The sequence below is a fragment of the Microcoleus sp. A003_D6 genome, from assembly GCF_036702825.1.
GTDB lineage: Bacteria > Cyanobacteriota > Cyanobacteriia > Cyanobacteriales > Microcoleaceae > Microcoleus.
This window is the reverse complement of the sequence record NZ_JAUBWA010000011.1, coordinates 1-55,209: the sequence shown is the minus strand read 5'-3', so window position 1 is coordinate 55,209 and position 55,209 is coordinate 1. Positions and strand designations below refer to the sequence as shown.

The 55,209-nt window shown below is 45.1% G+C and carries 64 protein-coding genes (1 of these 64 only partly in view); 30 read left to right on the top strand and 34 right to left on the bottom strand.

All coding sequences use genetic code 11. The features are described from left to right. Positions 1 to 839, top strand: partial view of a DUF262 domain-containing protein gene (locus tag QUB70_RS05505; protein WP_332978850.1) — the 3' portion only. 1,141 nt of this gene lie to the left of the window's left edge; only the last 839 of its 1,980 coding nucleotides appear in the window; the start codon falls outside the window, past its left edge; it ends in the stop codon at positions 837 to 839. Positions 840 to 1,089: 250 nt separating this feature from the next. Here the strand turns inward: QUB70_RS05505 and QUB70_RS05500 are convergent, their stop codons facing one another. From QUB70_RS05500 to QUB70_RS05490, 3 genes are all read right to left on the bottom strand, one after another. Further along, positions 1,090 to 1,353, bottom strand: a complete 264-nt coding sequence (locus QUB70_RS05500) for a DUF4926 domain-containing protein (protein ID WP_106146425.1) — start codon at positions 1,351 to 1,353, stop codon at positions 1,090 to 1,092. Continuing rightward, positions 1,337 to 1,681, bottom strand: coding sequence for a DUF6883 domain-containing protein (locus QUB70_RS05495; protein ID WP_332978849.1), 345 nt, complete (start codon positions 1,679 to 1,681; stop codon positions 1,337 to 1,339). Before QUB70_RS05495 ends, QUB70_RS05500 begins: the two co-directional genes overlap by 17 nt. Positions 1,682 to 1,790: 109 nt before the next feature. Continuing rightward, positions 1,791 to 1,979: a type II toxin-antitoxin system VapB family antitoxin gene (locus QUB70_RS05490; protein WP_332978847.1), complete on the bottom strand. Its 189-nt coding sequence runs from the start codon at positions 1,977 to 1,979 to the stop codon at positions 1,791 to 1,793. 204 nt (positions 1,980 to 2,183) lie between these two features. Here QUB70_RS05490 and QUB70_RS05485 point away from each other — a divergent pair, with 204 nt between their 5' ends. From QUB70_RS05485 to QUB70_RS05475, 3 genes are read left to right on the top strand one after another with little or no spacing between them, the layout of a single operon-like run. Beyond that, positions 2,184 to 2,477 (top strand): BrnT family toxin, encoded by a 294-nt coding sequence (locus QUB70_RS05485; protein WP_332978846.1) that lies wholly within the window; start codon positions 2,184 to 2,186, stop codon positions 2,475 to 2,477. Further along, positions 2,464 to 2,760: a hypothetical protein gene (locus QUB70_RS05480; RefSeq protein ID WP_332978844.1), complete on the top strand. Its 297-nt coding sequence runs from the start codon at positions 2,464 to 2,466 to the stop codon at positions 2,758 to 2,760. The genes QUB70_RS05485 and QUB70_RS05480 overlap by 14 nt, the downstream gene beginning before the upstream one ends. 3 nt (positions 2,761 to 2,763) lie before the next feature. Next, positions 2,764 to 2,955: a hypothetical protein gene (locus QUB70_RS05475; RefSeq protein ID WP_332978842.1), complete on the top strand. Its 192-nt coding sequence runs from the start codon at positions 2,764 to 2,766 to the stop codon at positions 2,953 to 2,955. Here QUB70_RS05475 and QUB70_RS05470 read toward each other — a convergent pair. From QUB70_RS05470 to QUB70_RS05460, 3 genes are all read right to left on the bottom strand, one after another. Beyond that, a complete protein-coding gene (locus tag QUB70_RS05470; protein ID WP_332978841.1) occupies positions 2,952 to 3,323 on the bottom strand; it encodes a XisI protein in 372 nt (123 codons plus the stop codon). The two genes, QUB70_RS05475 and QUB70_RS05470, sit on opposite strands and share 4 nt — an antisense overlap. After that, positions 3,311 to 3,730, bottom strand: coding sequence for an element excision factor XisH family protein (locus QUB70_RS05465; protein WP_332978840.1), 420 nt, complete (start codon positions 3,728 to 3,730; stop codon positions 3,311 to 3,313). The genes QUB70_RS05470 and QUB70_RS05465 overlap by 13 nt, the downstream gene beginning before the upstream one ends. Positions 3,731 to 3,836: 106 nt before the next feature. Beyond that, positions 3,837 to 4,130 (bottom strand): DUF433 domain-containing protein, encoded by a 294-nt coding sequence (locus QUB70_RS05460; RefSeq protein WP_332978838.1) that lies wholly within the window; start codon positions 4,128 to 4,130, stop codon positions 3,837 to 3,839. Positions 4,131 to 4,288: 158 nt separating this feature from the next. Between QUB70_RS05460 and QUB70_RS05455 the strand changes: the two genes are divergently transcribed. Then, positions 4,289 to 4,675 (top strand): hypothetical protein, encoded by a 387-nt coding sequence (locus QUB70_RS05455; RefSeq protein ID WP_332978836.1) that lies wholly within the window; start codon positions 4,289 to 4,291, stop codon positions 4,673 to 4,675. 132 nt (positions 4,676 to 4,807) lie between these two features. Here QUB70_RS05455 and QUB70_RS05450 read toward each other — a convergent pair whose 3' ends face one another. From QUB70_RS05450 to QUB70_RS05440, 3 genes are all read right to left on the bottom strand, one after another. Further along, complete coding sequence (locus QUB70_RS05450) at positions 4,808 to 5,035, bottom strand: hypothetical protein (RefSeq protein ID WP_332978834.1); 228 nt, start codon at positions 5,033 to 5,035, stop codon at positions 4,808 to 4,810. Then, entirely contained in the window at positions 5,025 to 5,279 is a 255-nt protein-coding gene (locus tag QUB70_RS05445) for a hypothetical protein (protein WP_332978832.1), read from the bottom strand. The genes QUB70_RS05450 and QUB70_RS05445 overlap by 11 nt, the downstream gene beginning before the upstream one ends. Before the next feature lie 88 nt (positions 5,280 to 5,367). Beyond that, positions 5,368 to 5,646 carry a hypothetical protein gene (locus tag QUB70_RS05440; RefSeq protein WP_332978831.1) on the bottom strand — a complete coding sequence of 93 codons (279 nt, stop codon included), beginning with the start codon at positions 5,644 to 5,646 and terminating at the stop codon, positions 5,368 to 5,370. A 126-nt stretch (positions 5,647 to 5,772) separates the two neighbouring features. On the opposite strand from QUB70_RS05440, the gene QUB70_RS05435 reads away from it, so the two are divergent. From QUB70_RS05435 to QUB70_RS05420, 4 genes are all read left to right on the top strand, one after another. Then, positions 5,773 to 7,041: an SPFH domain-containing protein gene (locus QUB70_RS05435; protein WP_332978829.1), complete on the top strand. Its 1,269-nt coding sequence runs from the start codon at positions 5,773 to 5,775 to the stop codon at positions 7,039 to 7,041. A 391-nt stretch (positions 7,042 to 7,432) separates the two neighbouring features. Continuing rightward, positions 7,433 to 7,750: a YkvA family protein gene (locus QUB70_RS05430; protein WP_332978828.1), complete on the top strand. Its 318-nt coding sequence runs from the start codon at positions 7,433 to 7,435 to the stop codon at positions 7,748 to 7,750. A 146-nt stretch (positions 7,751 to 7,896) separates the two neighbouring features. Then, entirely contained in the window at positions 7,897 to 8,937 is a 1,041-nt protein-coding gene (gene lpxD / locus QUB70_RS05425) for a UDP-3-O-(3-hydroxymyristoyl)glucosamine N-acyltransferase (RefSeq protein ID WP_332978826.1), read from the top strand. Between the two features lie 192 nt (positions 8,938 to 9,129). Further along, positions 9,130 to 10,014 (top strand): CPBP family glutamic-type intramembrane protease, encoded by an 885-nt coding sequence (locus tag QUB70_RS05420; RefSeq protein ID WP_332978824.1) that lies wholly within the window; start codon positions 9,130 to 9,132, stop codon positions 10,012 to 10,014. A gap of 167 nt (positions 10,015 to 10,181) precedes the next feature. Here the strand turns inward: QUB70_RS05420 and cbiE are convergent, their stop codons facing one another. The 7 genes from cbiE to QUB70_RS05385 form a co-directional block, all read right to left on the bottom strand. Then, a complete protein-coding gene (gene cbiE / locus QUB70_RS05415) occupies positions 10,182 to 11,486 on the bottom strand; it encodes a precorrin-6y C5,15-methyltransferase (decarboxylating) subunit CbiE (RefSeq protein ID WP_332978823.1) in 1,305 nt (434 codons plus the stop codon). Positions 11,487 to 11,860: 374 nt separating this feature from the next. After that, entirely contained in the window at positions 11,861 to 12,688 is an 828-nt protein-coding gene (locus QUB70_RS05410) for a M15 family metallopeptidase (RefSeq protein ID WP_332978822.1), read from the bottom strand. Positions 12,689 to 12,913: 225 nt separating this feature from the next. After that, positions 12,914 to 13,066, bottom strand: a complete 153-nt coding sequence (locus tag QUB70_RS05405) for a helix-turn-helix domain-containing protein (RefSeq protein ID WP_332978907.1) — start codon at positions 13,064 to 13,066, stop codon at positions 12,914 to 12,916. Further along, entirely contained in the window at positions 13,066 to 13,428 is a 363-nt protein-coding gene (locus tag QUB70_RS05400) for a helix-turn-helix domain-containing transcriptional regulator (RefSeq protein ID WP_332978820.1), read from the bottom strand. Before QUB70_RS05400 ends, QUB70_RS05405 begins: the two co-directional genes overlap by 1 nt. Beyond that, a complete protein-coding gene (locus QUB70_RS05395) occupies positions 13,412 to 13,759 on the bottom strand; it encodes a type II toxin-antitoxin system RelE/ParE family toxin (RefSeq protein WP_332978819.1) in 348 nt (115 codons plus the stop codon). Before QUB70_RS05395 ends, QUB70_RS05400 begins: the two co-directional genes overlap by 17 nt. Before the next feature lie 50 nt (positions 13,760 to 13,809). After that, on the bottom strand, positions 13,810 to 14,196 hold the full coding sequence (locus tag QUB70_RS05390) for a helix-turn-helix domain-containing transcriptional regulator (protein ID WP_332978818.1): 387 nt from the start codon (positions 14,194 to 14,196) through the stop codon (positions 13,810 to 13,812). Then, entirely contained in the window at positions 14,171 to 14,512 is a 342-nt protein-coding gene (locus tag QUB70_RS05385) for a type II toxin-antitoxin system RelE/ParE family toxin (RefSeq protein WP_332978817.1), read from the bottom strand. The genes QUB70_RS05390 and QUB70_RS05385 overlap by 26 nt, the downstream gene beginning before the upstream one ends. 121 nt (positions 14,513 to 14,633) lie before the next feature. Between QUB70_RS05385 and typA the strand changes: the two genes are divergently transcribed. The 3 genes from typA to QUB70_RS05370 all read left to right on the top strand — a co-directional run bounded on the left by typA (position 14,634) and on the right by QUB70_RS05370 (position 17,298). Next, positions 14,634 to 16,424 (top strand): translational GTPase TypA, encoded by a 1,791-nt coding sequence (gene typA, locus QUB70_RS05380; RefSeq protein WP_332978816.1) that lies wholly within the window; start codon positions 14,634 to 14,636, stop codon positions 16,422 to 16,424. Between the two features lie 107 nt (positions 16,425 to 16,531). Beyond that, entirely contained in the window at positions 16,532 to 16,753 is a 222-nt protein-coding gene (locus QUB70_RS05375; protein ID WP_190737162.1) for a hypothetical protein, read from the top strand. Next, the gene (locus QUB70_RS05370; RefSeq protein WP_332978815.1) at positions 16,753 to 17,298 is read left to right on the top strand and encodes a hypothetical protein; all 546 of its coding nucleotides are present in this window, start codon (positions 16,753 to 16,755) and stop codon (positions 17,296 to 17,298) included. Before QUB70_RS05375 ends, QUB70_RS05370 begins: the two co-directional genes overlap by 1 nt. 4 nt (positions 17,299 to 17,302) lie before the next feature. On the opposite strand, the gene QUB70_RS05365 is transcribed toward QUB70_RS05370, so the two are convergent. The 5 genes from QUB70_RS05365 to QUB70_RS05345 form a co-directional block, all read right to left on the bottom strand. Next, complete coding sequence (locus QUB70_RS05365) at positions 17,303 to 17,569, bottom strand: type II toxin-antitoxin system RelE family toxin (RefSeq protein ID WP_332978814.1); 267 nt, start codon at positions 17,567 to 17,569, stop codon at positions 17,303 to 17,305. After that, positions 17,566 to 17,775 (bottom strand): hypothetical protein, encoded by a 210-nt coding sequence (locus QUB70_RS05360; RefSeq protein WP_332978812.1) that lies wholly within the window; start codon positions 17,773 to 17,775, stop codon positions 17,566 to 17,568. The genes QUB70_RS05365 and QUB70_RS05360 overlap by 4 nt, the downstream gene beginning before the upstream one ends. 226 nt (positions 17,776 to 18,001) lie before the next feature. Then, a complete protein-coding gene (locus QUB70_RS05355) occupies positions 18,002 to 21,010 on the bottom strand; it encodes an NACHT C-terminal alpha/beta 1 domain-containing protein (RefSeq protein WP_332978811.1) in 3,009 nt (1,002 codons plus the stop codon). 275 nt (positions 21,011 to 21,285) lie between these two features. Then, on the bottom strand, positions 21,286 to 21,420 hold the full coding sequence (locus tag QUB70_RS05350) for a hypothetical protein (RefSeq protein ID WP_332978810.1): 135 nt from the start codon (positions 21,418 to 21,420) through the stop codon (positions 21,286 to 21,288). Positions 21,421 to 21,425: 5 nt separating this feature from the next. Further along, on the bottom strand, positions 21,426 to 21,698 hold the full coding sequence (locus QUB70_RS05345; RefSeq protein ID WP_332978808.1) for a hypothetical protein: 273 nt from the start codon (positions 21,696 to 21,698) through the stop codon (positions 21,426 to 21,428). Positions 21,699 to 21,933: 235 nt separating this feature from the next. Here QUB70_RS05345 and QUB70_RS05340 point away from each other — a divergent pair, with 235 nt between their 5' ends. The 3 genes from QUB70_RS05340 to QUB70_RS05330 all read left to right on the top strand — a co-directional run bounded on the left by QUB70_RS05340 (position 21,934) and on the right by QUB70_RS05330 (position 24,667). Further along, positions 21,934 to 22,806, top strand: a complete 873-nt coding sequence (locus tag QUB70_RS05340) for a ParA family protein (protein ID WP_332978807.1) — start codon at positions 21,934 to 21,936, stop codon at positions 22,804 to 22,806. After that, a complete protein-coding gene (locus tag QUB70_RS05335; protein WP_332978806.1) occupies positions 22,803 to 23,249 on the top strand; it encodes a hypothetical protein in 447 nt (148 codons plus the stop codon). The genes QUB70_RS05340 and QUB70_RS05335 overlap by 4 nt, the downstream gene beginning before the upstream one ends. A 68-nt stretch (positions 23,250 to 23,317) precedes the next feature. Then, positions 23,318 to 24,667, top strand: coding sequence for a DPP IV N-terminal domain-containing protein (locus QUB70_RS05330; protein ID WP_332978805.1), 1,350 nt, complete (start codon positions 23,318 to 23,320; stop codon positions 24,665 to 24,667). Positions 24,668 to 24,779: 112 nt separating this feature from the next. Here QUB70_RS05330 and hpsL read toward each other — a convergent pair whose 3' ends face one another. Beyond that, positions 24,780 to 26,444, bottom strand: coding sequence for a hormogonium polysaccharide biosynthesis protein HpsL (gene hpsL, locus QUB70_RS05325; RefSeq protein ID WP_332978804.1), 1,665 nt, complete (start codon positions 26,442 to 26,444; stop codon positions 24,780 to 24,782). Between hpsL and QUB70_RS05320 the strand changes: the two genes are divergently transcribed. Further along, positions 26,420 to 26,656, top strand: a complete 237-nt coding sequence (locus QUB70_RS05320; protein ID WP_332978803.1) for a hypothetical protein — start codon at positions 26,420 to 26,422, stop codon at positions 26,654 to 26,656. The two genes, hpsL and QUB70_RS05320, sit on opposite strands and share 25 nt — an antisense overlap. Before the next feature lie 300 nt (positions 26,657 to 26,956). Beyond that, on the top strand, positions 26,957 to 27,658 hold the full coding sequence (locus QUB70_RS05315; RefSeq protein ID WP_332978802.1) for an alpha/beta hydrolase: 702 nt from the start codon (positions 26,957 to 26,959) through the stop codon (positions 27,656 to 27,658). Between the two features lie 143 nt (positions 27,659 to 27,801). Here the strand turns inward: QUB70_RS05315 and QUB70_RS05310 are convergent, their stop codons facing one another. The 3 genes from QUB70_RS05310 to QUB70_RS05300 all read right to left on the bottom strand — a co-directional run bounded on the left by QUB70_RS05310 (position 27,802) and on the right by QUB70_RS05300 (position 31,849). Next, on the bottom strand, positions 27,802 to 28,698 hold the full coding sequence (locus QUB70_RS05310) for a succinate--CoA ligase subunit alpha (protein WP_332978800.1): 897 nt from the start codon (positions 28,696 to 28,698) through the stop codon (positions 27,802 to 27,804). A gap of 91 nt (positions 28,699 to 28,789) precedes the next feature. Then, a complete protein-coding gene (locus QUB70_RS05305; protein ID WP_332978798.1) occupies positions 28,790 to 30,016 on the bottom strand; it encodes a succinate--CoA ligase subunit beta in 1,227 nt (408 codons plus the stop codon). Between the two features lie 318 nt (positions 30,017 to 30,334). After that, entirely contained in the window at positions 30,335 to 31,849 is a 1,515-nt protein-coding gene (locus tag QUB70_RS05300) for a glycosyltransferase (RefSeq protein WP_332978797.1), read from the bottom strand. Between the two features lie 237 nt (positions 31,850 to 32,086). On the opposite strand from QUB70_RS05300, the gene ebsA reads away from it, so the two are divergent. The 8 genes from ebsA (at position 32,087) to QUB70_RS05260 (ending at position 41,166) form a co-directional block, all read left to right on the top strand. Beyond that, on the top strand, positions 32,087 to 32,461 hold the full coding sequence (gene ebsA, locus QUB70_RS05295; protein WP_332978796.1) for a type IV pilus biogenesis protein EbsA: 375 nt from the start codon (positions 32,087 to 32,089) through the stop codon (positions 32,459 to 32,461). Between the two features lie 1,302 nt (positions 32,462 to 33,763). After that, on the top strand, positions 33,764 to 34,861 hold the full coding sequence (locus tag QUB70_RS05290; RefSeq protein ID WP_332978795.1) for a phosphotransacetylase family protein: 1,098 nt from the start codon (positions 33,764 to 33,766) through the stop codon (positions 34,859 to 34,861). Positions 34,862 to 35,176: 315 nt separating this feature from the next. Beyond that, on the top strand, positions 35,177 to 35,680 hold the full coding sequence (locus tag QUB70_RS05285; RefSeq protein WP_039887610.1) for a hypothetical protein: 504 nt from the start codon (positions 35,177 to 35,179) through the stop codon (positions 35,678 to 35,680). A gap of 15 nt (positions 35,681 to 35,695) precedes the next feature. Continuing rightward, on the top strand, positions 35,696 to 36,112 hold the full coding sequence (locus QUB70_RS05280) for an MAPEG family protein (protein WP_332978905.1): 417 nt from the start codon (positions 35,696 to 35,698) through the stop codon (positions 36,110 to 36,112). Between the two features lie 183 nt (positions 36,113 to 36,295). After that, positions 36,296 to 36,787, top strand: a complete 492-nt coding sequence (locus QUB70_RS05275) for a YajQ family cyclic di-GMP-binding protein (protein WP_332978794.1) — start codon at positions 36,296 to 36,298, stop codon at positions 36,785 to 36,787. 4 nt (positions 36,788 to 36,791) lie between these two features. Continuing rightward, the gene (locus tag QUB70_RS05270; protein WP_332978792.1) at positions 36,792 to 36,926 is read left to right on the top strand and encodes a hypothetical protein; all 135 of its coding nucleotides are present in this window, start codon (positions 36,792 to 36,794) and stop codon (positions 36,924 to 36,926) included. A gap of 423 nt (positions 36,927 to 37,349) precedes the next feature. After that, on the top strand, positions 37,350 to 39,806 hold the full coding sequence (locus QUB70_RS05265) for an MASE1 domain-containing protein (RefSeq protein WP_332978790.1): 2,457 nt from the start codon (positions 37,350 to 37,352) through the stop codon (positions 39,804 to 39,806). Next, positions 39,796 to 41,166: a diguanylate cyclase domain-containing protein gene (locus QUB70_RS05260; RefSeq protein WP_332978788.1), complete on the top strand. Its 1,371-nt coding sequence runs from the start codon at positions 39,796 to 39,798 to the stop codon at positions 41,164 to 41,166. Before QUB70_RS05265 ends, QUB70_RS05260 begins: the two co-directional genes overlap by 11 nt. Positions 41,167 to 41,236: 70 nt before the next feature. Here the strand turns inward: QUB70_RS05260 and QUB70_RS05255 are convergent, their stop codons facing one another. From QUB70_RS05255 to QUB70_RS05245, 3 genes are read right to left on the bottom strand one after another with little or no spacing between them, the layout of a single operon-like run. Next, positions 41,237 to 42,862, bottom strand: coding sequence for a mucoidy inhibitor MuiA family protein (locus QUB70_RS05255; RefSeq protein ID WP_332978786.1), 1,626 nt, complete (start codon positions 42,860 to 42,862; stop codon positions 41,237 to 41,239). After that, positions 42,855 to 43,451 (bottom strand): Uma2 family endonuclease, encoded by a 597-nt coding sequence (locus tag QUB70_RS05250; RefSeq protein ID WP_332978784.1) that lies wholly within the window; start codon positions 43,449 to 43,451, stop codon positions 42,855 to 42,857. The genes QUB70_RS05255 and QUB70_RS05250 overlap by 8 nt, the downstream gene beginning before the upstream one ends. 41 nt (positions 43,452 to 43,492) lie before the next feature. After that, entirely contained in the window at positions 43,493 to 44,383 is an 891-nt protein-coding gene (locus QUB70_RS05245) for a methylenetetrahydrofolate reductase (RefSeq protein WP_332978782.1), read from the bottom strand. Between QUB70_RS05245 and QUB70_RS05240 the strand changes: the two genes are divergently transcribed. Continuing rightward, positions 44,294 to 44,515, top strand: coding sequence for a hypothetical protein (locus QUB70_RS05240; protein ID WP_332978912.1), 222 nt, complete (start codon positions 44,294 to 44,296; stop codon positions 44,513 to 44,515). The genes QUB70_RS05245 and QUB70_RS05240 overlap by 90 nt on opposite strands. 17 nt (positions 44,516 to 44,532) lie before the next feature. Here the strand turns inward: QUB70_RS05240 and trpS are convergent, their stop codons facing one another. Continuing rightward, a complete protein-coding gene (gene trpS, locus QUB70_RS05235) occupies positions 44,533 to 45,543 on the bottom strand; it encodes a tryptophan--tRNA ligase (protein ID WP_332978781.1) in 1,011 nt (336 codons plus the stop codon). Positions 45,544 to 45,767: 224 nt separating this feature from the next. Next, entirely contained in the window at positions 45,768 to 46,883 is a 1,116-nt protein-coding gene (locus tag QUB70_RS05230) for an HlyD family secretion protein (RefSeq protein WP_332978780.1), read from the bottom strand. 472 nt (positions 46,884 to 47,355) lie between these two features. On the opposite strand from QUB70_RS05230, the gene QUB70_RS05225 reads away from it, so the two are divergent. The 4 genes from QUB70_RS05225 to QUB70_RS05210 all read left to right on the top strand — a co-directional run bounded on the left by QUB70_RS05225 (position 47,356) and on the right by QUB70_RS05210 (position 50,621). After that, positions 47,356 to 47,580, top strand: a complete 225-nt coding sequence (locus QUB70_RS05225) for a secretion protein HlyD (protein ID WP_332978779.1) — start codon at positions 47,356 to 47,358, stop codon at positions 47,578 to 47,580. 169 nt (positions 47,581 to 47,749) lie between these two features. Next, positions 47,750 to 47,944 carry a hypothetical protein gene (locus QUB70_RS05220; protein WP_332978778.1) on the top strand — a complete coding sequence of 65 codons (195 nt, stop codon included), beginning with the start codon at positions 47,750 to 47,752 and terminating at the stop codon, positions 47,942 to 47,944. A gap of 144 nt (positions 47,945 to 48,088) precedes the next feature. After that, entirely contained in the window at positions 48,089 to 48,277 is a 189-nt protein-coding gene (locus QUB70_RS05215; RefSeq protein ID WP_332978777.1) for a hypothetical protein, read from the top strand. Positions 48,278 to 48,410: 133 nt separating this feature from the next. Continuing rightward, positions 48,411 to 50,621 (top strand): peptidase domain-containing ABC transporter, encoded by a 2,211-nt coding sequence (locus QUB70_RS05210; RefSeq protein WP_332978776.1) that lies wholly within the window; start codon positions 48,411 to 48,413, stop codon positions 50,619 to 50,621. Between the two features lie 363 nt (positions 50,622 to 50,984). Here the strand turns inward: QUB70_RS05210 and QUB70_RS05205 are convergent, their stop codons facing one another. The 4 genes from QUB70_RS05205 to QUB70_RS05190 form a co-directional block, all read right to left on the bottom strand. Then, on the bottom strand, positions 50,985 to 51,989 hold the full coding sequence (locus tag QUB70_RS05205; protein ID WP_332978904.1) for a PDDEXK nuclease domain-containing protein: 1,005 nt from the start codon (positions 51,987 to 51,989) through the stop codon (positions 50,985 to 50,987). 80 nt (positions 51,990 to 52,069) lie between these two features. Then, positions 52,070 to 53,323, bottom strand: a complete 1,254-nt coding sequence (gene iscB / locus QUB70_RS05200; RefSeq protein ID WP_332978775.1) for an RNA-guided endonuclease IscB — start codon at positions 53,321 to 53,323, stop codon at positions 52,070 to 52,072. Beyond that, positions 53,310 to 54,860, bottom strand: a complete 1,551-nt coding sequence (gene ltrA / locus QUB70_RS05195; RefSeq protein WP_332978903.1) for a group II intron reverse transcriptase/maturase — start codon at positions 54,858 to 54,860, stop codon at positions 53,310 to 53,312. Before ltrA ends, iscB begins: the two co-directional genes overlap by 14 nt. Before the next feature lie 8 nt (positions 54,861 to 54,868). Beyond that, positions 54,869 to 55,135 carry an HNH endonuclease gene (locus QUB70_RS05190; protein ID WP_332978774.1) on the bottom strand — a complete coding sequence of 89 codons (267 nt, stop codon included), beginning with the start codon at positions 55,133 to 55,135 and terminating at the stop codon, positions 54,869 to 54,871. Between the last annotated feature and the right edge of the window lie 74 nt (positions 55,136 to 55,209).

Here is a 55,209-nt window from a genome sequence, read left to right as displayed (position 1 = left end):
AAAAAATAGATCAAAATTTTATGGTGGGATTAAAGGAAACTCTTAGTACCAAAAACTATCCCAAGGACGAGAAGTTTAAATCAATGTTAAAAGAAGTAGAACTTTATGGTGTTAAGAAGTCCGAAAAGGCTAGACTAATTTTAGAATCAATCGAACAATCATTCGGTCATAAAGAAGGGGTATCTTTCAATAATCTTTCAATTGAACATATTATGCCCCAAAAGCTAAATAAAGATTGGGAAAAATCTTTAGGGGAAGATTGGGAAATAACTCACGAACTTTTATTACATACGCTGGGAAATTTAACTTTAACAGGATATAATCCCGAACTTTCTAATCATCCTTTTCCCAAAAAGCGGGAGATTTTACTAGAAAGTCATCTGGAATTAAATCAGTATTTTCAAGAAAAAAGAACCTGGAAGAGAGAAGATATTGAACAGCGATCGGAAGATTTAGCCGAAATTTGCTTGAAAACATGGCCCTACTTTGGGGAAGGATCGGGACAAGAAAAAGTTGAGGGTATAGTTAGGGGAACAAAACCGAAAATTTTGTTTGTAAATAGCAAAAAATATACTGTTAAAACCTGGCGTGATGTGTTGGAAACTACCCTAAATATTGTTGCTGATTTAGATGAAGATAAGTTTCAGGAACTTGTTCAAGATTATCCTCGTTTTGTGAATTGGAATGATCAAAATTTAAGATATTCCAGACAACTAGAAAACGGGGCATTTATTGAAGTTAATTTATCTGCTGAAGATATTAATTCATTTTGTTTAAAAGTTATTGAAAGAGTAGGATTAAGTTCCGAAGATTGGCAAGTTGAAACGTTTCTGCGATAATTGGTTCGCCTTGCAAGATTTCAGGGTGACGTGTGACATAACGCGAAACAGATTGTGTAGTCATCGGAGATTAACAGGACAGATCCATCTTTATTATAGCTTAAGCTAAAACTCGGTAAAAGATTCAGGGCGGTGGTCATCCCAAGTACCAAAGTGGGCCCTTATCCCATCCTAAAATCTCACGCGGGCGATCGCCCTTTCATTCCAAAAGTCCGATCGCCTTTATGTAACTTCTATTCCCCTCACATTACTAAGCAACTGCAAGTTCATATTGCAGAACTAAAATTTCATCTGCTTTCAAAATAGCCATAGCATATTCAATACCTTGACTATCAGCAAACTCCACTAAATACTGACATTCCTTTCCGGTATCATACACTTCAACAATAGTTCCCACAAGTCCTACTGGCAAACTAGAAACAGATTCATATTCCGGTTCCACTAGCGTTAATCGCGTATTGGAAACAGGCTGGAGAATCGCAACAGAATCCAAAAGTCTAAAGTTTTTTATCATGGTTTAAGAAAGCTGAAATCAAACGAGGGTTAGAATTAGTCGAAGTAATTTCCCAGATTGTCCGAAGCTCAATCCCCACTGTATCCGGTACAGTCCAATCAACTTTAAACTGTTGCCCAAAATCAGTAGTATTTTCTTGGACAACTTCACCTTCAATGGCTGCTTTTTGAATAAGCTCTCGCAAAACTTCTGCATTATTAGCCGTGATTCCCAAAACCGATGCAAAGACTCTGGCTTTGTGTTTGCCACGAGAATGCTCTGGATTTAAGCAATAGCCGACCAGCTTTTGCAGAGAAACTTCAGCCCGATCGCCATTGGGTAATTTCATTATAACTCCTGCTCACCCCCTAATTAGTCTCAATTTTTCTGGTAACGGAGACAGTGGACTGTTCCGCTTTAATTCTTTCACAATATCTCGACTTTCCCCTTGTTTGTCGCTATTGCTTGTAGTTATAATCTTCATCGTAGTCAATAGTACCGAACAATTCCAATATTTTTAGTTGCTTGCGACGACGTTGAATGTACTCGCGTAAAGCCGCTTCGATTAATGTAGTAGGTGTTGGATGATTACTCAAATCAAGGGCTTCTTGAAGAAGAGTTTTGTCAATTTCGAGCGTAGTTACCATGTATTTTTCTCCTGCAAGTAGGGTATGACGCAATTGTCACCGAACAATGCTGTATTTTTAGTGTAACACTCAAACCCTATCAATGAGCGATCGCCCTTTTTTCCCAAAGCGCGCCCCTATCCCATCCTAAAATCTCACGCGGGCGATCGCCCTTTCATTCCAAAAGTCCGATCGCTCTTATTTAAATAATGTTAATATCGAAGCATGGATAGTGTTTACAGACTGCAAGGCGTTGAGTTTGAATGGGACACAAACAAATTCCAGAGCAACCTAGAAAAGCATGGCGTTAGCTTTGAAGAAGCCGCAGAAGTCTTCTTCGATCCATTCTATCAAGAGGGAGATGCAACTGCCAATGACGAACAGCGTAACTTTATCCTCGGTTACTCCCACACTCAACGCCTATTACTGGTTGTTTATGTAGAACGCAGCTTGCGAATACGCATCATTTCTTCCCGTCCTGCTACCCGCACAGAAAGGAAATTATATGAACAATTCTGAAGAACAAATAAAATTGCAATTGCGACCTCGTACAGCGGAAACAGTCTCGCTAAACATCCCCATAGATGCTTTAGCATCACTTGAGAAAATAGCCGCCAATCGAGATATGTCTGTAGAAGCATTGCTTAAGTTTTATATAGGGCAATGTTTACGGGAAGACTTAGCGAAAGTCTTTTCAGAACGCTTGCTGGACAAAACTGCTCAAGTTCTCGCTAGACACCTTGAGTCAGCAGACGAAATCTCAACTATTCTTCGAGAAATTCAAGCTGAAACTGCACGTTAAATTATGGGCAATTTCAGTACACAGCTAAAATTAAGCGCCGTAGCTATCCCGATCGTGAATCGCCCTTTTATTCCCAAAGTGCGCCCCTATCCCATCCCAAATCTCACGCGGGCGATCGCCCTTTTCTTCCAAAAGTCTGATCGCCCTTTTTCTCAAATAACAAAAAGTGCGATCGCTCTTTTCGTCCAAATTTAACTCACTTGCAATAATTCTTGAGAGTGTATTGAATTTTCTACACCATAAGCTGTATAAGCTCTTACTTCTGGCGGTTGAAGTCCCAAAACAATTAATTGAGGAGGAATTCCCGCTTCTACTAATTCTTCAGCGATCGAGCGATCGGTATTATTCGCTTGAATCCAAACTTGGCCATCAATAATGTCAATATGTATGACGCAATCGTGAATTCTTCTCCCCTGAAACCATCCCATCAATAGTAACATATAGCGGTCGTTTTCTAAATCGAAAATTACTTGACTTTGTACCTCAGTTTCAGAATCAAAAAAACCTGAGTATTCATTAATAATTCCTTTGACAATCTGGCGGCAATCTGCTATGGTATCCATTTCACAATCTCCTCCGTTTGTGGATTAAAAACAATCAACTTCAAATTATTATCGACCAATAAAATATCGGCAAATTTATCTTCAATGAAAAGCTCTTCAAAAGACATCGCAGGTATGGCAAGATAGAGCGTTCTTTCCGGTTCAGTTTGTTCTAAAATTTTCTGATAAAGAATGTATTGTACCAAGGCGTTCTCTAAATCTAAAATTTTAGAGTCACTGATAAAACTTTTAACTTCAACAGCTATCTTAGACTGATTATTTTCAGCAGCAATCAGTTTTTCGGCTCCGAGATCGACAAATAGTTTTCGCTTAGCCCATTTCACTAATAATGGATCGTGAGTAACTTTCCAGCCAGCTTTAACAAGTGCCTGTTTCACAACTGGATGATAGTAATCTTTTGCTGACACTGTTAATTTTTTTGAAATATTTAGGACGATGCTTTAAGTATAGCAAAGAAATTACTGACATTTTATATTGCCCGATCGTTATCTGTATGAATAGTTGCAAATAGTTTCACAGTCTTTTCATGGCAGCTTTCACAGCAGGATGAATCAATTCTTCGGGAATTCGATTCCGCTCAATATAAGTATTTATTTCTTCCTGATTGTCCAAATAAAAACTCAGTGCGTCAAAAATTTGAGCTAATTTCAGATGGGGTAAGTGCATCGGGATTTCTTCAGGAGTAATACCCAAACGCCACAACTCCACGATCGCACGAACGGAAGTTCTCGTTCCTGCGATAATTGGTTCCCCTTGCAAGATTTCAGGGTGACGTGCGACATAACGCGAAGCAGATTGTGTAGTCATGGGAGATTAACCGGACACATCGATCTTGATTATAACTTACGCTAAAACGCCATTAGGTCGATCGCACTTTAAACATAACCGAATTTTTATTTTTCAAATGTTAAGCTTATTTAACTATAAAGCCTGGTTTCGCTGCTACTTTCAGTTAGGGAAAATACATGAAAATTCGAGAATCAGTTGGTCAAAGTGTCTGGAACCATTCTGATGGTTGGTGCTGCGAGCCTCTTGACCCTATACCGCCCGGTCATATTGCCCTGGCTGTTGAAGCGATCGAGCTTAATCTTGTAGACTGGGATATCGAAGAAATTGGCGAAAAAGCAGGTTTTGATATTCAGTACAGATACACCGGAGTCAATGACCCGAAAGATGAATCTTTAGCTTGCGTAAGCCAGTTTGTCGGCATCTATGAAGACTTCTCAAAGCTCGATCGCGATTTGGAAATTTTGATTGCAGCCGGCATCCCGCGTCATTTATTTAAAATACTGACTGACAACGATGACATCGATTTGAAGCCTGTAACGCAATACCTCAAAGCAGTTTTCTAATGTTTTGGGTGTAGCGCAATTGTTGCTTTTTCAAAGTGCGATCGCCTCTGGGACATCTCAAGTCCAAAAGTGCGATCGCCCTCTCTTATCACAAGAGTCAATAAAAACTTCTGGGTTTGTTTAACTACAAGTCTAAACGTGATAAGCAGTAATGGCAACTATTCCATCAGGACTATAAATAGCTTCAATGCGTCTAAAAGTAGAATGAGTCCACCAGACTTTCATACGATTTCCCTGAGCCGGAGCCGTACCCATTTTACCGTAGCCTGCTGTCAATAGAAGTAACTCAAATTCTGTAGATGGCAAAGTTTTTACAGTAATTTGAGGGATACCGTCAAGCTTATGCTTATCAAGGGTCATAGCTACCTTGATAAGTGCTGTAGATGCGGTAGCCAGGGAATACTAAAGCAATGCCAATGGGACTGTGAATAGTCCCCGGATAGTTTTCTTCGGGCTCGCTACCCCCAATCCGAATTTTGAGCGCACCCAGCCAAATGTATATCCCTGGAATTAAAGTATCTAAACTGTAGGCGATGGCTCGCATTTGAAGATCCGGGGGATTAATCGGTTTTAAATACGGCTTTTCAGGTTTGGAAATGGACATGGCACTGATTCCCGTGCGGTATGGTGCAAAAACTGTTTTGTCGATCGCACTTTAACATAACCTAAGTTTTACTTTTCAATTGTTAAGATTATTTTACTATTTTGTCGCGGTCGCCATTACAAATTTCATATCCCAGCGTTTGATAAGCCTGAATATACGCTTCTATAGTCTCCTCATAGGGTGAAAGACTTTCTGGCTGTGCGAGTAAGTTTTCGATGCCTATTAAAACTAATTCTTCTATCGATACATTCAAGTCGTTGGCGAGTTTTTGTAACTTCAGGAGTCGCTCATCAGAAAGGGCGATCGCGATCGTATTCATCTGACTTACGCTCCTAGCATGATGCCTTAAGTATAGCCAATAAATCACTGACCTTTAGTCACCGTTAAACCAAATTGTAGGATGCCTTAGACATTAATTCTTTCAATTTCAACAGGTTTGAAGGATCGGACGCACCCTGCGGACAGTATTTCGATCGCCCCCACCACCAACTAGATGCCAATTAGATGCAAACTAGATCCAGTCCGGCCTGAATCGCGGGGAATCCAGAAGTATAGAATAGAGGTTGCGGAATCGGCACACCGCCCGATCGCTCGCCCCCAGCAATTTGTTACCCTAAAAATAGAATCGAACCTCCCTCAACTGCATCCCATGAACAACGCCTCTCCCCTGATTCAAACCGTGACTCCAGAACGCTGGGCCGGCTTTAGCATGGACTTTATCGGGGCGGGTTACACAGGTTTGTTGGTCAAAAACGGCCGCGCCGTGCGTACCCTGAAATCCGGGCGGCATTTCAGCTTCGCCCTTCCCCTGCTGGAACAGTGTCAAATTGTCATCGTAGACACCAAACTCCGCAATTTGGATGTACAGTCGCACGGAGATTTTTTGTCTAAGGATCGGTTTTTAATTGATGCCACTCTGACAGTTATTTATCAAGTTATAGATCCGAAACGAGTAGCTTTGGAATTGTCCGATCCTATAGCTGTTTTAGCAAGTGCAGTTAAGGATTGTATGGGATTAGCGATCGGGCAAATACCCCTACAACAGCTTATCACCCAAGGACGGCTGCTGCTGCGCCAAAATTTGCTCGATCGCGTCCAAGATTTTTATACACTCGGTTTTAACTTAGAAGACGTGCGAATTGGCGATGTCAGCTTTCCCGAAACCAACGGAGTTATTCGCCAAGTTGAGGGAATGAGTGCCCGACAAGAAGCAGAAAATGCCGCCGCCCTGCAAATGAGAATTGCCGAAGCAGGCCGTCCGATTGTTCCTCAATCTCCCGTACAACAGTTAAACTTAATTTCAGGTAATTCTCCTGCAAGTCTTCCAGCTTCCGACACAGCAGGGTTCGATCGAGATTTACAACAACTGACACAACAACTTGCTCAAAACAGCCTCCCACCGGGGAGAAATCCTCCCCAACTTGCACCAACCGTACTCGCAAGCAGCGATCGCAAAACAACCGCATATTTAATCTACAAACTTTCTGGAGAGGCGATCGCCCTAACAGCCAATCCTTTTACAATTGGACGCGAACCAACCAACACTTTAGTATTACAAGATCCGCAAAGTTCGCGCTACCACGCTCAAATCCGCCGCGCCACCGACGAAATCGGCAAACAGCGGTATCAGCTTGTCGATAGCGGCAGTTCCAACGGCACTTTTGTGGGGGGGCAGAGGCTGGCTGCTAACGAGCCTTTTTGGCTGCCAAATGGCTGCGAAATTGCGATCGGCGACCAAAAATGGATATTTCAAGATTCGTGAGAGAGAGAGATGAAGATTTGTTTAAACAGCAGATAAACACAGATAAATCCCATCTGCGTTCATCTGTGTTTATCTGCTGACATCTGCGGTTACAAAATCCCAATTTAAGTAACTTGATTTCATCACTACATACACGTAATAGATAAAGATGCTTTTAAACCGCAGATAAACGCAGATAAACGCAGATGGAATTCATCGGCTTTCATCTGTCAGGTTTCTGTAGGGGCGTTGTCAGGAGTCCCCGCCCTTCCGACACAGCTTGACAACTTCTCCCTCCCCAATTCCCTATACTCCCAGGTAGAAGTCTCTTGCCAGCCCTAGGGGGGATATCTCCACAAGCATTTCGAGCGAAAATTTGTCAAGATTGAAAATATAACGAGAGGACAACCGCATGAACTTTTCTATACAATCTGTTTACAACTGGTACCGCGACACCCTCCGCAACCCCAAATACCGCTGGTGGATTATTCTGGGAACCCTGGCATATCTGGTAAGCCCGATCGACATTGCCCCAGACTTTCTCCCCGTCGTCGGACAAATTGACGATGTGGCAATTGCTGTGTTGCTGATTTCCGAAGTTTCGCAAATGGCGATCGACTACTTTAAATCCCGCCAAACAGAGACCGCCTCAGCATCCGAAGCCACCGGTGCCCCTTATTCTGAAGCCAAAGGCAGCACCGTTGACGTAGATGCAGTTTCTGTAAAATAATTGCCAAAAATAATCGATCGCTACAACCCCGACTTCTTCAAGAAATCGGGGTTTTTGTTTTTTAAATGGCAACTGCTCAGATCGTGCTCCAAAGCTGGTAATTTTAACTATGATCCATCTGTGCTAACAACAAATTTTTTTTATAGATGAAGTTTAGCGAAATAGTACAAAAACTTAATTTAGCCACCAGTCGCAGCCTCACAGCGTCAGTTGCAGCAGATCCAGAAATTACTGGCGCGGCCCCTGTTGATGAAGCTGCATCAGGCACAATCAGTTACATAGAAGGTGCTAAATTTGCCGTTCATACAGCCACTACAAATGCTTCGGCTTTAATTTTACCCTTAGATGAAAGCCTCCAAGCTCAATGTACCGATCGCAACATTGCTTGGATTGCCGCAGCCGATCCGCGATTGCTGTTTGCTGAAACGATCGCCCTTTTCTATCAACCGTTTCGCCCAGCATCCGAAATTCATCCCTCAGCCGTCGTTCACCCCTCAGCAGAAATTGGTGAAAATGTCTATATAGGCCCCAACGTCGTTATTCAAACAAAAGTCAAAATTGGCAGCAACGTTTGCATTCACCCAAATGCCGTAATTTACCCAGATGCGGAAATAGGCGAAGGCACTGTTTTACACGCTAACTGCGTCATTCACGAACGTACTCGCATCGGGGCAAATTGCGTGATTCACAGCGGTGCGGCGATCGGTTCCGAAGGTTTTGGGTTCGTGCCGACAGCCACAGGATGGGTAAAAATGGAGCAGTCTGGCTGCACGGTATTAGAAGAGGGCGTTGAGGTGGGCTGCAACAGCACGATCGACAGGCCCGCAGTCGGAGAAACCCGCATCGGCCAGAATACAAAAATCGACAATTTAGTACACGTAGGTCACGGCTGTCAAGTAGGAAAAAATTGCGCTTTTGCCGCTCACGTTGGCATGGCCGGCGGGGTAAAAATTGGCAACAATGTAATTTTGGCAGGTCAAGTGGGAATTGCCAATCAAGCCAAAATCGGAGATGGGGCGATCGCCACTGCTAAAGCCGGAATTCACAGCGACGTGCCCGCAGGTGCGATCGTGACGGGCGTTCCAGCAATTCCACACAAACTATTTCTCAAAGCCACAGCTATTTACAACCGCTTGCCCGAAATGTACCAGTCTCTGAGGCAAATTCAGCGCAAGCTCGATCGGTAGTCATTAGTCAGTAGTCATTAGTTATTAGTCATTAGTTAACAGTCATTAGTCAGTAGTCATTAGTTATTAGTCATTAGTTAACAGTCAACAGCCAACAGTTAACAGCCAACAGTATTACAGTCAACAGTCAACAGTCAACAGTCAACAGCCAACAGTATTACAGTCAACATTATTATAGTTGCAACCCCTTAAATGTGGAATAGTATAACTAACCTGCGACTAATGTCGCAGTCAATACCAGCAATTGTCAAAATAATCTTGTTTTTCTCAACTTGGATTGTGGTGTGGCTTCCCGCAGCGATTGTGCTGGCGATCGCCCTCAAATGGCATCCACCCCAACCCCTGGGAAACAAAAAATTACCTTTACTAGCTTCCCTCTACGTGATTGTCCCCTTCATTTTATGGGCGACAAGTTGGATCGAAAACACATCTTTTGTTAACTGGGGCTGGGATTGGCAACCCGCAGTTTTGATGTCATTACTGCGGGGATTAGGATTAGGAATAATCAGCTTAGTAATTTTATTCGGTCTGCAATTAACCGCAGGCTGGATCGAGTTAAAAAACAGCGAAAATTCCACCGAAAGAGGCGAAAAAATAATTAATTTTTGGGCTTTAATTCTTAATCCTGCTAGTCTGCTGACTCTGTTATTAGGACTGTGGATTAGCGCCACAGAAGAGTTAATCTTTCGCGGCTGCTTGCAAACAATACTCCAGCAAGATTACTCACTGCTAATCGCAGCAGCGATCGCCAGTTTCATTTTCGCGATCGCCCACCTAATTTGGGCAGCCAAAGAAACTCTACCGCAACTGCCCGGATTGTGGCTGATGGGAATGGTTTTAACATTAGCCCGCATCGCCGACAATGGTAGTTTAGGATTGGCGATCGGCATTCACGCAGCTTGGATTTGGGGTATAACTACCGTAGATACAGAAGGCGCAATTAATCCGACAGGCCGCGCACCGGAATGGATTACAGGAATAGCCGCAAAACCCCTAGCCGGTGCAGCCGGGATTTTATTGCTACTAGCAACCGCAACCTTACTCGGACTGACTCAAATCAGCGTTAATCAGCGCTAATCAGCTTAAATCAGCGTTGACAGTTGACAGTTGACAGTTGACAGTTGACAGTTGACAGTTGACCTCTACCTGGAAGGAAGAGGATTGAAGTAATGAATAGTCTTCTTTTAATTTATCCCGATCAGGGAAAGGCTTTAAACCAATTCTTTCTGGTTAAAATTCCGACATTAATTCAAGTGTCGATCGATCGTCACAATCGAAACCGGATTCAACGCATCAAAACGAGTTGAATTCCCCCCAGCCACAGAACGAGATAACTGCACTTGCAGAATTCGGTAACTCCAGTGCGATTCCCGGCGCACCCGATCGCCGATCCAGCTCAAAACAGTAGCAATATCCTCAAAAGCTTCCACAGCCAGCACGATCGAGCCTCCAGGAAGCAGCCGCAGCGCGCAAACGCCCAAAATTTTAGTCAACCCTCCACCGCTGCCGCCGATAAAAATCCGGTGCGGGGGGCGCAAGCGGTGCAAGATTTCCGGGGCGGTTCCGTAAATCGAGAACACATTTTGCAGCCCAAAACGGCCGCAGTTGAACTCGATCGCAGAAGTACCAGAAACCGTTTGTTCGATCGCGTACACCTCAGACTGCGGGAATAAACGAGCAATTTCGATCGACACAGAACCGTTACCAGCACCCACATCCCAGACAACTTGTTCGGGCCCGAGAGCCAATTGTGCCAGCACCAACACCCGCACTTCCCGTTCAACCGTCAAGCCCGGGCGATCGCCGCAACCGATAAAAGCTGCATCAGGAATCCCCAACAAAGGCAACTTTGCCAAATCCAAAGCTTCTGTCCCAGGCGGCGACTGCCGCAGCATCACCACCACGCTCAGCGGTGCAAAAGACTCTCCCAGCAAAGCTTCCAAAGACTTGCTGCTTACCCGTTCGTCCGCCGCACCCAAATTTTCGCAAACCCAAAACTCGTAGCGCGTCGGCAAATCTAGAGCTTTCACCAAACTTGCCAGTACAGCCGGAGTGTGAGCTTCGTCCGCCAGCACCGCAATCTTCTCCACACCGAGCTTCAGCTTCGCCGTCAGCTCTTCAAAATAGCGTCCTTGAGAGCCTACACAGTGAGCATCTTGCCAAGGGATTCTCAACCGATTAAAAGCCAACTGCACGCAACTGACATGGGGGTGAAATGTCAATTTATCTGGCGGCAGTTGGGAAATTAGTAATTTTCCCCAGCCGTGGAACAGCGGGTCGCCGGCCACTAAAATGACGATCGGTCCAGCAGGGGGCTCCACCGTCCCCGCATCCGGCTCAAATTCGGCTTGGGTCGCCAAATGGCGCCGAATTTCCAGAATTGCTTCGGTCAAATCTTTCAGGGCCCAGCGCTCTCCGCAGTGCTGCGGGAAATAGCTCAAATGGATCTCGCTCCCTATTAGCAGAGCGGCCATTTCTACAACCTGCCGCGCCGAGGAACTCAGCCCAGCAGCTCCATCTAAACCTATACCAACAACGTGTACTGTCACTTTTTAAGCAAAAAGTAAAAAACCAGAATTACTGATTTTTCCTGGTTTTTCATAAGTTTTTTCCTTGATTTTACTGTCAAACAAAAATAATTAAAGCATTTTATCAGCAATCTCCTGACTGTTGACATAGAGCAGATGGGAGAGGGGGAGAGGGGGAGAGGGGAGAGGGGAGAGGGGAGAGGGGGAGAGGGGGAGTGGGGGAGTGGGAAAGTCTATTATCCTTGTATCCGTGTTAATCCGTGTAGTGCCTGCCTTCTGACAACTGACAACTGTCAACTGTCAACTGTCAACTGTCAACTGCCTTCTGACAACTGTCAACTGTCAACTGTCAACTGTCAACTGTCAACTGTCAACTGTCAACTGTCAACTGACTTCTACTTTTTCATCGAATGAGCTTTGTAGAAAGTTTCGAGGCTTTGCTTGTCGCCCACAAACCTCCAGTGCCAAGGCTCGTAACTGACGCCTTGGCGATTGTTTTTGGGGAAGGACATTTCAAAGCTGAAGGTGACGGCGTTGGCTTCTAGCCACTTGAATGCTTGGGTATTTTCAAAACTGGGACTGAGGTTGGTATCCGGGGCTCCGCCGTCGCCGATGTCGATCGCGTAACCGGTGTGGTGTTCGCTGTAACCTGGAGGGGCGCTGACTTCGGCTCGCTTGCTGGCGTTTTGCCTGCGTTCGGCTTTCACGTCAAAAAATACGTGCTGTTGGTCTTCAACAGAGCGAAAGCCGGATATGGGAGCGAAGTAGATCCCTGATGCCGCTGCGGCGTTGGCCATTTCCTGATATTTTGCTGCTGCTGAGGTGCGGAGTTTGATGCTACCGTCGGAGGTGACGCCTACCAAGTCTTTGGCTGGTGCTTCTTGGTAGGGCAAGTGTCCCAGCAGGTTGTCTGGGGTTGCGGTGGCTTTTGGGTTGGTAGCTGGACTCGCGACCGACCCAGACGCCGAACTCACCGGTGCTGTGTTTTGTTGAGTTTGCTCGGCCTGACTGGTGGCTGGGAACAAGTTAAAGTTGAGGTGCAGCCAGATGCTGACCCCACAGGCTAATGCGCCCAACCCTAGCAGTTTCCAAATCAGCCCTTTTTTCTTGGACTGACTCGGCCCTGCTTCTGGATATGGGTGGTCTCGCACTGCTTCTGGAATTTCGTCGGCGACAAGCTCTGAGGCTTGCGGGGGTTTTCTTGACAGACTAGCGTTATCCAAGCCAGCTCCACTCCTGCACTTCAATAAGGCTCAACGTTACAAATTGTAGACCGCTCTGGGCGATCGAACAGCTACAATTGCGGCTGAGTATATATCATCTCTTCCTGACTTCGCCCCATCCCATCCGCCCACTCTCGAATCTGTTGCTTGGGCCCACAGTCGATCGTCCTTGCGAGGTCGAACTGGTTGGCGATGGTAGCGCTGGTTTATTTTAAGTGTAATTTGTTACTGTTCGACAAAATCTAACAATTCTTCGATCGACACATCAAACGTCCGCGCCAATTTTAGCAGAGCACCGATGTCAGCCATTGCCATACCGGGCGATCGGGCATAACTTCTAACAGTATTGTAGGATACTCCAGAGCGATCGGCTAAAATTAAACATTACCAACTGTGGCCAACTCAGTACCAGCAACAGAACCTTCCCCTTCCCCTTTATCCTCTTCATCAACAGCAACCGTTAACTTCAATCCCAAAGCCTTCAGCCAACTAGCCAAAGCATAAATTGTCGCACTTCTTTCTGGCGAGAACAAAACATCTAATTTTTCCACATGCAACTTAGCATCTTCAGCAGACATATTTGGTTCGCCCAAACTCTCAAATACATTGCTAAGTGCTAGTTCAAGCAAACCTGGTTCAGGCTCTTCGTCTTCCAAATGCGCCGTTAGATAAGCGGCAGCGTGTATATTATCCTTGAGGGCTTCAATCAGATAGTCCTGATAACTATCGCTCGTTGGCATTTTCCCGTTCTTCATATTCTTTCCAATACTCATACGCTTTACGGATATCTTGTTGTTGAGTGCTTTTATCTCCACCGCAGAGGATTAGCACTATTGTTGACCCAAATTGTCCGAAGTACACGCGATACCCAGGCCCAAAGTCAATTTTCAATTCGCAAACTCCTTCCCCAACAGACTTGCTGTTTCCTAAATTGCCTAAGCGAACTCGGTCAAGCCTTTGCTCAATTTTAACCACTGCATTCAAATCCCGCAGGGAACTAAGCCACTCTGCAAAAGGATTTCTACCGTCTGGGGTAATATAACGCCGAATTTCCTTGGGTTGTACTTCCATAAAGTCGATCGCACTTACTCACCGATCATCGTACAGGCGATCGCCCCCCATCAAACATTACCAACTTCTGCTAACTCAGCAACACTAGCAGAACTTTCCTCTTCCCCTGTATCCCCTTCATCAACCGCAACTGTTAACTTCAATCCCAAAGCCTTCAGCCAACTAGCCAAACCATAAATTGTCGCGCTTCCATTCTGCGACAGCAAAACATCTAATTTTTTCAGGTGCAATGAGGCATCATCAGCCGACATATTTGGTTCGCCCAGAGCCTCAAATATATCTCTCATAGCTGAGAGCATAACTTTTAATTCCAAATCTCCCTCTTCCTCTTCTCCAAAGATCAGAGAAAGGTAAGCAGCAGAATAAGTGGGATCTTTGAGATTGGAAATTTTAAAGGGATGATAGCTATCACTAGCCGGCATTTTGGCGTCTTTCATAATCTCTCCAATATTTTTTAGCTTTGCTAATGTCTTGGTCTTGAGTGCTTTTATCCCCACCGCACAGCAGAAGCACGATCGCAGATCCCACTTGTCCAAAGTAGACTCGGTAGCCCGGGCCATAGTCGATTTTAAGTTCGCAAACTCCTTCGCCAACTGAGCGACAGTCTCCCAAATTGCCACTGCTAACCCGCTCAAGCCTCTTATCAATCCTGATTTTAGCGTTAACATCTCGCAGGGAGCCAAACCATTCGGCAAATGGAACTGTGCCATTTTGTTTGATATAACGCTTAATCTCTCTGGGTTGCGCTTCCATAATTGCAATTTTAGCGGGTCAGCACTCCAATCTTACAGCCGCGCCCGATCGCCCCTTGACTTCATGCGCTACAATTATTAAGAAATCTTTAGTTAGATCCGTTTAACGTTCCAGACGCATTATGAGTCTTCCCATTCGCAACGTCGCCATCATTGCTCACGTCGATCACGGCAAAACCACCCTTGTGGACGCTCTCCTCAGACAGTCCGGGATCTTCCGCGAAGGGGAAGAAATCCCAGATTGCGTCATGGACTCCAACGACATCGAGCGCGAACGTGGCATTACCATCCTTTCCAAAAATACCTCCGTCAGGTACGGAGAAACCCTGATCAACATCGTCGATACCCCCGGACACGCGGACTTCGGCGGAGAAGTCGAGCGAGTTCTCGGCATGGTTGACGGCTGTCTGCTGATCGTAGACGCCAACGAAGGCCCGATGCCGCAAACCCGCTTCGTGCTCAAAAAAGCCCTAGAAAAAGGACTGCGCCCGATCGTCTTTGTCAATAAGATCGATCGCGAGCGAGCCGACCCCCACAAAGCCGTCGATAAAGTTTTGGATCTGTTCCTCGAACTAGGTGCTGACGACGATCAGTGCGAATTTCCCTATCTCTTCGGTTCCGGCTTAAGCGGTTACGCCAAAAAACACCTCGAAGACGAAGGGGTAGATATGAAGCCCCTCTTTGAAGAAATCCTCGACCACGTACCACCCCCCGTAGGCGACCCCAACAAGCCACTACAACTGCAAGTAACCACCTTAGATTACTCAGAATACGTCGGTCGCATCGTCATCGGCCGCATCCACAACGGCACAATTAGAATCGGCCAACAAGCAGTCTTAATCACCGAAAGCGGCGCGATTGTCAAATCAAAAATTACCAAATTGATGGGCTTTGAAGGCCTGAAGCGGATTGATATCCCAGAATCTTCTGCTGGTAATCTTGTCGCCGTTGCTGGTTTTGCTGATGCGTATATTGGCGAGACAATTACCTGCCCCAACGACCCGCAAGCGCTACCTTTAATCAAGGTAGATGAACCGACTTTGCAGATGACTTTCTCTGTGAACGATTCGCCGTTCTGCGGTCAAGAAGGTAGTTTGGTAACATCGCGTCAAATTCGCGATCGGCTAATGCGAGAACTCCAAACCAACGTCGCCTTGCGCGTCGAAGAAACCGAATCTCCCGACAAATTCCTCGTATCCGGCCGCGGCGAACTCCACCTCGGAATCCTGATCGAAAATATGCGCCGCGAAGGATACGAATTCCAAGTATCTCAACCGCAAGTAATCTTCCGCGAAGTCGGCGGTCGTCCCTGCGAACCCTTTGAATGTTTGGTGTTAGACGTACCCGAAGAAGCAGTCGGCGGCTGCATCGAACGCCTCGGTCAGCGGAAAGCAGAAATGCAAGATATGCACGTCAGCAGCACCGGTCGCACCCAAATCGAATTTTCAGTCCCCGCTCGCGGTTTGATTGGGTTCCGAGGCGAGTTTATGCGCTTGACTCGCGGCGCTGGAATTATGAACCACAGCTTCCTCGATTATCGCCCCCTCGGCGGAGAAATTGTCGCCCGTCGCAACGGAGTATTGATTTCCTTTGAAGAAGGAATTGCAACTACTTATTCACTGAAAAATGCTGAAGACCGCGGCGTATTTTTCATTACCCCCGGAACCAAGGTTTACAGAGGGATGATTATCGGAGAAAACAACCGAGATGAAGACATGGAGCTGAATATTTGCAAGTCGAAGCAGTTGACAAACCACCGCGCATCTGGCGGTGAAGAATTGGCGCAATTGCAAGCACCAGTCGATATGAGTTTGGAACGCGCTTTGGAGTACATCGGCCAGGATGAATTGGTGGAAGTAACTCCTAAATCAATTCGCTTGCGGAAGGTTTCTAAGAAGTTGGTCAAACGCTAGAATCAGTCTAGGGCTGGCAATTTTGCCAGCCCTTAGTGTCAACTTCAAACTACTGTATTTAAAGGCAATATTAATAATTTTAAATCAATCAAAAATAGGTAAAAACGATGTCAACAGTTTATCGTTTAAAAGCCAGCGAACTAGATAGTAAATTTTTAGAACAAATCAAAGCGATTTTTGGAGATAAAGAGATTGAAATAATTGTCTCAGAATGCGATGAAACCGAATATCTTTTGAAATCGGAAATCAATAAAAACAAACTGTTGAAAGCTATTGAAAATGTTAAAGACAGGCAAAATTTAGTTGAAGTCGATTTACAGGATTTGTAATGAGTAGAAGAATTATTTTTGAATCTTCTGCTGCTAATCAGAAGCCAAATATCGAGCAAATTATTTCAGTAATTACTAAACCAATTATCGGAGAAATTTGTCATCAGGTTATATTTAGTTATGGGGATGAATTACGGCTAGATTTCGGTGAGATGTCTGCCTATACTCACCCAAAACTAGCACATCTATGCAAAGGTAGTTGGCAATTTGGCGCAAGGGCAACACCTTGGGTTTTCAAGCAAGGCGATCGAATCTTAACTTCTTCCTTGCCAGTAGATATAGATGCAGAAATAGATGAGGTAGAAATAGATGCTGTCAAAAAAATTTTGCAGCAATTGAACAATAAAGAATTGATTAATTTTGTGATTGATGCTCATAATATTAGTCTCACTCTAGTTTTTGAGGGTGATTACCAACTAATTTTACAGCCAGATTTCCAAGATGATTCTGGACTTCCCTATTGGGAATTGTTCATGCCAACAGAGCAAGTTTTGACGGTGGGGCCTGGTTTTTTTTGGGAATGTAAATCAATTCACGAACGTTAAATGATTAAGGAAAGTATCTATAAATCTCTTTCCTATGCAGTATCCTAACGAAACAAACTACGCCCTCATTAACTTTAATACCGATGGGGTAATCTCCCAGCCTAATGCGATAGTAATCTCCATCGCCCTTTAGTTTTTTAAGATTGCTGACTTCATTTAATTTTTCTGCATTCTCAACATCTTCGATCGCTTCCTGAATTCTTTCCAACAAGTCGGCATCAAGAATCTTGAGCAAATCCTTTTCAAAGCTTTTTCTAAACTCAACATTCATGGTTTTGCCTTCAAGATTTTGAAGATTTGCTCGCGACTGACTGTTTCAGTATTTTCGCCTTCTTTGATAGCATTTTCCATTCCTATATCTTCTAGGGCTTCTGTTAAAATTTCCGAAAATACTTCTTTTTGTTCTTTTAATAACTCAAAAATAGCTGCTTTGAGTAATTCTTTAAGCTTGGTTTCGTCTAGAGTAATTTCAGACATAGCTTTTTTCTGTGCTATTTTTTTAAGGTTTTAATTATATCACAAAACAGGGAAAATTTAGCCAAATTCAGTTCACGGGTGGCCAGAAACGGGGTTTTTTCGAGAATACTCGTCAAACCCCCCAGAAACTGCGAAAAACCCGGTTTCTTTGCTTCTCGCCAGAAACCGGGTTTTTCCCTTGAATTATTCGCTGCGCCTCGTAGCAGTAGCCAAAAACCCGGTTTCTTTAAGACTCAAAATGAACTCTTTTGACCCAGTTTGCGACAGCCTGAAGTAAATCGGGGTCATGGGGGGAGAAGGTTTGCAGGGGTGGGTGAGGTGTGTCGGCGATGAGGCAGATTGTACCGTCGAAGCGGGTGAGGGCTTCGAGGAAAGTAGGGCTACAACCTTGGGCGGCGGGGGATGTGGGGTCTTGGTAGAAGATGAGGATGGGGTGTTTGTCGCTGTCGCGGCGGAGTCGATTCCAGTAGGATTTGAGTTGGGAGAGGGTTTCGGGTTCGCCGTTGGGTCTTTCGGGACAGTTTTGGTCGAGAAATTGTTCGTAGATGTCGGGGGTGGGGTTATGGGAGTCGATGAATTTGCTGGTGTCGATGCAGAAGAGTTGGGAGCTTTGATCGAGGTTGGTTTCGGTGAGTTGGGTTTGCAGGAGTTGGGGGAGGTTCAGGGTTTGGACGAGGGGGGAGGTTTGGGTTTCGGTTAAACCGTGCCATGCGCGGTAGAAGTCCGGGTAGGGGAGGATTTGGGCACAGTGACGGATAACTATGTCGGAAGCATTATCAAAACTAAATATATTTGCATTTTTTATTTCTTTGTTTTGATATAAACAAAATAAATCCTTTAAACAAAATATTATCCAACACAATATATTAGCGTTATGTATTAATTGCAAGCGGATCGTTGATACAGATACGTTTGCCAAACAATCATGTTGAGAAGTTTTTCTAAAAAATAAACATTTCATAATAAGGAATTTATTTTTGATTGATATCTCTAGAAGGTACAAATATCGATAAGAAAAAAGTCCTTTGCTAAGGATAAAGGTTAAATCATCAAGCCAAAGCCAATCCTTATTCAGTTTGTATGATTGATAAAAAGATATAAAATCGACATCAGTGACAATTTCGTAAAGTTGCTCCCTCATTTCTGCATGAGCTAAGTGATAGGGAATATCTACAATATACTGATCATCTTCATTCAACGAGTCCCCGTCACATAAATTTTTTAAAAAGTTGTTATCGTTGAGTTTCTGAGATAATAGAGAATTAGCCAGAGAAGAGCAACTTAGTTTGTAAAACTCACCACACCCATCCTCAAACCCAACCAACCCCTTAATAAATCCTTCCTTCTGTTTCCGATTCACATCTTCCAGCCCCAACCACAACAAAATCACCTGCTTCCACTGCGGTTCAAAAATCCGATATTCCTTCCCCGCTACCGGAAAATTAACATGATTTCGAGGTAAAAAATAATCCCAATCATCCACCGCCAACGCTGCAAAATACTCCTGAAACGTCGCATGATAAAACACGCAAATCGCCTCTGGAAACCGTTCCACCCGATTCAACCACCCCAACTTCATCACCGCCTGAAAAATCGGGCGACTTCCCAAAACCTTCAATACCCAACTTTCCCGCAACCGAAACCGCGAAACCTCATCTTTCTGTTCCATCGCCGCCAATGCCAACCGCGCCAAGGCTTCATCAATTCCCTCCCGTTGGTCTAAAATCTCCTCATCCGCCTTCCAGCGATACACCCAATCCACAAACTGCGCGTATAACCCCGCCTGCGTTTCCGGCAAACCGCCCCCCGTCTGCCAAATTTGACACAACATCCACAACCGCAACGGATTTTGAATCAACTCCTTGAGACGGGAATTTTCCGACTTTACTAACTCCGCCTCCAAACTCTCCCCCGCCGCAGCATCCCCCATCCCTGCAAACCAACGGCGAATATACTCCCTCACCTGTTCCGAATTAAACTCCAAATTGCGAAACACATCAAACCCCGAAAAAGCATTTTTATCCGCCTCCCAAACATTCACCCGACAAGTCACCACCACCCGCGCCGCCTGCACCCAGGATCTTAATAAATCTTTCGCTAACTGCTGCATTCCTTGAGTGTGCGTCATTTCATCCACACCATCCAGCAACAACCAAACCCGACTCATTTGCGCTTCTAAATCGCGGCGCGTGACTTCTCCTTGACACCGACGCAGCCACACATTTTCCAAAAACTGACAGATATCTTGCTCCCCTAATTCAGCTAAATCAATCCAAATCGGCAACCCCAATTCTTGCTCTAAAATCCAATCCGCAATCTTCTGTAACCGCGTGGTTTTCCCCGCACCCGGTTCGCCAATAATCGCAATTTTGCGCCCTTGACTGATATCGCTTTTTCCTTGTCGCAACACATCCTCAAAAAAGCGTTCTTCGGTAAGGGGAATGAGTTTTTCTACTTCCTTTTCCTTTTCTTCCTGATTCCCAGGCTGAGGTTTTGGTTTTTGACGTTCGACAATGGCTAAGGGAACATAAACCCCATCCAGTTGCGGTGTCATCCCGCCGGCGTTGGTAAAGGGGTTGGTGGTGAGTTGCTGTTGTTGGGCGAGGTTTTGGCGGCAGATTTCTTGCCAGTTTATAGGTTCTTCTTTAGGTTTAGGAGTTTCATGGGATATCTCGACTGTGACGGAGCCAATTTTATCCTGCCATTGCTTCTCAATTACTTCTAAATTTTTTTTAGGCTTAGTTTGATGATGCAGTTTGAGGGAAAACTTCCAAAATCCTTGATTTCTTGCACTAGATTCAAGGACAAGTATACCTAGGTCTTTCAGACAGTCGAGAACATCTTGGATTGCCTCTCCTCTTCTCTGGGCGTTATCGACATTTTTTTCATCTTTGGGTTGAGAGAGTTCTAATGCCTTTCCGAAACATTCCACCAATGCCCATAAATCTTCTTTAGTTATCCCTTCAACGATTTTGGTTTGTTTGTTGCGTTTTTGCTGAAATTTCCCCGATACCAGCAACTCATTTTCCTTTACCCATTCCACGTTGAAGGTAGCTTTCAGCTTATCCCCCGGCACGTCAATTTCCCCATCCGCGAGGGCGAGTAACGCTTCAACCAGTTTGAAGACGTTGTTTTTTGTGGTGGCGTTTTTCCCGTATTTTCGTGCCATCGCTACCTTTTGAGTAAAATTCATCGTCGCTTGGGCAAGTTTGCCCAAACCAGTTGGTTTGCCCAAGCGCTTAACCCCGATTATACAAGGGTTTCAGAATTTTTTGTTTTTGCTTGCTTGGGTAAAAGCCCAAAAAAACAATTTACCTCATAAGCACAAAACGAGGTGAATTATGAATACCCAGGAAGACAGAATCAAACAACGCGAAGCATTGGAAGATGCTCATGGGAATTTTGTTGAGCCATATATTAATCAATTGACTGAAGTTAACGCGCAGTCTTTACCCAATATTGATGTTGCGCTTCCGGGGTTTTGCTATGTGTCGGGATGGTTGGTGTTGGTTATATTCTATTGTTTTTGGATACGATCGCGCGGGTAAAAGTAATCGGGAACTCGAAAACAGTTGTTCGATCGCGAAAAGTGCGATCGCGAATTTGATTTTTCCCAGTTCGATCGCGCTTTTCACCATCTGTCACGGGCTTTAGAGTAACGGGCGAGGCATTATTGAGCTTCCTGCTACTGTGTTTCGATCGAACTGAGCAATCCCTCGTCGGAACAAGAATTTTCCCAATCGCCGGCGTTGCTGAAGCCACACGGACTTTGCGCCGCCAGCCGGAGTGCAGACAACCCAATAAGCATCATCTGAGCCTTTTACTTGAGCCTTTTCGCGGTTCTCCGGCTTGTCAGAAAGACCCGAATATGCCTCTACACAACTCCAAACAATCCCTTCTGAATCTGTAACTTCTCGCGTCATAGCCGGCCTCCTGATTCTGCAATTTCAGCTTACGCATTCCGATCTATGTGTGCATCTATCTCCGTAAAGATTTACTTTCCCGTAATTTGACATAATCTCATGTTTATTTTATTATTAGTTTCTCGATCGCATTTTCTTTTTCATGTCAATTGACCCTAGTATACGATCGCAGGCTGAACTAAGTCACACAATATGTTTTAATTTATATTTGAGGAAAACCTAAACAAAGCCAGCCATGAGTCCTAAATCAATAGCCGTAATCAACTTCAAAGGCGGTGTCGGAAAGACCACCGTCACTTGGAGTCTGGGAAATATTATATCCCAAGGAACCGACTTAGAAGTCTTGATGTTAGACTTAGATCCGCAAATGTCGCTCACAGAGGCGATCGGACTTAACGAAAATACAGGTCATTTAGATGACAAGTTTGGTAAGTGGTACGAGCAATCTCTCAAGCACAGACTTACAATTTACGACGCTCTAGAAGTCTTTAAAAAAGCCGGACAAAACTTTAAATTTCCCGTTGGTTTCGACACCATTTATCAGATTGACGAACAGTTGCATTTTGTCCCTTCAGTTGAAGAATTGTATTGGTTGGATATCGATGGATTTGAGGGAAAAAGTGTTAAAGACTTCATCCGCAGATTCATCGGCAAAATCGCCAACTCTGCCAATCTCCCCAAATACGATTTGATGCTTTTTGACTGTTCGCCTTCCTTCAGTCTCCTCACCTACAGCGTACTCTCTTGCTGCGACTTAATATTAATTCCCGTCAATCCCGATTATTTTGGTTCTAGGGGGTTGAGTTTAGTTTTAAACTCGCTCCAGAAACGGATTGAGCCTTATCCGTTTCCCAAGATAGCAGTGTTTATGAATAAAGCTAAAACCTATGGAGGATTGCTGACAAATGAAGTTCAGTTTTACATGAGAGAAGTAAAGAGACTTTGCGCTGAGATATCAAAAGACAATAACATAGAAGTTAGATTTTTAGAATCGACGATTCGCGAAAGCGTCGGGTTAAAACGGGCGATTAATGAGGGAGAACTGCCGCGAGAATTAGTTAGAGAATTTGAAAATTTATGGCGCGAGTGTGAGGAGTATCTGAAATGATTAAAAAAGAAATTTCGGCTGCTTCCGAACAAGAAAGCGGGGGGTTAGTTGAGGAAATTGGCGAACTTAAGGAAATCTTGCGGGACGTTTCTAGAAAATTAACCCGGCTTGAGACTCAAGTCAAGCGGGGAGGGCTTTCTGCGGGGTCAAAAAGTTCGGATATTTCCAGTAGTGCTGATGTTAATAAACCTATTAATTTATCGGCTGCAAATGTTCTAGAAGTTTATGAAGAACTGCGTTTACAAGCTAAGAAGGGTAATGAAGAAGAGGTGAGGCAAAAATTGTTGGCCATGAGTGCAACTGACTTGAACTTGATGTGTTGCGAGTTAGGGATGCCCCCCAGCAGCAAGAATCCGTCCCGCAAAAAAATGTTCGAGCTAATTATTGGTAGAATTAAACAGAGTTTGAGGCTGTCGAGACATATAGACCGACAAACACTTTAAAAATTAGCAGGTGAATCGATAAAATGCGTTTTAACTTGCATTTCCCGCTGCGATATGGAACAGGCAAGATGCCCGTTCCACAAGAGTTTCAGTTGAGTGTGGGACGGGCATCTTCCCCGATCCCGAACAACTGGTTGCAAATTCTGCAACTTTTCCGGTTCAATAAGTTATGGGGGTTTTGGCCGATCGCCCTAATCTCCCTAACACTCTCAATCACCTTGTTTTTGAGCCTTCAGGGCACTCCGACAACCGCAGCCCAAAAACCAAGCAGACTGGCGTTTGTGACTCTCCAGATGCGCGGCAGCGAGTTTAGAACAAGTTTATTTGCAGTCAATGCTGACGGTTCCTCCCGCCGCGAACTTGCCCCAAACATAGATGTTAGCTATACCCTAGTTTGGTCGCCCAATGGCGATCGGCTGGCTTTCGTGAGTGGCGATACGGACATTTATACAGTTAAGGCTGACGGTTCCGGGCTAACTAAACAGTTTGCTGGGGAGTCTTGCAAAGCAGCTAATTTTGAAATAGTTTGGTTTTCCAACAGCCAAAAACTTGTTTTTGCCCGTTATTGCAACGGTTTTACCTCAGATGATCCCGGCAGTGAGTCACTTTATATAAGCGACACTTCTGGCCTTAAAGGAACTAAATTAGTTCGGAATTGGGAAGTAGGGGGAGAGCCACCTAAAACGGAAATTTCATCGGCATTCTATTTTTCACCAGACGGCCAGCAGGTAGCATTTGTTAAGGATAAAAATATCTACAAAATGAATGCTGACGGTTCGGGCATGACTAAATTAACCAAAAGTCCCGGCGACTATACATCCAGTAGCGAACTTGTTTGGTCGCCCGATCGCACAAAAATTGCTTTCCTGTTCGGCGCTTATCCCAAACAGCAAATTTACACGATTAATGCAGACGGCACAAACCTCAAAAATTTCACTAACAACCCGCAAAATGAGGTTTATAGCGGCCAACTATTTTGGTCGCCCGATAGCAGCCGCATTGCTTACTATGGGGGCAAAGCGGGCGATTTGAGCGGGGAAAAGCAGGATATCTACCTGCTTGATATTAACCGGGGGACAGCCAAGAACCTCACCCAAAAACCCGGAAACTACAACGAACTTTCGTGGTCGCCCGATGGCCAACTTATTGCCTTCTTGGCGGGAGACTTCAACAATAAAAAACTATACACAATCAATGCTAAGGGTGACCAGCTAAATCAACTAGCTCCTCGGCTAGAACTGTCTGGAATTTTTGAATTAGCTTGGTCTTCTGACAGCCAGCAAATTGCTTTTGCTTTTAATGAAGCCCAAGGCGACAAAAGCAACTTGTATGTCATTAATCGCGACGGTTCTGGATTGACTAAATTGACAAACGACAAGGATTTGAATGCTGGCACTCCAGTTTGGCAACCGCAGTAAAGTGATGGGTTAATTAATACATGACTTACGGAACAACTGGTTTAATGTGCTACTTATAGCAGTAAGGTACACACTGCAAACCTGCAATATAGAGGTTCTGCGTCCAAGACTGTCAAATGGGAGCCGATGCAATAATTTTTTTATCCTTAAATTGCTGGTGAAGTTGCAATTCACTTGACTCAACTTCCTGGTGTTTTTCATCCTGCACCTGTTTGTCAATTTTGGGCAACTTTAAAATCGCCCCAGCTAAAACCCAATAATACACGGAGACTGGATCTACATCCAGCGGATAGTATTGAGTATTGATCGTAATAAATGCAACAAACACCCAAAAACTAGCTCCGTAACTCCGCAAACTTTTGTCCTTGACAGAGCGGTAAGCTCTAAAAGTTAGAAAAGCCAAGTGTAAAACCATGATTTGAAAAGCAATCATTCCCGGATAACCGAGTTCGTAGATCAATTTAGGTTGGAAAGTTTCAATTAGCTGCGTGGTACCAAATATCCGCGTTGAATTAGTCGCTCGTCCCACACCTCTACCGAAAGGCCTGTCAATGATAAAATTGTTGCTCTGCTCGAACTGATTAAAGAGAAACTGCTGGGGCGGTGCAGCATTCCAGCGGCTAACAAAACTCTCCCACCGCTGCTCGATAATTCCCGGGTTAATAGCTGCACCGACAAACAGCAGAATCGCCAGTCCGGCACCGATGGGAATAAATCGTTTGAAATTAACTAATTGACCAGTGAGCACTAGCAAGATTGCCGTGGCAACTGGAACCATAACTAAAGCAGCTCTTTGACCGGAAATAACTGCATTGGCAAATACTAATGCCATGCCAAATAAACCGATAACTCGCCACCAGAATGAAGGATCGCAAAAGGCAGAGGCAAAGGTTAAAAAAGCATTAGAAATTAAAAACCACGCCCACTGCCAAGGGGCTACAAAAGTTCCCGGCAAGCGGACAAACTTGACTTCGGGACTGAATACCAAAGAACCGCCGACAAAACATCTAGCTTGCAGCGTTGCTTTATATAATTCTTCTCCAGTCATTCCTCGGGTGCCCGCACACTTTCCACTTTGCAGCAACAGGTATTGAATCAAACCGAGAAGGCAGCAAACGATCGCCAAAACGATGTGCATTCGACTAAAAAACACCAAATCCTTCTTTGTGCGGAGCAGATAATAGGTACAAGCCATCAGCGGTATGTAACCTATCAATACTTTTAAGCCGAGAATTCCTTGCAGAATTGGTTTGTCGCCCTTCATTGGGTTGAGCTGCATCTCCCCGTTGACAAAAATTAAAGTCAGCATTGCCATCATCAACAGGATGCTGAATGTAGAAAGCATTTGTTTGGGAATGAACAGGGGTAACTGTTTCTTTTTGCAGCTTTGAATTAGGGCGATGAGAGCAGGTATGTAGAAAGCATCTTTGGCTACTTGAAATGCAGCATTCCCGCCACCAATTGCGTAGGTAATTGTACCGCTGAAAGGCAGGTAAATTAGAAAAGTCCACAAAGCTTGACGGGGGTATTTGTAGGAAAGCAGCAAGATGGCGACGGCTGCGCCTCCTGCAATAGCAATCTTAGCGGGGGCTACGAACAACAGGGGGATGCTGATAGCAGCGCTGACTAAGCAGCTTATGGCGATCGCCTGCACTAATTCATTGCGCTTTTCTGAAGTTTTGCGTTTTTGTGCGGCTAGTTCTTTTTTGCTGAGCGCTGTTGTTTTTTCGCTGTGCTTGCGTTTGGATTTCTTTGATTTGCGCTTGGTTTTTAACATATAGCAGAAGCAAGAAGGAAGAGGGAAGAAGGAAGAAGGAAGAAGGAAGAAGGAAGAGGGAAGTTCGGCAACGGATTCGCTCGACGGATGTCACGGATGTCACGGATGTCACGGATGTCAGGAAGAAGGAAGAAGGAGGGAAGAAGGACGAGGGATTTAGTTGCCTAATAGACAAAGAAGAAGCAATCGATCCCTTATGTTTGTGCAATTAAGAACGTCCTCCCGTCAGGGCCGTTCCTAGAATTTTTATAAGGCACTTATGTAAAAGGCGGAAGACACTCTGATATAGAATGCTGGAGATTTAGAAGGTAAAATTCAGAAGGAATAGAAGCAAAAATATTTCGACAGATGTGGTGACTTATTCTTCAAGTCAAGAGCGAGAAAAAAACTCGATCGAGATTGTGGGTGTGACGCGGGCACAAATTATACTGGCGACCTTGTAGAATATAACGGCTGCATCTATAATATACAAATCTCGAAAAAATAATTTTAATCGAGCAGTGAAAGTGAATATGAAATTAACAAAATTTGTATCGATCGGCTTTGCCCTTCTTTTAGGAGCAAGCGCGAGCATATTATCTAGCAGCAGTACAGCATTAGCGGCCGAAAAAGTTGTCCTCACATTTGGCCCGATCAGACAAACCATCAATATCACCGACTTAGAAGACTTTGCTAAAGACGGCACGACGACCCCAAGCCTCCAACAAATTATCCGGTTTTCCAAAATGGACGCGCAAGTATTGCGGGGGTTCATGGGTCTAGAAATCGGTTTAAAGCCTGCTAATCTGGCCAGGGTAGTTTACAGCACACCGGGAGAGAAAATCACTGACGAAATCGGTCAAGCAATTCGGACTCAGCGCCGCACAGAAAGCGGCAAAGCTCTGCGGGCGGCGATGATGCTGGCGGCCGGGGATGACGGTAAGGTATCGCTGCTGGAAATCCTGAAAAAGTATCCTCTAGCGGAGGTTTACGTGGATGTTGCCAGCATTAGCGCCGCTGTTGGGAAAGTTCAGAGTTTAGCCGGAAATATGCAAAGCCTGCTTCAAGATGTGATGCGATCGACAACGAGCACAACTGAAAGAACTCGCACCGAAAGTCCGATCGAACCTCGGCGCAGCGTTCCGCCAACAACTCCGCCTCCAGCGCCGCGCCGCACCGCACCCTTGCCAGCACCCGCACCGCAGCCTGTGACGCCAGTCCGAGGGCTGTGGTAAAAAAATCGTAAATGTGTCATAGGGGCGGGTTGAAGCGGCTGTTGTGGCATTCGGCAGACACTTTTGAGACCAAACCCGCCCCTGGCTAACCCCTATCCCAACCCCCAAGAGGGTTAGGACTTTTGTGAAAACTCCGAAAGCAATCAATTTTTCTTTAGCAATTTTTTAAGCAACTTAGGAACCTCCGAAGGTCGAGCCGCCACAGGTATGTCCGCCTCTTCAAAAGCAGCCATTTTGTTTTGGGCCGTAACTCCAAAGGCTTTCTGGGCAGCGGCCCGAGAACTGATCAGGATGCCGGCGTGGCCTAAAGACGGCCCCTTGGGAGCGTAGCGGCCCGCCAGATAAGCAACTACGGGTTTGTCGATCGCCGAGGCGATGTAAGAAGCAGCAGCTTGTTCGCTCCACCCGCCAACTTCCCCCACCAAAACCATCGCCTCGGTACTGTCGTCTTCGTCCAAAATTTGCAGCCACTGCATAAAAGAAGAACCGACAATGGCGTCGCAGCCAATAGAAACCGCCATCGACTGTCCCAACCCCGCCTCAGTCAGTTCTAGGGCAACTTCGTAAGTCAAAGTGCTGCTGCGACTGATCACTCCCACCGGGCCGGGAGTGTAGAATTCCTTGGGGTGAGTTCCCAGCAGCAATTTGTCGGGAACAATAATCCCCGGACTGTTGGGCCCGATCACCAAAGTTTCGGTAGCTTCTGCTTTTCTGACTAAGCGCACCATATCCAGAGGAGGCACTCCCCCAGTGACGATCGCGATTTGCCGAATTCCTCCGGCGATCGCTTCTAGAGCCGCATCCAGCACCGAGTAAGCGTCTACCAAAATTACCGCAGTGTCAACGTGACCCACTGCCGCCACGGCTTCTTCTACCAAATCAAAAATCGGAATTCCCTCCAAATCCAGCCCCCCCCGACCGGGACTGACACCGGCGACTACATTCGTGCCGTATGCTTTCATCATCAGGGCGGCGCGGGTTGACGCGGGAGATTTTGTAATGCCCTGTACTAGGACTTTGCTTTCAGGAGTTAAATTCATGTTTTCCCACTTGACACTCGATCTTTAAAAAGCAGAAGGCCTTCGTCTGTGCATAACTCTCGTCTTTTGCCGATCGACTGCCACTGCCGCTCTACTTGGCCCAGGATACAGAGGTGGCCGCAGCCTCATCCAAAGAGCTTGCTAGCTGCACCGGCAACTGTCCCAAACGCTTTTTAACAGCAGCATCGATCTCTACCAGGCGCAGCACAACTTGGATGTGGCGGTTGGCGCGAGCTTTCCGTTCCAAATACCCGGCTACTGCGGCTGCGATTTCCTCGCTCTTGGAGGCGCTGCCCAAAATATTTACAAGTATCACCTTAACGCTTTTATCCTGAGCGACTAACTCCAGACCCAACTCCGCGCGATCGCGCAGGGCAGTTGCCCCGTCGTAGCGGTTTAGGGAACCCATATTCACAAAATTAGCTGGTTTTCCTCCTTGGTGGGTTACAGCATCCAGAGTTGCCATTGTCAGGCCCACTCCGTTGCACAAAATCCCAATATTCCCGTCTAGTTCGATTAATTGCAGGGATTCGGAATTCGAGATTGGGGATTGAGATTTGGGGTCAAACTCCGGCGAGTGCTGAACCTTCGAGTGGGAATGGGGGCGATCGCCCGGGGCATGGGGAATTCTCCTTTCCCGTGCCAACCCGCTGTTTTGCCTCTTGCCCGATAGTGCGGCCAAATCTGGATGCCGCCCCAAGGCATCGTCGTTGGCGGTGACTTTACCGTCTAAAGCCATTACCTCTCCCGTCGGACTGATGCCGAGAGGATTGATTTCTACTAAATCTAAATCTTTTTCGACAAACAGCCGGTACATTTTTTCGACAATCGTGCTGACAGATTGAATCAAGTCTCCCTGCAATCCCATTTTCAGCGTCAGACGCCTCGCGTAGAATGGCGAAAATTCCTGGTCTACCGCAACTTGCTGCATTTGGTCGATCGACCCTTCGACATCCATACCTCCTTGTCTCGAACCCAAAAGAACCGGGCGGCGCGCTATGGGGTCTAGGAGTACCGCTAAGTAAAATTCTTGGTCGGCGTTGTACTTTGCTTCTGCCAGCAGGACTTGGGGATATTCCTCCTCGATCGGCAAATTAAAAATTGTTTGGGCGGCAGCTACTGCATCGATCGTATTTTCCACAAACTTGATACCGCCCGCCCGGCCCCGTCCCCCAGCCCGCACTTGCGACTTGAGTACAACTGGGTAGGGAATTTTCAGTCCTTTGAGGTCGGCGGGATTGTCAATCCGCTGCGACGGCAAAATCGGAATTGCCATCTGGCGAAATAAAGATTTAGCTTGGTACTCTAACAAATCCATTATCAATTACGGGTGACGGGTAGTTGGCAACAAGCAATTTGTAATTGGCAATTCATAATTAATAGATACTAATTGGTTTTTTGTCAAGTTAAAAGTTAAAAATTATGGATTTTATCTTTTAATTTTCCACTTTTGTATTGCCGATTACTTATTCGCTATTACCTATTACCTAAGCTGTTTTGGAGTGTTTTTTCCGAAAACTGCCAAATTTTACAGGTGGCTGTGGCGGGGACACATTTGGTCATCATTGGTGGTTGTTTTGTCTTCGGAAATCTTCGGACTTTTGGCAATACTGTTCGGAGATATTTGTGCTAATTGTCAATTGATGCTAGCAGTGCCTTGATGGACGGTTTTGACCCATTTCAGCCGCTTGGGCCGCAGAGAAATCCGAGCCGTTACAATCCCTACCAGCAGCCAGTGGAACATATACACAGTACCCCGCAGCGTTTGCAGCAACGTGACAAAAACTCGCCTTACGTCAAATTTGGTCTCTTTGCGAGTGCGGCGCAAACCGACAAACATTCCGACCACCGACAAAGTAAGGGTCATAAAAGTTAGGGGACTGGCGATCGGCATCCGGCGCAGCGCAATTGACATCAAAAAGTCGGGTAGCGCTACTGTGGGCAAGAAATATTGAGATACCCAAAATCCAAATAAATCCCAAGTTTTCCCAGTTCCCATGCGGTTGCGAACAATTAGCCGCCAGTAGTCAAGATAACGCTGATAGCCACCTTCTGCCCAGCGATTGCGCTGGTGCCACAGGGCCCGAGCGTTAGTGACTCCTTCTTCTGACACGGCGGGGAAAGCGAGAAATTCAATGTCCCAGCGGTCTAGGTGCAGCCTCACCGTCAAATCCAGGTCGTCGGTAATCGTTTCCTCGTTCCAGCCGCCGCAGCGTTCCAAGGCGGTGCGGCGCATGAATTGGCCGTTACCGCGCAATTCTCCAATGCCGCCGATCGCAATCCGCTGCTGTTGGAAAAAACTGTCGAGGGCCATTTCTGCTTCTTGGCCGCGAGTCCACAAATTTACCGAAGCATTGGCGATGGCTTTTCTGACTTGCACAGCCCCTACCTGTTCTCGATCGAACACCGGCAGCACCCGGCGCAGCAAATCCGGCGTTACTGTCGCGTCGGCGTCAAATATTCCCACAAATTCCCCGCGAGTCAGCGGCAAAACTTGATTCAGGGCTCCCGACTTGCCACCGCTGGCATTCTCTTCTCTGCGAAATACTTTGAGCTGCGGGTACTGTTTGGTTAGCTGTTCCAATATTAGGGGCGTGCTGTCGCTGCTGCGATCGTCGATCGCCCAAACTTCGTAGCGGTCGATCGGATAATCTAAATTGCAGATTGATTCTACGAATCGGGCAATTACCGCTTCCTCATTTTTCGCAGCCACCAGCAGCGACACGTAAGGCCAATCTTCTCGACTTTCATCGGCAAGAGGCGGCAGTGCGGGCTTGGGCGAAGCAAACAAAACTCGAAATGCGTGCATCCACAGCAGTCCCGTCAACCCCCACACTACCCACGCACCCCAAGAAATCAAGTGCAGGGCGATCGTCCCGACCCAAATCGCAGTCAGCACTGCGGCGGCTTTCCCCCGGCGTCCCCGGTACAGATTTTGAGGAAAAGAGGGAGATCCGGGCACAGACACCGCAACCGGGAGATGAGCTTTTGTTTCCGCGTCAAACACCCTGTCGCCAATGTCTGGTATAGCAAATACTTTGCCGAGCTTCGAGTTCGAGGTCAAACTCTTGAGCTCTTCTTGAGCTAAATCAGAGATGTCCAAGTTAAGCTCGCTGCGAGCGTCGTTTTCTGGCCAAGAACTCTGCTGCATAGGTTACTTGATTCAACCACCAATAGTTTTTGATTTTAGAGATAAGTATTTACTGTATCAGTTTCTGGGCTTTTGTCGAAAGCCGACGCTGGCACGCTTGCAGGAGAGCCCGCTGCTTGTACGGCCCGGGTAAACTAGCACTGTATAGAGTATTTGGGTTGACTTTTGCTTGCGATCGACCCGGAATATCTGCTAGTTTTTTCAGATGATCTCAACTAACTGTCAGGATGTGGAAATATGTCTCTTCCTCAACTGAAGCCAGCCGACGACAAAGAAGTGAAAGTCTACGCGCCTTTCTGTCAAGAGCCCAGGCGGAAGTTTTTGCCGCACGCTATTGGCCTCTACAAGCTCAAAAGTTTGGAGGGGGCAAGAAAAATTGACGGCGGCGAGGATGTACCGTTTGTCGCTAGTTGGAATATCTCGTCGCTGCCGATCGATTTGACCCGCTGTCGGGTGTTGTTTGACGGCAATGCTGAACTCAGCTACGAAGTGACTATGCAAAGCTCTGAGTTTGTTAGTTGCTTAATTGAGGTACTCCTGACTTTTCAGCGGACTCGTACCGTCGATTTTTCTAAAACGTTTTACCGCAAGCTGATGCGGATGGATGATTAACTTTCGCCGCACCCGCGATCCCGAAAGTCCGCAATTGACTGGCGCTATAACTGGCGCACCAATAGTGTAACGGCACGACGGCGACATTGCATGATTGGTGCGCCAGTCCTATTTGAGAAGCCTAATAGTAACTGAGTTCTTGCATTATTCTCAAGCATCTCTTTGGGGGTAAGCACTTATCCCCACCGCTTGCAGCAAATCTACAGCCGTTTTCAGTTGAGTGCGATACAGATGCGATCGCGCCTTCCGATTTCGTTCAACTTTTGCGGCTCGGTAGCTGAGAGGAAAACGCAGTAGGCCCGACCAACGAAACTCAATCTACAGCCCTTGAACTCCGATCGGGCTGGCATCGCAATCAGCCCGAACAGCGGCCGAAATGCCAGCCCACTCCACCCGACAATTTATGTGTTTAGAAGCTAGCATCCCGCTCCTAAACAGCTTATAGCTCCCAGTGCAAGATATCAGTTTGAACAACAGAGCGATCGCACTAAGCTGTCGCGCATTTAAATTGCATATTCGGGGCGGGCTAGAAGCCCAACCCCTACTCCCCACAAGAGTTTGATTGTTTTTTGACAGCCAATTTCAATGCAGAACAGCTTAATAATTAATAACTAATAATACATATAGCCTTTATCAAAAAGGCGAGGTACGAATTTTGACCTGGAGAGCGTGACAATACAGGGTTTCTGTATACCTCATTTATCTGAGAACCGCTATATCCATTTTCAATTATATGCAAAACAGATTAGGACACAGACCCTTCTGTCTCCCTACCGAATACCTTTTTTTTACCAATATAAACTGCTTGCTGTAAATGCCGTAAAAAAGCTTTTGCAGGGATAATAGACCTCTTGCAAAAATCCTTTTAATCAAATTTTGGAACGGGCTCTGGGGCCCATTCCACAAGAAAAAAAATTTTGTGGGATGGGCCGGAGAGCCCGTCCTAGTTATTTTTGCAAGAGGGATAATGTCCCGGACTTCTATCCGCGTTACTTTCATTTTCGACTGCTCGGTAACACTGTGTAATTACGCAACACGATTATTTTTGTAGGAATGTAAAACAATGAATAAAATTACGAGCGAGAAATAATTATCAAAAACCGTCCCTAAAAAAAACACTCTGAAAAAACGGCTAAAAAAAATGCCAAGAAAAGGGTTGCGAACAGGTGAATAAAAATTGCCCGAAAAAAATATGTCTGCGCAAAAGCGACAAAATCGAGTATACTATAGTATTGCGAAATTGAGTCGCAGTGCAGAAATACTGTTGAATAAACTAAATTTATTGAAATAGACAGGTGCAAATTGAGGAGTGAAGGCGTACCCAAATTGACTAAATATTTGCTGATCGGTTCCACAAAAGCTTACAGCGGCAAGTCCGCGATCGCCCTGGGGATGGCACTCGGACTCCGGGCAAAAAAACTGGCCGTCGCCTACGGCAAACCTCTGGGAACCTGTTTCAGCTCGCCCGGAGCTGGGATCGAGGACGAAGACGTGCGGTTCGCGGTAGAGACGCTGAATCTCTCAGAAAGTCAGATGCCCTCAACACTGCTGTATTTGGACGAAGAGACGGTTCACAAGCGTTTGCGGGGAGAAGACAAGACAGATTACCGCCAGTCTTTAGCGCAATATTTGCAAGCTCCCAGCGGAGACTTGGTGCTGTTAGAAGGCCCCGCTAATTTGGAGGAAGGCAGTCTGTTTGATTTGTCTTTGCCTCAAGTCGCTGAGGCAGTTGATGCCTCTGTGCTGCTGGTAGCACGCCCGATCGATATGTATGTAGACGATTTGCTGTCGGCTAAGCGGCGTTTGGGTTCGCGGTTGCTGGGCGTCGTGCTCAACGACGTTCCCTCGGACAAACTCGAATCCGTAACAGCGACTGTGCTGCCTTTTCTGGAGGCTGCGGGCATTCCAGTTTTGGGAATGCTGCCGAGAAGCGCTTTGCTGCGCAGTGTCAGCGTCAAAGAATTGGTGCACCAATTGAAAGCTGATGTGCTCTGCCGTCAAGACCGTTTGGACTTGATGGTGGAAACCTTGACAATTGGCGCGATGAATGTTAGCTCTGCTCTTAAGTATTTCCGCAAAGCGAGAAATATGGCGGTGGTGACGGGGGGCGATCGCACGGACATTCAGCTAGCGGCTCTGGAGAGCTCGACTCAGTGTTTAATTCTGACAGGTCACTTGCCTCCTTCTCCCCTGGTGATCGGCAGGGCAGAAGAAATGGAAATTCCAGTTTTGTCTGTTGATTTGGATACCTTAACCACGGTAGAAATTATCGACAGCACCTTTGGCAACGTGCGCCTGCACGAACGCATCAAGGTGGAATGCGTTACTGAGCTAATGGCAGAACATTTTGACCTTGACCGCATGATGGCATCCTTGGGCTTGGGCGATCGAGTCCATTAAGAAGGCAGCCGGATCTGAAGATATTCGGCAGCCGGATCTGAGGGAAGTAGGTATTCGGCAGTGGGCGATCGGCAGAGAGAATTTTTTGTTTAAATAAATAAAAAGCCAAAATTCTTAAATTCTCAATTTTTCTTGAATTCTACCTTGATCTCCGGCTGCCGAATGCCTTCAGACATTCTGCCTTCAGGCGAACTCAAATCTCCCCATCCTCTCGTCAAATCTCGTAAATCAGCAATTCTTAACTTCTTTTTGGCGGCAATGGCTAGTGAGTCTGCTAAAATCCACAACGTAGTTTTATTTAATTTAATAAATTCTTTGAGTCAATCAATTGAGTTACCCAGAGTAGATGATTTTTTACAAGAACTTGCGGCGATCCAGCAAACCAGCTCCAAGCGGATTGCTCTTTTGGGTTCTCGCCACGTTCCTATTACCCACCAGCAGCTAATTGAGATGCTGAGCTACGCCATAGTTCTGGGAGGCAATCAGCTCATCACTTCTGGCGCTACAGGCACCAATTCAGCCGCGATTCGGGGGGCAATGCGAGCAGATCCTAATCTGCTGACAGTGATTTTGCCGCAAAGCATGAGCCGCCAGCCCCGGGAGTCTCGCGACCAACTCGAACAAGTGATACATTTGGTAGAAAATCCCAAAAATGATAGCTTGTCTCTCCCGGAAGCAAGCGCCATGTGCAATCAGGAGATTATTTCTCGCTGTCAGCAACTGATCTGTTTTGCTTTTCACGAAAGCCACACTTTGCTGAAAACTTGCCAGGATGCGGAGGAACAGCGCAAGGTGGTTACTCTGTTCTATTTTGATTGAACTGCGAGGCGGATGATGCTGTTGGGATTGCCTGTGTCGGTTATTCTGCTTGATTGTATTGCTGCTGCTGCTGCGCTGGTTTATGCACCGTTTTTGGTGGTTGCCCTCGCCCGCTTGCAGCTAGGGTACGACCAAGCAGCGCCCCGCGCTATGTTTGAGAGGTTGCCTGCTTACGCTCAGCGGGCAACTTGGGCTCACCAAAATTCGTTTGAGACGTTTATGCTGTTTTCAGCGGCGGCTTTGATGGCTTTTGTGACGGGGGTTGATTCGGAGGCGGCGGGTTGGGCTGCGATCGCTTTTACGATCGCCCGGTTGTTGTTTTCGGTTTTCTATATTCTGAATGTGCCGCTGGGGCGATCGCTCATGTTTGCGATTAGTTCTTCTTGCACAGCTACTTTATTCTATTTCAGTTTGATGGCTGTTAATGGCTAATTTTCAGTTGTCAGTTGTCAGTTGTCAGTTGTCAGTTGTCAGTTGTCAGTTGTCACTGTTAATTCTAATGACTACTGACCAATGACTACTGACCAATGACTACTGACCAATGACTACTGACCAATGCCCCATGCCCCATGCCCCATGCCCCATGCCCAATTACCAATTACCAATTACTAATTTATGGCTGCTAACTATTCCTTTGATATTGTCAGCGAGTTCGATCGGCAAGAATTAGTTAACGCTGTTGACCAAACAGTGCGGGAAATTCAAAGCCGATACGATTTGAAAGACACCAAAACTACGGTGGAATTGGGCGAAGAATCAATTAATGTCAATACGGACAGCGAATTTACTCTCGATGCGATTCACACTGTTTTGCAAACTAAAGCCGCCAAGCGGAATTTATCTTTGAAAATTTTTGATTACGGCAAAGTTGAACCTGCTAGCGGCAGTCGCGTGCGTCAAGAAATTAAACTTAAAAAAGGGCTAACTCAGGAAATCGCCAAACAGATTACTAAGTTAATTCGCGATGAATTTAAGAAGATTCAAGGTTCGATTCAAGGAGATGCAGTGCGGGTGTCTGCAAAGGATAAGGATGATTTGCAGTCGGTAATTCAACGCTTGAAACAAGAAGATTATCCGGTGGCTTTGCAGTTTACAAATTACCGCTAGATTTTTGAAAGCTAAGTATGGGATTCCCAGTTGTGCGATCGCCTCGGAGAGTGCGATTGAACTTGCGTGGCACTTGCTGGGATTCGGAAATCTTGCTTTGTTGCAAGCTGATGCTGATAGGCGTAAAATATATTTATGAGGAAATGCAATCTCATAATGGTAATAATCTAACGAAAGCAGAATTAACCTCAGAAATATTTAAAGTAAGTAGGTCGGCGGGATTAAACAGAACTATGTAACTGTATGTAAACAGCATCTCCTAGTGCTGCTTTCTTGGCATTTTGATACTTGACGATCATTTACATAGTTGCGTTTGACAGCGCCGACCTACTTCTGGCCCCATGAATGGATGATAAGCTTATCTGAAACTGTGTTAGAAGCAAACACAGAAAAAGTGATGAAAGTAATTCAGTAAATTCCTGAAACTGAACTATTTTTAATCAAAAGCGTGACTCAATTAGCACGTCAATTTCAATTTTAGCAAATTCTTGATTTAATTGAACCTTTAATGGTTCATGATTGATACTTGACAGTTTTTGTAAAGCAAGTTGATACCTGAAAAATGATCGCAAAAAAACAACTTTTTAACCTCTTAAATGGTCTCAGTTTAGAAATAAAAAATCCCCACTGGTGGCTTCAAGTTCTGATTATTTCTATTGTTTATCCTTTGATTTGTTGGTTGCTTCCGAATCATAAAATGTCCAGTCTTACGATTATTCCACCATATATTTCACCTGTTTGGCCCGGAACAGGATGGATGTTCGCCACTTTATTGGGGTGGGGTTATTCTCGTTGGTTAGGTATCTTTATGGGTCAATTTATTGCGAGCTTAATCATAACCTGGTCGATATCTCCAACTTTATGGGCTATTGTTTTAAATACTATTAGTGTAACGATTTGGAATTTATTGGCAGTATTTGTGATTCGACGGTCAACTCGCACAAAATTTCCTTTTAATGAAGTCAATCATGTAGTAATTTTTATCGCCGTTAGTTTTTTGGGAGTTAGTTTACCCAACGCTTTGATCGGGGCTTGTTCATTCACTTATCAGAAACTTGTCCCCCAGTCTGACTTTCTAAAAACTTTCACGGGTTGGTGGATTGGTGATAGTATAGGTATCTTACTTTTTACACCTTTCTTGTTAATTTGTTTTAAAAAAAATAAATTTTATGCCCCGCAGTCTTGGCTTAGTGGAGAATTTCTGATTATTGCTATTCTTTTGGGAATAGTCATTAAATTTGCCTTATTTGAGAGTCAACCTGTAGAATATTTACTTTTACCCCCTCTTTTATGGTCTGTTTTTCGTTTTAGTCAGAAAGTTACTACTATTTTAGTCACCGCCATTTGTAGTTTGGCTTTTATCACTACGGCTTATAAAATTGGTATTTTTTATAAGGCCGCGTTGGCTAGTAATTCCCTTTTGTTACTACTTTTATTTGTGGGGGTACTTTCCATTACGACGATGGTGACATCTGCGATTGTTTCGGAAAATCGTCAAGCGGCTTTAAAATTACAACAAGCTAATGCGGAATTAGAAGAAAGAGTGATTCAGCGTACTATGGCTTTGCAGGAAAGTGAGAAGATTTCCCGAGAGTTGGCAGTGAAAGCAGAAAGCGCTAATCAAGCCAAAAGTACATTTATTGCCAATATGAGCCACGAATTGCGATCGCCTCTCAATGCTATTCTCGGCTTTTCGCAATTGATGGTACGCGCCACAAATATGCCCCCTGAACAATACGAGAATGCCGGAATTATCTATCGCAGCGGTGATTACCTGTTAACGCTAATTAATAATGTACTCGATTTATCAAAAATCGAAGCAGGTAAAACCACCCTCAATCCTACAGACTTTGACCTACATATCTTGCTGAATGATTTAGAAGATATGTTACATTTGCAAGCTAATAATGCCGGATTGAATTTGGTATTCCAGCGAACAGAAAATGTGCCGCGCTATATCTGTACCGATCGAGTAAAACTGCGTCAGGTTTTAATTAATTTACTCAGCAATGCCATCAAGTTTACTTCCGAGGGTCAAATCACTTTGAATGTGTTTCTGGGAGAACAAGAAACCACAGATGTTTTTAATTTGCATTTCCGTATTCGCGATACTGGGGTGGGTATTGCAGCAGCAGAACTGCCAAAACTCTTTGATGCCTTTAGTCAAGCTCAAGCTGGAAAAGATATGCAGGAAGGAACGGGTTTAGGTTTAGCAATTAGCCGGAAATTTGTGCAATTGATGGGTGGGGATATTTCTGTAGAAAGCGAATTAGGAAAAGGTACAAGTTTCCAATTTTATATTCAGACTAAATTGGGTCAAGAAACAAACAGCAAGAGTACAGGAGAATATCCAAGAGTGCTGGGACTGGTGCCCGGTCAACTTAGCTACAAAATTCTCACAGTCGATGATAAATCTATTAATCGACAATTACTAATTAAGTTGCTCAGTCCCTTGGGATTTGAGGTGAAAGAAGCTAGTAACGGACAAGAGGCGATCGCAATTTGGGATGAGTGGGAACCGCACCTAATCTGGATGGACATGAGGATGCCAGTGATGGATGGCTACGAAGCGACAAAATACATCAAATCTACCACCAAAGGCAATGCTACGGCTGTAATCGCGTTAACCGCGAGTGTGTTGGAAGAAGAAAAGGCGATCGTACTTTCGGCTGGATGTGATGACTTTGTTCGCAAACCCTTCGTTGAACACAGTATTTTTGACGCACTAGCTAAGCATTTGGGAGTCAAATATATCTATGCAGAAACAATAACTCCAGTCTTGGATGATACAGAAAAAAGCCCATTGACATCGGAAGATTTAACCTGTATGCCTCAAGCATGGATTACTCAATTATACGAAGCTGCACTTGAGGCAAATACCAACCTCGTGTTACAAGTTGTCGGAGAAATTCCCAAAACAGAAACTCGTTTGATAAAGTCCCTGACAAAACTTGCCAGTCAATTTAAGTTTGAGCAGATTATTGATTTAGTAGAACCCCCGATCGACAATGAATCTTAATTCTCAAATCGAAAATAAAGGTAACATTCTATTAGTAGATGACCTGCCCGAAAATCTACAATTACTAAGCGATGCGCTCCTCAAACTCGGCTACACTGTTCGCAGCGTCACCAGTGGACGGATGGCACTAAAAACGGTGAAGATAAAGCAACCAGATCTGATACTTTTAGATGTTAAAATGCCTGAAATGGATGGTTATCAAGTCTGTAGAACTCTCAAAGCGGATGCAGATTTTAGCCACATTCCAGTGATTTTCATTAGTGCTTTAGATGATGTCTTCGACAAAGTAACCGCCTTTGCTTCAGGGGCTATAGACTATATCACCAAACCATTTCACGTCGAAGAAGTAGTGGCGCGTCTGGAAAATCAGTTAACCATTCAACGCCAGCAACAGCTTCTAGAACAAGAAAACATTAAGCGCCGGGAAGCAGAAGAGGTACTTTATCAATCGAGGGCTTTACTTGCTAGTGTTTTGAATAGTTCCCTTGATGGTATTGCGGCAATGCAGGCTGTTCGTAATACCGAAACAGGGGAGATTGAGAATTTTCGGTGCTTAGTCGTCAACCCCGTGATTGCTAGAGCTTTTAAACGCAGTCGTGAAGAGATGATTGGCAAATTGGTACTAAAAAAGTTATTGAGTAATATCGATCCAGAACTATTTAATCGCTTTGTTAATATTGTCGAGACGGGGGAATGTTTAGAACAGGATTTTTACTATCCATCGGGAGAATCTTGCTGGTTTCACTTCGTAGCAGTCAAGCTAGGAGATGGTTTTTCCGTTACTATCCGTGATATTACCGCCCGCAAACAAATAGAATTGGCTCTCCAAGATGCCAATCAAAAATTAAAAGAACTGGCAAATCTAGATGGTTTGACTGAGGTGGCTAACCGTCGCTGTTTCAACAATCGCCTTCAAAGTGAATGGCAACGCCTAGCGCGAGAAAAGCAGCCACTTTCTCTAGTTTTATTGGACGTTGATAAATTCAAATCCTACAATGACTACTACGGTCATCTGGCTGGGGATGATTGCTTAATTAGAATAGGGCAAATATTACAAAAAGTAGTCCGTTGTCCCACCGATTTAGCAGCGCGTTACGGTGGAGAAGAATTTGTGGTACTCCTGGCGAATACGGATTTAGAAGGAGGGATTAAGGTGGCACAAAACATTCAGCAAGAAATTCACAATCTGGCGATTCCCCATGCACAGTCTGACGTGAAGGAGATCGTCACAGTCAGTTTGGGTATTTCCTCACTCATACCCACCTTGGAAGTTCAACCAGATACACTGGTAGCCTGTGCAGACAAAGCTTTGTACGATGCTAAACAACATGGGCGCGATCGCTGGAGTACAAATTGTTGAAAAAAGATAGGGTTTGCTGAAAGAGGAATAAGCTGTAGATATGGCTACAACTTAAGAGCATAAATCCTAATTAAATATCTAAACCGATGACTGTTAACTCGGGAGGATGTTCGACCACAAACTGATAATATAACTCTTGTTTTGCTTGCGGAGGCAGAGACATTATCCATTCCAGCAGTCCCATTTCACCTGCTACTATCTTCGGATTAGTTAGAGTCGATCGCACTTTAATTTGTTCATTACGGCTGACTGGCAATTGCTCTTTTAGTGTCAGGTGTACCTGCACCTGCCGCAAGTTTGTCACATTTAAGCGATAAGCGTAACTCATGCGCCGCTGCTGGCCGATCAGTTTTTTATCTACTTGTCTTTCTACTAATTCCCGCTCTATTTTTAGCCCTTCATCTATTCCTAAATTTAGTTTATATTCTTGCCCAGGGGAAACATTTTCTAACTGCACAGTGCCGACAAAAGTGTTGTCGCGAAAGATATTTGCTTTACCCGGAAGCAGAGTTGCACCTGTCAGCGGATTCACAACAACTGCTTGCAAATAGGCAAAACTGACTAATCGCGGGACGGCTATATATTCAGGTTTAAACGGATAATTTTCTCTGAAAACCATCACTTTGTGCGGTGTACCGTCGCTGGGAATCTTGGTATTTCCCCCTACTTGAAATGAGACGGTGCCGCCTTCTTTCGATACTGTTGCTGTCGCGGTTTGAGCTGCTATGGATTCGGGTGCGGCAGCAGCATCACTAAGAGCCATCATTGCAAATGCCCTCTCTGGTTCCGCAGTCTGTGGGCTTCGTGTTCTCATAAATTCTGGGGTTTGAGCAGATTTTGGGTGAACAGTATCGATAAACCAGGGTTCTAGTTTGGGGGGCAAAGTTCCCATTCCGGGTTTTGCTGTAGATAAAGTCAGCGCTACTCCCGTCCAAGCTTCGCCTGTATTTTGATTGACTTCGGCTAGGTAATTGAGATTAATTTGGTTGTTGGTAGTGTTGACTCGCAAGTCGTAAAGGGGAGTCCAGCGGGCTCCCATTACTACATAGGAAATTTCTAGTTCAAAGTTGCCGCTGCCGCTTGGTTCTATGGCGACAATGATGTTAAAACTTTGCTGGGAATGGGAAGTCCTTACTTGTTGGAAATTCTGCTTTAAAGCTTGTATTTGATTGTCTAATTCGTGCTGTTGTCTTTCGTGCTGCGCGATCGCACTTACATATTTTAGGTAATTAGTTCCTAAAAAGTTGAGCAATTCGCCAGTTTCGTTTAAACCTACCTGCTGTTTGGCGATGCTGCTGGAAAAGAAACCGACGCTTTTTTCGCTCAAACCTTCCACAAATTTGAGCTGAATTTTTCGGGCGGTTATTTTGTCGTTAATTGCCCGTCTTTGGGTTTGTAATTCCTGAATTTGTTGGGTTAATTCTGCGATGCCATCCGCTACAGGTTCGCTGCTAAACACTGTTTCGGTTCGCACTCCCAGCAATCGCACGGCAACTGTACCCGCACCGGTTGCTCTGACTGACTCTGTTTCGAGGGTTGCGGGGAGAGATGCGATCGCCAATTCTCGCTCATTTCCCGTCAAGGCCACTGTGGCACGGCGCGTCACCAAAGCGCGATCGGTATAAACTGTAACTTCTGAAATTTTCGACTCTACTATTTTGATATTATCTCGATCGAGTAAATTTGAATCAGTCATTGCTACTAATGCCTCTACGAAACTCCTTTAATGCTTCCAAGGGCGAAGCAAACAAAATGCAGCGCTTCAACAAAGATAAGTCTAACTCTGGCAGCAATTCGCTGCTATCAATCCGCTCATAACCCTGCTCTTGCAAGCGGTAAAGTTGCAGCGTTCCGTCTTCCCAAAACCAGACTTCCGGCACACCCATCAGCCGATATTTCTGAAGTTTAATCGGACTGCCGCTAGTAATCACCACCTCAACGCATAAGTCAGGAACATCCTTATCTGTCCCGAAACAATAAGACAAATCTGCCTGATACTCGACTTGACCTTCAACAATCTGACTGTAAGCGCCGCTGGGGAAAAATTCTATTTCCCTAACTTCAAAGTAGATCCCAAGCAATAGACCAATTATCGATTGAAATGCTTCATGAGGTTTATTAATACCCACAATCTCTAACACTCCTTGACAATAAAATAACCGCACTCCAGGCACATCATCAAAACTAGCTTGAATTGCCTTAAATTGATGCCATGTTAGGCCGCGCCAAGTGAAATGCTGCTCGGCTGCGGGAGAAACTGTGGGATTGTCTATAGTTTGAACCATGACTGTCCTGTTTATTTCAATATGTTAGCAGTAATTCAATTTTAGCTCAGCGGCTCGATTCCTGCCAAATCCAAAATTTGAGGAATTAAATCTTCTCGTTTGACGGCCATCATGTGAACTCCTTGACAAATTTGCCGCGCTAGCTTGACTTGTTCGGCAGCAATTTTTATGCCTTCCTGCAATGGTTCTGGAGCTTTTGCTAAACGATCGATCGTCTCTTGCGGTATGTGAACTCCCGGCACGTATTTTTTAATAAATTCAGCATTTTTAGCTGATTTAAACAAAAATATTCCTGCTAAAACTGGCTTGTTACAGCCCGCAGCAACGTGGTGCATAAACTTATGCAACACTTCAAAATCTGTTATTAATTGACTTTGAAAAAATTGCGCTCCAGCCTCTACTTTTTTCTCAAATCTACTTTGCAAACCAGACCAACTGGCGCATTGGGGATCGACGGCAGCACCGACAAATAAATCGGTAACTCCGTCTGTTAAAGGTTTGTCATTCCAGTCTTTGCCGCCGTTCATTTTTTGAATGACTTGTAACAGTCGTACTGATTCAAAGTCGAATACACTTTTTGCTTTAGGATGGTCGCCCGCTTTGACGGGATCGCCTGTAAGTGCTAATACATTGCGAATGCCTAAAGCGTGGGCTCCCATGAGATCGGCTTGCAGGCCAATTTGATTGCGATCGCGACAAGCAACTTGACAAATTGGCTCAATTCCGTGCTGCACTAAAATCGCCGAAACTGCTAGGGGGCACATTCGCAAAACTGCGCGACTCCCGTCTGTGACATTAATTGCGTGAACTCTATTTTTTAGGCGTTCAGCCATTTGAATTGTGTGAGTCATATCACCGCCTTTAGGGGGGGCAACTTCGGCGGTAATTATAAATTCTCCGGGGGTGGTGCAGGCTGTGCGAAAACGGTTCATGATTATTTGTTATTGGGCAGTTGGCAGTTGGCAGTTGGGAGTTGGCAGTTGACAGTTGACAGTTGGCAGTTGACAGTTGGCAGTTGGCAGTTGGCAGTTGATTATTTGTTATTTCCAACAACTAATGACTAATGACTGCTGACTACTGACTAATTAGGCAAAGAATAACCAAAAGCTTTTTTAACTTTAGTTAGAGTTTGGTTGGCAATAGCTTCTGCTTGTTCCTTTCCCCGACGCAATACCGACTCCAAGTATCCCCGATCGTCCATTATTTCCTTGTATTTATCCTGAATTGGTTTGAGGGCATTAACTGTCGTCTCTGTCAGCAAGGGTTTAAAATCTCCCCAACCCATGTTTTCACACTCCGCTGCTACTTCTTCCTTGGATTTGCCGGAAAGCAGGAGATAAAGTGTCAGCAAATTTCTAGCTTCGGGGCGATCGGGGTCGTCAAAAGTCAAACCCCGCACGGCATCTGTTTTGCAGCGCTTGATTTTTTTGGCGATCGTATCTGGCGAATCCAATAAATTAATTCGACTTTGTTCGGAAGGGTCAGATTTCGACATTTTGCGCGTGCCGTCAGTCAAACTCATCACCCTCGCACCGTCAGTCCGAATTAACGGTTCGGGAAGTTTCAAGACTGGCTTTTCGGGTGTGCCGAATTGGTGATTTAATCTGATGACAATATCGCGGGTGAGTTCCAAATGCTGTTTTTGGTCTTCTCCCACTGGCACTTTGTCGGCATCGTAAAGCAAGATGTCTGCTGCCATTAACACGGGATAATTTAGCAAACCGGCGTTGACATTTTCACCTTGTTTAACTGCTTTTTCTTTAAACTGAATCATATCTTCGAGCCAGTTAATCGGCGTAATACAGTTGAGCAGCCATGCTAGTTCTGTGTGCGCCGAGACGTGGGATTGCACGAAAATAGTAGAATATTCTAAATCGATGCCGCAAGCTAAATAGAGTGCGGCGATCGTGTAAGTGTCGGAGGCTAGAGTTGCTGGATTGTGCGGTGCGGTAATTGCGTGCAAATCGACTACGCAGAAATAATTTTCGTACTGACTTTGACCTTCTACCCAGTTGCGAATGGCACCGAGATAATTACCGAGGTGAAGATTGCCGGTTGGCTGAACTCCTGAAAGAACGCGCTGTTTGCCCATGAGGAAAGAATAGAATTGAACTCACATTTCTATATTGACACGTTATTTCAATTTCAGAGCCTCTAATTTTCTGGCGCCATTAGCAACGGGCTACAAGCCCGTTCCACAAGACATAATTTTGAGGTAGGGATTAGCAACGGGCTAGAAGCCCGTTCCACAAAGCATTTTTTTTGATTGTGCTCCTACCCAATGCCCAATGCCCAATGCCCAATGACTAATTTCGATTATAAATCTGTCAGCAACCTGGCTTTGCGTAAAATAAATGTGAGAACTGTTTCTTCGCCGGTAATAATATCGGCTCTGCCTTCCATTCCCGATTGAATTGAATACTGACGGGGGACATTTGCCTGGGAATTTGCGAATAATTGACCGCTGGTGGATTGGAGTTTGGTTAAATAGGTTTGTTGGGGCTTAATTGCTACTTCGTAATAGGCTGTACCTGAATTATTAGCGGGATTTTGAGGGGCGATCGCATCTGGGGCGATTTCGCTAACAGTTCCTTTTAATGTGCCGTAATCGGGGAAGGGTAAAGCCGAAATCCTGATCTGTACGGGTTGGCCGATTTGGATGCGGGCGATGTCTTGGGATGTCACCTTGGCTTTGACTACCAGGGGTACGTCGCTGGGGACGATTTGGGCGATCGCGCTGCCGGCTTGTACGGTTTGACCGGTATTTTGTACTTCCAATTTGAGAATTGTACCGTCAGCGGGGGCGCGGATCACGCTATTTTTGAGTTGTGACTCAACTTGATTTAGCTGTTTTTTAGCTTGAATTAATTGTTGTTGAAGGGACGATCGCTTGACGAGCAAAACCCGCCGACTTCTACCGAGTCTCTCGGCAACATCCGGCAGCGATGTGGCAATTTTGACTAAAGCGGATTCGACTAATTCCTGTTCGGCGGAACTTCCACTTTGGATGCTTTTAAGTTGGGCGCTGGCCAAAATTTGATTTTCTAAGTCGCGCAGTTGCTGGTTGATTTGCTGTGCTGCTGCTTGAGACTGATTAATGATTTCTTGGAATTGCTTGTTTTGAGTTCCCAAACGCGAAGCGTCTACAACTGCGATCGCATCTCCTTCTTTTACTGTCTGATTTTCGCTGACAGCAATGCTTTCGACGGTTCCTTCGGTTGCTGCTTGCACGACGCGCACTTCTCCCGCCGGCCGGACGATCGCGTCTGCTTTGACTGTAGCGCTGTATTTGGTGACGCTAGCAAGGGCGATCGCCCCGCCAAACGTCGCCACCATCAAAATGCCCCCCAAAGTCGTCCAGCGGCTGACAGGGGGCAAAAACTGGTCGTTATCAAAGGTTTCAGCGGGTGTGGCTTCGGGAGTGCGAGACATGGTGGCTGCTGGGGGTGAGGGGAATAATTTTGAGCTTTGAGTTTTGAGTTTTGAGTTGGGGGGAGGAGGATAGTTTTGAGTTTTGATACCAGTTCAAAAAAACAATGCAACTGTATACAAGCTCCAAACGCTTATAAAATCTGTTATTCCCAATTCTCTAATCTCTAATCTGAAATAGTATGAGCTGGAAAAGGAAGAGATCGACCGCTTATTTCTTTTGTCAAATTTATTTTCCGTTTTCCGGACACCAAAGATAGGTTTAGAAGTCTAAATCAAAATTCACAGGGTCAAGGTCAAAATCCGCACAGCTTTGCTGTCCCCACCCGCAAATTTCCCGAAACATCAAGAATTGTGGAAAAAGCGGGCAACAGTCATGAAAATAGGGCATTTCAGTAATGATTTTTGGCGCTGTTACCCGGTTTTTTTGGGATCTGTACGTAAGTAAGTATATAGGTATTAATAGGAGTTCCTCATGCCGGAAAATCAACAAAATTCATTCTTTACCGAGCTAACCGATCGAGAATCGGCTACTGTCAGCGGTGGCAGTATTACCAGCGGTATCAGCAGTGCTAACAGCAACAGCGGGAGCGAGAACACCAGCAATGACCTCAATATGTTGTTTTTCCTGCCGCAGCCGAGCCAGCTTTATCTGTACGATCCGAACCACTCACGCCCTTACAAAACCATAGTAGTCTAGCTCGGTGAGTCGGTTGTGCGATCGGAATGAATGTTGGAAAATATCTCGGTAATATTCCGGAACTCGCACAGCACTTGAAGAACTATTAGTTAGTAATTACACGAGGCTATAGAGATTTATAAAATTTCTAGTTCTCGTTCCATCTTGTCTAATTAAATCGAGTCAAATCATGCAAGAAACTAAGGAAAACTCACTGTTTGCTGAACTCACCCCTGAAGAATCAGCTAGCGTCAACGGCGGTTACTATTATGCCAACAATCGCTACGACAATGACTGCGATCGCAATCAACGGCGCAGTTGGGTCGTGTACCGCCGGAATTACGACGGTTCATACAGAAGAGTAGTCCGCTACGGCTACTCCTAAAGTTTAGGGCTGTCAATTCAGATATCTAACTGTAGATCGAGAAAGCACCCATAACTTTATGGTGCTTTATTTAAGCGAGGCTGTAGAAATTTCAGATAATTTCTCGTTTCTGTTAATTTTTTTCACCTTAAAAGGAGTCAAATCATGCAAGAAACAAAAGAAAATTCACTGTTTGCTGAACTCACTCCTGAAGAATCAGCTAGCGTCAACGGCGGTTGCCATTATGCCAATAATCGCTACAACCGTCACCGTACTCAACGCCGCAGTTGGGTCGTGTACCGCCGGAATTACGACGGTTCCTTCAGAAGAGTAGTCCGCTACGCTTACTACTAAAGTTTAGGGCTGTCAATTCAGCTCTCTAACTCTTGATTGAGAAGCACCCATAACTTTATGGGTGCTTTTTGCTGATTGGGTAGTTGGTGAGGAGTAGTGTTCATTATGCTCTACTCATTATTCAATTTGCAAAATGTTAAAGAAGATTCCTTTTATCGGCAAAATGCCATTATTCGGACAAGTAAACAGGTTTAATAAATATCAGGTTGTTCTCCAGCAGAGCGAAGAAGATTGCGGTGCGGCTTGTCTGGCTTCGATCGCCAAATTTTACGGACAGAATTTTACAATTAGCCGCTTGCGAGAATTTGCCGGTACCGGTCAACAGGGGACGACTTTACTGGGTTTGAAACAGGGGGCTGAGGCGATCGGCTTTAATGCTCGATCCGTGCGAGCAGCGGCTACTATTCTAGACAAAATTGAGGAAGCACCTTTACCGGCAATTATTCACTGGAACGGCTATCACTGGGTTGTTTTGTACGGAAAACAGGGCAACAAATATGCGATCGCAGATCCCGCCATTGGTCTGCGCTATATTTCCAAAGAAGAACTAGCAGCGGGTTGGACAGATTGGCTGTGCTTGCTAGTAGACCCCGATCCAGAGCGGTTTTTTGCGGAAGCAGACGGTCAACCGCCCGCCAATTCCTTACAAAAATGGATGCGCCGGGTTGGAATTTACCGCCAGATTTTAATCGAAGCATTGTTGCTGAATGTGGTGTTGGGTTTGCTGTCGATTTCGTCGCCTTTTTTAGTTCAACTGCTCACCGACGACATCCTGGTGCGGGGCGACACTCAACTTTTGGCAAGTGTGGCGATCGCAGTTATAGTTATGAATTTTTTTAGCAGCACTTTAGGATTAGTTGAGTCGAACTTAATTGCTCAATTTTCCCAGCGTTTAGAGTTGGGATTGGTGATGGAGTTTGGGCGCAAATTCCTGCGCTTGCCTTTAAGCTTTTACGAAACCAGACGCAGCGGCGAAATCGTTAGTAGATTACAAGACATCCAAGAAATAAATAAATTAGTTTCTCAAGTTGCCATCAGCTTGCCCAGTCAATTTTTTATAGCTGTAGTTTCTTTTATTTTTATGTTGTTTTACAGCACGCAACTGACGCTGGCTGCAACAGCGATCGCTCTATTGATGACTGCATCTACAGTGGTATTTATGCCCGTATTGCAGCAAAAGACGCGGAATTTATTTGTGCTGGAAGCAGAAACTCAAGGCGTTTTAGTCGAAACTTTTAAAGGCGCGCTGACTGTGAAAACTACTAGCAGCGCCCAGCAACTTTGGGAAGAATTTCAAAGCCGCTTCGGCCGCTTAGCAAATCTCACTTTCCGCACTACGCAAATTGGCATTCTCAACAATATCTTTTCTGGTTTTATTGCTTCAGCGGGCGGCATTACTTTGCTGTGGTTGGGCAGCGGTTTGGTGATTGACAAGGTATTGAGTATCGGTCAGTTGCTGGCGTTTATTAGCATGAGTCAAAACGTTACTAATTGGGTGAATTCTTTAGTCGGATTTGCTGATGAAATGACTCGCGTTCAGACAGCAACTCAACGGCTTTCAGAAGTCATCGATGCTGCACCGGAAACTAAAAATGATAGTAATAAACCTGCTGTCACGATTCAAGGCCGCGACGAGATTGTTTGCAAGAATGTTAATTTTCACTACCCCGGCAGACTTGACTTGCTGGAAAATTTTTCTGTGACGTTTCCTGGGGGTCAAGCAATTGCTTTAATCGGCTATTCCGGCTGCGGAAAAAGTACGCTAGCTAAGGTAATTGCTGGTTTGTATCCGCTGCAATCTGGTAATGTGAGAATTGGCGGTTACAATTTGCAGGATTTGTCTCTCGACAGTCTCAGACAGCAGGTGGTTCTAGTTCCTCAAGAAGCGCATTTTTGGAGCCGTTCGATTCTCGAAAATTTTCGTTTGGGCAGTCCAGATGCCAGCTTTGAACAGATTGTGAAAGCGTGTAAAATTGCGGGGGCTGACGAATTTATCAGCCAATTACCTGATAAGTATCAAACTGTTTTAGGGGAGTTTGGAGCGAATATTTCTGGGGGACAAAGACAGAGATTGGCGATCGCTCGCGCAATTCTCAACAACCCGCCCGTATTGATTTTAGACGAATCTACCGCAGGGCTTGACCCGGCAAGCGAAGCGGAAGTTTTGGAAAATTTGCTGATGTACCGGCACGGGAAAACCACGATTTTTATCAGTCACAGGCCGCGAGTGATCGATCGCGCCGATTGGATTATCATGTTAGAACGCGGTAGGTTGAAAGTGCAAGGGTCGGCTGCAAAATTGCGATCGGTTCCAGGAGACCATTTAGAGTTTTTGCATCCTTAAACAGATTAGTAAATTTGTAAGCTGTTACGCATTTAAAATAGTATTGTAGGGTGCGTCAGCCCTATCTTGTTTCCCTTGCTTAGTAAGTGTTCTAGCTGACGCACCCTACAGGCCTCGTTAGTGGTTTAAATGTCGAACAGCTTACAGTGCGTTATTCAAGAACCTACCTTAAGCTGTGGAGCATTTAAACCATTAACGATCCAGGTAAGGTGCGTCAGCTAGAACACTGACTCTACATGGGAAACACTTATTTACTGACGCACCCTACTATCCTCCTTTAAATGCGAAACAGCTTACAAATTTACTAAAAACTGTTTTGATAGCATTTAAGCCTATTTTTAACATTAATCTAGCGATCGCCTTTTATCGTTCCTCCTCAATTTCAATGTCTACTGCCTCTAACTCAGCTTCCAACTGCTCAACAGTCGGCAAACTCCCCTGTAACTGTTCCGGCAAATCCTCCCGCAATTGATAAGTCGAAACGCCGATCGGTTTATTCATATCCCGCAAAGCATATTCGACAATCTTCTGCTTTTTATTTTTACATAAAATCATTCCAATAGTCGGCATATCATCCCGGTGTTTCAGCAAATCATCCACTGCCGAAACGTAAAAACTCATCTTCCCAGAAAACTCCGGCTTAAACGCTTCCACCTTCAAATTAATTACCACAAAACAACGCAAACGTAAATGATAAAACAATAAATCAATATAAAAATCTTCCCCTTCAACCTCCAGATGATACTGACTGCCCACAAAAGCAAACCCCACCCCCAACTCCAGCAAAAAATCCCGAATGCGATCGATTAAAGCTTTCTCTAATTCTCTCTCTTCTGATTCCTTTCCTAAACTGATAAAATCAAAATTATAAGGGTCTTTCAACAACTGTTGAGCTAATTCAGATTGCGGGTTGGGGAGAGTGCGAGAGAAGTTAGTATCAGCTTTCCCTTGTCGCCGATACAGCCCGCTTTCTATTTGATGAACTAATACATTTCGACTCCATCCTTGCTCGATAGTTTGGCGTGCATACCACAGGCGTTCCTCTGACGATTTCAGCTTTTCCATTAAGGCGATATTGTGATACCAAGGAATTTGTGCAAGCACCTCTTGCACAAATTGTTCATCCGGGTAAGTTTCCGCAAAACTTCTCATATACTTGAGATTGCGAGGTGAAAAACCCTTCATCTCAGGAAAAGCTTTTTGCAAGTCAGCAGCTAAATTGTCTATAATTTTTGCTCCCCATCCTCGCTGCTGTTGTCGGTTTAAAATATCCCGTCCAATTTGCCAGTAAAGCAACACTAATTCGCGGTTAACAGAAATTACAGCCCGCACTTGAGCTTGCAAAATACGTGCCTTAAGTTCCCGCAGAAAATCATCTATCCGCCCCCTTGGATACCCACACCATACCTGTACTCAGGTTGGTGTTGGGAGGAAAAGGGGGGCATGGTCTATGCGACATAAGAGTAACCATCCTTCTTGAAAATAGTTGAGCAGTATTTGTGGCTGATTCCTTGGATTAATGTTGATGCAGAAATATTAAATGAGCCTGATGTGCGGACAGCAACTCTCCCCACGTAAGTTCCAATTTTCTTGCCAGTAGTAACAATTGCTTTTACGATGTCGCCAGTTTGAAAACCTTTAACAAACTTGAATCTAGGAACATAGCGAGAAGGGAGTCCAAATTTGTCAGTTCTACACATCTGCCTAGAACCATGACCAGTTGCTTTAATGAGCAAAGGTTTATCGGTTAGAACTTCCAGAACATCTACTTCACCAACACAAGCAGCATCAATCCAGTGGGTTTTAGTTAAACCCAATCTAGTTCTATTGAACTTAGTTTTACCACCTGAACCAGTGGCAACAGGTAGTCCAGTAGTTTTAAGAGCGTTGAACAAAGCCCAACGGGTAGAATTAACAGCCGCCGCGTCTTTGAGTGGACGCTTTGATTGTGTCAGCACTTTCTTCAAAACATCGGGCTTCTTAGCTAAGAAAACCTTGATATCTTGAGTACCTTTCTTGATGTTGCAAGGCTCACAAGCTAGGCATAAATTAGAGATACGGTTAGAGCCGCCTTTTGATTTTGGATGAATATGCTCTATCTGTAACCGCACATTTTCTGCGTCACAATAAGAACATTTTCTGTTCCATTTCTCAAGGAGATATTCACGAATTTCATAGCCAGCTAAAGTACCTTGCTGATATTCAATACCTGAGATTTCAGGGTTTTCACATTGCTGTAAGTCGAACCTGACAAGTTCAGATTTGATTAAACCAATCGGAGCAAACTTTATAAGTCTGCGTACCCAAGTCACGATCGTATGTACTCGATGTTCAAGACTTGGCGCTAACCATCCTTTAGAGCGAGTGCGATTTAAAAATCTAGCTTGACGGTAACGAGTATGGCGATTCCTTCTCCCACGCCGCAATTCTTTACGGGATTCAAGGCTATTTTTAATAGCTTGACCGCGATGAGTTAGTTCAGCACCAAAGATAACTTTGCCACCTTGAACTAAGGCTATTCCTGTTGTTTTTGAGCCAGCATCAATTTTGATTTCTATTGGTTCGGGTGTTGCCTCCACTTCTTTTTTAAGGTCGGGTAAGAGGGCATACGTCGCCGCATCCCCCTCCCCAACGAACCGGACGTGACACTTTCGCATCATCCGGCTCTGGCATTCTTGGACTCCGAGGTTATTTAGTACCATGAACTTTCCTGTGACAAATTTGGTGGAGGTGTATAAGATTGTCGATTTCATCTGTGCCTCCATTTGTCACTTCAGTTATGTGGTGAGTGTGGATTTGTTCTCCGTTTAGCAGGTAGTCTCCGCATTCAGTGCATCTCCAGTGCTGGAATTGAGCCACTTTGTAGAGCTTCGAGCCTTTAGCCCATACGCTACTACCCAGTTTTGATTGGCGTTTCTTCCAGTAATCTACTTTGGTTGAGTCATCTGGACTAGCTGCGCCTTCAACCTTTGTATGTCTCAGGATTGGGATGTCACTTACATCCTTGAGATAAAGTCTCTTTCTTTTTCCTGTTCTATCCTTGGTGTCGGCAAAGAATGTCCAGTGGTCATTTCCCAGTACGGTAAAGTATTTGTTCTTTACCCTTTTGAGATGTTTCTGGTGGTGTCGTCTTTTACACCATTGCCATAGCATTTGTACCATTCTATGGTTGAATGTAGCGAAGATTTCCTTGCTGGAGCAGTGCCTGTAATAGTTAGCCCATCCTCTTAATATGGGATTGAGATGTTTGATGACTTCTTCCGGTTTTACCGTTTTGTGTCTTTTGAGCCATCCTCTGATTTCCCTGAGTTTGGCAATCATCTTTTCTTTTTGAGGTTTGCAGAGCGTGGTTCCGTCTGAGTAGCTTCGGATTGTAAAACCTAGGAAGTTGAATCCATCTCGCTTATTAACGATTCTGGTTTTTTCTTCGTTTAGCTCTAATCCTCGCTTTCTCAGCCATTCTTTTATTTCAGGCACAACAGCTTCCAAGTCTTCCTTTGTTTCGGCGGTGACAAGGAAATCATCAGCATACCTGATATACCCAAATCTAGGATAATACCTGTTTGTGTAGTAGGTTTTGCCTTTGTATTTCCCACTCTTGCTCTGTTTGACTTTCTGGTGGTTGGATAATACTTCTCCTTCCAGTCCGTCTAGGGCGATGTTAGCCAGAAGTGGGCTAATGATACCGCCTTGGGGAGTGCCTGTTTCTGTTGGGTTAAACTTGTTAGCCTCCACGTAACCTGCTTTTAGCCACTGTTTGATTAGTTCTTTGCTAGGAATTTCTCCAATAGCATTGAGTACGTATTCGTGGCTAATGTGGTCAAATGCTCCTTTAATATCTGCGTCTAGAATCCATTCATCGCCTCCTTTTCGTAATCGGGTATGAACTTGTTCTATTGCATCGTGAGAGCTTCGCCCTGGTCGAAAACCATAGCTGTTGGCTTCAAATCTAGCTTCCCAACTCGGCTCCAGTGCGTTTTTGACCACTGCTTGCATCACTCTATCTTTGAGAGTTGGTATCCCCAAAGGACGCTTTTTACCATTTGCTTTTGGAATGTATATCCTTTTAGCAGGTTTTGCTTTCCAAGGGTTTAGCTTCAGGATTTCGTGTATTAGTTGGATTCTCATCTGAGGGTTGAGGGCAAGTTGGTTATCCACTCCTGCTGTTTTCTTGTCGGGTAAGGAGGAACACGTCGCCGCGTCCTCCTCCCCTAAGAACCGGACTTGACAGTTTCCCATCATCCGGCTCAAGCCTCCAAAACCTCAGAACGTTTGCCTGTATGTATGTACTTGTGACAGGCTTTGTGAAGGTGAACAAGGTTTTCAGCCTTGTCTGTTCCTCCATCTACCACCCTATTTTTGTGATGGGTGTGCAGTTCTTCTCCATTGAACAAGTGTTCACCGCATACTGGACATTTCCAATTTTGGTTAACCGCCACATTATGGAGTTTTGAGCCTTTTGCCCAGTACGATTTCCCGTATTTGGATTGGCGGTCTTGCCAGTATTTGGTCATTGGTGACAAGTTAAGGCTGTAAGTCTTTTGTCAAGAGGTTTTCAGAGAATTGTTGAAAAAGAACTGGTCAGACC

Bases quoted from the DNA above. Each gene is read 5' to 3' on its own strand.
- QUB70_RS05500 (WP_106146425.1), bottom strand. From the start codon at position 1,353: ATGATAAAAAACTTTAGACTTTTGGATTCTGTTGCGATTCTCCAGCCT.
- QUB70_RS05495 (WP_332978849.1), bottom strand. From the start codon at position 1,681: ATGAAATTACCCAATGGCGATCGGGCTGAAGTTTCTCTGCAAAAGCTG.
- QUB70_RS05490 (WP_332978847.1), bottom strand. From the start codon at position 1,979: ATGGTAACTACGCTCGAAATTGACAAAACTCTTCTTCAAGAAGCCCTT.
- QUB70_RS05485 (WP_332978846.1), top strand. From the start codon at position 2,184: ATGGATAGTGTTTACAGACTGCAAGGCGTTGAGTTTGAATGGGACACA.
- QUB70_RS05480 (WP_332978844.1), top strand. From the start codon at position 2,464: ATGAACAATTCTGAAGAACAAATAAAATTGCAATTGCGACCTCGTACA.
- QUB70_RS05475 (WP_332978842.1), top strand. From the start codon at position 2,764: ATGGGCAATTTCAGTACACAGCTAAAATTAAGCGCCGTAGCTATCCCG.
- QUB70_RS05470 (WP_332978841.1), bottom strand. From the start codon at position 3,323: ATGGATACCATAGCAGATTGCCGCCAGATTGTCAAAGGAATTATTAAT.
- QUB70_RS05460 (WP_332978838.1), bottom strand. From the start codon at position 4,130: ATGACTACACAATCTGCTTCGCGTTATGTCGCACGTCACCCTGAAATC.
- QUB70_RS05455 (WP_332978836.1), top strand. From the start codon at position 4,289: ATGAAAATTCGAGAATCAGTTGGTCAAAGTGTCTGGAACCATTCTGAT.
- QUB70_RS05450 (WP_332978834.1), bottom strand. From the start codon at position 5,035: ATGACCCTTGATAAGCATAAGCTTGACGGTATCCCTCAAATTACTGTA.
- QUB70_RS05445 (WP_332978832.1), bottom strand. From the start codon at position 5,279: ATGTCCATTTCCAAACCTGAAAAGCCGTATTTAAAACCGATTAATCCC.
- QUB70_RS05435 (WP_332978829.1), top strand. From the start codon at position 5,773: ATGCCAATTAGATGCAAACTAGATCCAGTCCGGCCTGAATCGCGGGGA.
- QUB70_RS05430 (WP_332978828.1), top strand. From the start codon at position 7,433: ATGAACTTTTCTATACAATCTGTTTACAACTGGTACCGCGACACCCTC.
- lpxD (WP_332978826.1), top strand. From the start codon at position 7,897: ATGAAGTTTAGCGAAATAGTACAAAAACTTAATTTAGCCACCAGTCGC.
- QUB70_RS05420 (WP_332978824.1), top strand. From the start codon at position 9,130: ATGTGGAATAGTATAACTAACCTGCGACTAATGTCGCAGTCAATACCA.
- QUB70_RS05400 (WP_332978820.1), bottom strand. From the start codon at position 13,428: ATGCCAACGAGCGATAGTTATCAGGACTATCTGATTGAAGCCCTCAAG.
- QUB70_RS05395 (WP_332978819.1), bottom strand. From the start codon at position 13,759: ATGGAAGTACAACCCAAGGAAATTCGGCGTTATATTACCCCAGACGGT.
- QUB70_RS05390 (WP_332978818.1), bottom strand. From the start codon at position 14,196: ATGAAAGACGCCAAAATGCCGGCTAGTGATAGCTATCATCCCTTTAAA.
- QUB70_RS05385 (WP_332978817.1), bottom strand. From the start codon at position 14,512: ATGGAAGCGCAACCCAGAGAGATTAAGCGTTATATCAAACAAAATGGC.
- typA (WP_332978816.1), top strand. From the start codon at position 14,634: ATGAGTCTTCCCATTCGCAACGTCGCCATCATTGCTCACGTCGATCAC.
- QUB70_RS05375 (WP_190737162.1), top strand. From the start codon at position 16,532: ATGTCAACAGTTTATCGTTTAAAAGCCAGCGAACTAGATAGTAAATTT.
- QUB70_RS05370 (WP_332978815.1), top strand. From the start codon at position 16,753: ATGAGTAGAAGAATTATTTTTGAATCTTCTGCTGCTAATCAGAAGCCA.
- QUB70_RS05365 (WP_332978814.1), bottom strand. From the start codon at position 17,569: ATGAATGTTGAGTTTAGAAAAAGCTTTGAAAAGGATTTGCTCAAGATT.
- QUB70_RS05360 (WP_332978812.1), bottom strand. From the start codon at position 17,775: ATGTCTGAAATTACTCTAGACGAAACCAAGCTTAAAGAATTACTCAAA.
- QUB70_RS05345 (WP_332978808.1), bottom strand. From the start codon at position 21,698: ATGACGCGAGAAGTTACAGATTCAGAAGGGATTGTTTGGAGTTGTGTA.
- QUB70_RS05340 (WP_332978807.1), top strand. From the start codon at position 21,934: ATGAGTCCTAAATCAATAGCCGTAATCAACTTCAAAGGCGGTGTCGGA.
- QUB70_RS05335 (WP_332978806.1), top strand. From the start codon at position 22,803: ATGATTAAAAAAGAAATTTCGGCTGCTTCCGAACAAGAAAGCGGGGGG.
- QUB70_RS05330 (WP_332978805.1), top strand. From the start codon at position 23,318: ATGCCCGTTCCACAAGAGTTTCAGTTGAGTGTGGGACGGGCATCTTCC.
- hpsL (WP_332978804.1), bottom strand. From the start codon at position 26,444: ATGTTAAAAACCAAGCGCAAATCAAAGAAATCCAAACGCAAGCACAGC.
- QUB70_RS05315 (WP_332978802.1), top strand. From the start codon at position 26,957: ATGAAATTAACAAAATTTGTATCGATCGGCTTTGCCCTTCTTTTAGGA.
- QUB70_RS05310 (WP_332978800.1), bottom strand. From the start codon at position 28,698: ATGAATTTAACTCCTGAAAGCAAAGTCCTAGTACAGGGCATTACAAAA.
- QUB70_RS05305 (WP_332978798.1), bottom strand. From the start codon at position 30,016: ATGGATTTGTTAGAGTACCAAGCTAAATCTTTATTTCGCCAGATGGCA.
- QUB70_RS05300 (WP_332978797.1), bottom strand. From the start codon at position 31,849: ATGCAGCAGAGTTCTTGGCCAGAAAACGACGCTCGCAGCGAGCTTAAC.
- ebsA (WP_332978796.1), top strand. From the start codon at position 32,087: ATGTCTCTTCCTCAACTGAAGCCAGCCGACGACAAAGAAGTGAAAGTC.
- QUB70_RS05280 (WP_332978905.1), top strand. From the start codon at position 35,696: ATGCTGTTGGGATTGCCTGTGTCGGTTATTCTGCTTGATTGTATTGCT.
- QUB70_RS05275 (WP_332978794.1), top strand. From the start codon at position 36,296: ATGGCTGCTAACTATTCCTTTGATATTGTCAGCGAGTTCGATCGGCAA.
- QUB70_RS05265 (WP_332978790.1), top strand. From the start codon at position 37,350: ATGATCGCAAAAAAACAACTTTTTAACCTCTTAAATGGTCTCAGTTTA.
- QUB70_RS05260 (WP_332978788.1), top strand. From the start codon at position 39,796: ATGAATCTTAATTCTCAAATCGAAAATAAAGGTAACATTCTATTAGTA.
- QUB70_RS05255 (WP_332978786.1), bottom strand. From the start codon at position 42,862: ATGACTGATTCAAATTTACTCGATCGAGATAATATCAAAATAGTAGAG.
- QUB70_RS05250 (WP_332978784.1), bottom strand. From the start codon at position 43,451: ATGGTTCAAACTATAGACAATCCCACAGTTTCTCCCGCAGCCGAGCAG.
- QUB70_RS05245 (WP_332978782.1), bottom strand. From the start codon at position 44,383: ATGAACCGTTTTCGCACAGCCTGCACCACCCCCGGAGAATTTATAATT.
- trpS (WP_332978781.1), bottom strand. From the start codon at position 45,543: ATGGGCAAACAGCGCGTTCTTTCAGGAGTTCAGCCAACCGGCAATCTT.
- QUB70_RS05230 (WP_332978780.1), bottom strand. From the start codon at position 46,883: ATGTCTCGCACTCCCGAAGCCACACCCGCTGAAACCTTTGATAACGAC.
- QUB70_RS05225 (WP_332978779.1), top strand. From the start codon at position 47,356: ATGCCGGAAAATCAACAAAATTCATTCTTTACCGAGCTAACCGATCGA.
- QUB70_RS05220 (WP_332978778.1), top strand. From the start codon at position 47,750: ATGCAAGAAACTAAGGAAAACTCACTGTTTGCTGAACTCACCCCTGAA.
- QUB70_RS05215 (WP_332978777.1), top strand. From the start codon at position 48,089: ATGCAAGAAACAAAAGAAAATTCACTGTTTGCTGAACTCACTCCTGAA.
- QUB70_RS05210 (WP_332978776.1), top strand. From the start codon at position 48,411: ATGTTAAAGAAGATTCCTTTTATCGGCAAAATGCCATTATTCGGACAA.
- iscB (WP_332978775.1), bottom strand. From the start codon at position 53,323: ATGGTACTAAATAACCTCGGAGTCCAAGAATGCCAGAGCCGGATGATG.
- ltrA (WP_332978903.1), bottom strand. From the start codon at position 54,860: ATGGGAAACTGTCAAGTCCGGTTCTTAGGGGAGGAGGACGCGGCGACG.
- QUB70_RS05190 (WP_332978774.1), bottom strand. From the start codon at position 55,135: ATGACCAAATACTGGCAAGACCGCCAATCCAAATACGGGAAATCGTAC.